This window comes from Stenotrophomonas sp. TWI700 (genome assembly GCF_039673645.1).
GTDB lineage: Bacteria > Pseudomonadota > Gammaproteobacteria > Xanthomonadales > Xanthomonadaceae > Stenotrophomonas > Stenotrophomonas maltophilia_AA.
This window is the reverse complement of the sequence record NZ_JBDJMB010000008.1, coordinates 1-55,066: the sequence shown is the minus strand read 5'-3', so window position 1 is coordinate 55,066 and position 55,066 is coordinate 1. Positions and strand designations below refer to the sequence as shown.

Genomic DNA, 55,066 nt, shown 5'->3' with positions numbered 1-55,066 from the left:
AGGGCGTGCACTGGTCCTCGCGCGGCGAAGGTGAGTTCGACGTGGAAGGCATCGACAAGCCCGAGCGCGGCACCCGCATCGTCCTGCACCTCAAGGATGACCAGCGCGACTTCGCCGATGGCTGGCGCCTGCGCGGCATCATCAAGAAGTACTCCGACCACATCGGCCTGCCGATCCAGATGGTCAAGGAACACCACGGCGAAGACGCCCCGGCCGAGATCGAATGGGAAACCGTCAACCGTGCCAGCGCGCTGTGGACGCGGCCGCGTACCGAGATCACCGACGCCGAGTACCAGGAGTTCTACAAGCACGCCGCGCACGACCACCAGGACCCGCTGGCGTGGAGCCACAACAAGGTCGAAGGCAAGCTCGAGTACACCTCGCTGCTGTACGTCCCCGGCCACGCCCCGTTCGACCTGTATCACCGCGATGCGCCCAAGGGCCTGAAGCTCTACGTCCAGCGCGTGTTCGTCATGGACCAGGCCGAGCAGTTCCTGCCGCTGTACCTGCGCTTCATCAAGGGCGTGGTGGATTCCAACGATCTGTCGTTGAACGTCTCGCGCGAAATCCTGCAGTCCGGCCCGGTCATCGATTCGATGAAGTCGGCGCTGACCAAGCGCTCGCTGGACATGCTGGAGAAGCTGGCCAAAGACAAGCCGGAGGTCTATGCCGGCTTCTGGAAACAGTTCGGCCAGGTGCTCAAGGAAGGTCCGGCGGAAGACTATGGCAACCGCGAGAAGATCGCCGGCCTGCTGCGCTTCGCCTCCACCCATGACGACAGCGGCGAGCCCAGCGTCTCGCTGGCCGACTACGTGGGCCGCATGATCGAGGGCCAGGACAAGATCTACTTCCTGACCGGCGACAGCCACACCCAGGTCAAGGACAGTCCGCACCTGGAAGTGTTCCGCAAGAAGGGCGTGGAAGTGCTGCTGCTCACCGACCGCATCGACGAGTGGCTGATGGGCTACCTCACCGAGTTCGACGGCAAGTCGTTCGTCGATGTCGCGCGTGGCGATCTGGACCTGGGTGCGCTGGAAAGCGCCGAAGACAAGCAGGCCCAGGAAGCCGTCGCCAAGGACAAGCAGGCGCTGGTGGACCGCATCAAGACCGCACTGGGTGACGACGTCGCCGACGTGCGCGTTTCGCACCGCCTGACCGATTCGCCGGCGATCCTGGCGATCGGCGAACAGGACCTGGGCCTGCAGATGCGCCAGATCCTGGAAGCCAGCGGCCAGAAGGTGCCCGACAGCAAGCCGGTGTTCGAGTTCAACCCGGGCCATCCGCTGATCGGCAAGCTGGACCAGGAAGGCGATGCCGCGCGCTTCGACGATCTGAGCCGCGTGCTGTTCGACCAGGCAGCGCTGGCCGCGGGCGACACGCTGAAGGACCCGGCGGCGTATGTGCGCCGGCTCAACAAGCTGCTGCTGGAGCTGTCGGCGTAACGGGCGCTACGGGAGGGTGCCGGCCACAGCGGCCGGCACACCGACCGGATCAGGCCCAGCGGTCCAGCAGGGTGCCCAGCATCTCGTCCTGACGGCGGACCACCGTCGCGTTGGCGGCAAACGCCAGCGCGGCTTCCCTGGCCGTCAACAGGTCCGCAATCGGCGCATTGGCGTCGTCCGGCGCGGCAACCACGGTGGCGGTGACGCCGCCTCCTGCCGCTGTCGTCTGGGCGACACCCAGCCGGGTGGTCTCCGTGACCGGCAGCCGTGCCACGTTGGAGGCCGCAGCCTGCACGCCCAGCGAGGCAGCGCGCATGCCTGAGCTGGCAATGGACATCACGCTCATCGTTCACCGTTTCGTTGTTCTGGCCGCACCCAGATGGCGCAGCCCTTCACAACAGGTAACGGCCGCATCGGCCATTACTTGAGTCCCGCCCCACCGCACCTGCACGCCCATGGGCATTCGGGGCGCAGTGGTAGCATACCCCTCTGATTTCAGCGTCTTTTGCCAATGCTCAGCTTCTTCCGTCGCAAAAAGCCCCAGGACGCCCCGCAAGAGGCGGCCAAGACCCAGCATTACTCCACCGAGGAGCTGGCTGCCGCGTTCCCGCAGGCCACTCCCGAGCCTGCAGCACCGCCGGCGCCTGCGCCGCTGCCGCCCGTGGTGGAAACCGCTGTTCCCGCTGCCGAGCCCACCGCTCCGGTAGAGCGCGTGATCGCGCCGACCCCGGTGGTTCCTGCGCCTGTGGTTCCCGCTCCGGTTGTGTCTGCCCCTGTGGTGCCTGTGCCCGTGGTGGCTGCGCCGGTGGCCCCGGCCCCGGTTGCGCCCGCACCCGTGGTGGCTGCTCCGGTTGCACCGGAACCGATCGCCCCCGCGCCTGCGGTGACCGCGCCGGTTCAAGCACCGATCGCCCCGGTAAGCGCACCCGCGCCCGCTGTGGTCGCACCGCCGGCTGTCACTCCGGTTGCTCCAGTTGCTCCGGTTGCTCCAGCCCCGGTCACTCCGGTCGCCCCGACCATCGTGACCGAGCGCCCGACCTCCCAGGACATGGCTCCCGCCGCCGCCGGCAAGAGCGGCTGGCGCGAGCGCCTGCGCAACAGCGTGATCGCACGCAGCTTCGGCGGCCTGTTCTCGCGCAATCCCAAGCTCGATGACGACCTGCTCGACGAGCTGGAAACCGCGCTGATCACCGCCGATGTCGGCGTCGGCGCGACCACCGCGCTGGTGGAAGGCCTGCGCAAGCGGATGAAGGCGCGCGAGTTCACCGACGCCAATGCGCTGCTGACCGCGCTACGCGCCGAACTGATCGCGATCCTGCAACCGGTCGCCAGGCCGCTGGTCATCGACCGCACCGCCAAGCCGTTCGTGGTGCTCACCGTCGGCGTCAACGGCGTCGGCAAGACCACCACCATCGGCAAGCTGGCCAAGCGCTTCAAGGACGACGGCCACAGCCTGATGCTGGCCGCCGGCGATACCTTCCGTGCCGCTGCCGTCGCGCAGTTGCAGGCCTGGGGCGAACGCAACAGCGTCGCCGTGGTCGCGCAGGGCCAGAACGCCGATGCGGCCTCGGTCGCCTTCGATGCGCTGCAGGCCGGCAAGGCCCGCGGCACCGAAGTGCTGATCGCCGATACCGCCGGCCGCCTGCACACCCAGGCCGGCCTGATGAACGAGCTGGGCAAGATCCGCCGCGTGCTCGGCAAGATCGATCCCGATGCCCCGCACGAAGTGCTGATGGTCATCGATGGCACCACCGGCCAGAACGCGCTGTCGCAGCTGCGTCAGTTCCATGCGGCGGTCAACGTGACCGGCCTGGTGGTGACCAAGCTGGACGGCACCGCCAAGGGTGGCGTGGTGTTCGCGCTGGCCCGTGAGTTCGGCATTCCGATCCGCTTCTGCGGCATCGGCGAGCGCCCGGAAGACCTGCGCGTGTTCGACCCGGAAGCCTTCGTCGACGCGCTGCTGCCGGAAGCACTGGGCGGCTGAGCCGATGCAGCCACGCATGGCGTGGCTCTCCCCCTTCCTCCGGAACCTGCATGACCCGCCAGCCTCCCGCCAGCGCCCCGGTGCCGACCGACGATGTCTTCGTCGCGCGGCTGCTGCACTGGTTCGACGACCACGGCCGGCATGACCTGCCGTGGCAGCACCCACGCAGCCCGTACCGGGTGTGGCTGTCGGAGATCATGCTGCAGCAGACCCAGGTCGGCACGGTCATCCCGTACTTCCTGAAATTCCTCGACGTGTTCCCGACCCTGCCCGACCTGGCCGCGGCCAGCAATGATGCGGTGATGGCACAGTGGGCCGGGCTCGGGTACTACGCCCGCGCACGCAACCTGCATGCCGCCGCACAACGCTGCGTCGAACTGCACGACGGCGAGCTGCCGCGCGATTTCGATGCGCTGCACGCGCTGCCCGGCATCGGCCGCAGCACCGCAGGCGCGATCCTCAGCCAAGCCTGGAATGATCGGTTCGCGATTCTCGACGGCAACGTCAAACGCGTGCTGACCCGCTATCACGGCATCGAGGGCTTCCCGGGGCTGCCGGCGATCGAGAAGCAGCTGTGGGCGGTGGCCGAGGCGCATGCTGCGCAGGTACCGGCATCGCGCATGGTCGATTACACCCAGGCGCAGATGGACCTGGGCGCCAGCATCTGCAGCCGCAGCAAGCCCGCCTGCGTGATCTGCCCGCTGCAGGCCACCTGCGTGGCGCGTCGCGAGGGCCGCACCGATCAGCTGCCGACGCCCAAGCCGGGCAAGACCCTGCCCGAACGCGAGGCGGTAGCGCTGCTGCTGCGCGATGCGCGCGGTCGGGTACTGCTGCAGAAGCGGCCGGACACGGGGATCTGGGCACAGCTATGGACCCTGCCCCAGGCCGACAGCGGGGTCGCGCTGCAGGACTGGTTCGATGCGCACATCGAGGGTTCGCTGGACGATGCCGAGCCGTTGCCGGTGCTGGAGCACACCTTCAGCCACTACCGGCTGCACCTGCAGGTGCTGGTGGCCACGGTGCAGAGCCTGCGCAACCAAGCGGAGGGGCTGCGCTGGGTCGCCGCCGAGGAGCTGGGCACGCTGGGCCTGCCCGCGCCGATCCGCAAGCTGCTGGAGACCGGTGCACCGCCCGCTCAGCCCAAGCGCCGTACAATGCGGCGCGCAGCAACATCCCAAGACATCGAGTAACGCTATGCCCCGCACCGTTTTCTGCCAGTACGAACAACGCGACGCCGAAGGCCTGGACTTCGTGCCCTACCCCGGCGAACTGGGCCAGCGCATCTTCACCCATATCGGCAAGCCGGCGTGGGCCGCGTGGCTGGCGCACCAGACCATGCTGATCAACGAAAACCGGCTGTCGCCGCGTGATCCCAAGCACCGCGCGTTCCTGGAAGAGGAACTGGTGAAGTACCTGTTCAGCGGTGGCGCCGAAAAGCCGGCCGGATTCGTTCCGGAGGCGTGACCGCCCACGATGCCGACCCGCGGTCGGTATCGTCATCATCCGGTTGCCGGCCAGCGGCCGGCACTACGGGGTTGGCGCCTGCTGGCCTTCTTCGCGCTCCTGCAGCTGTGCCTGGCGCAGCGCCTGTTCGGAGCTGCGCAAAGCCTTGGTGTCCAGCTTGCGGATGCTGCTGATGAAGCACGGCATGTTCATCGGTCCGGGCGTGGGGTCGCGCACCAGCACCTTGTCGAAGCGCGCCGACACACGGCCGACCCGGCTGGTCAGGCCGATCGCCGGGGCGTAGTCCAGCCCCTGGCACGGCCCGGTCAGTTCCAGCAGATAGCCTTCGCTCGGGCGCGTCCACACCGCCAGCGCACTGTCGCCCAGTTCGGCCCAACCTGACAGCGAACCGTACAGCGGCATGTCCTGCTGCGGCGGCCCGGCGTGGGCGCGGTAGAGATCGAGCTTCTGCGCGGTGGATAGGCGGCCGGTACTGGCGCACGCGGCCAGCCCAAGGCACAGGGCCACGATGGCGAGGGTCTGCTTCATGACGCCTCCTGCTGGAGAATGTGCGCCGATCATGCGCCGCCCGGCGTGGTCCCGGCGAGAGGAACCCGCCGGGTGTTCAGCGCGCAGGCAGGCACCGATGCCTGCTCAGACCTCGCTGTGGGCCAGGCTGTGCAGGCGCCCCTCGCGCAGCTCCAGCACGCGGTCCAGCTTGCGCGCCAGCGAGCGATCGTGGGTCACCAGCACCAGGCTGGTGTGGTGCGCGCGGTTGAGCTCCAGCATCAGCTCGAACACGGTCGCCGCCGTCTTGTCGTCCAGGTTGCCGGTCGGCTCGTCGCCGAGCACGCAGGCCGGTCGGTTGACCAGCGCGCGGGCGACGGCAGCGCGCTGGCGCTCACCACCGGAGAGTTCACCGGGCTTGTGGTCCAGGCGATGGCCCAGGCCGACCGATTCCAGCAGCGCCTGCGCGCGGGTGCGCGCGTCCACCACTTCTTCGCCCCCGAGCAGCACCGGCATCATCACGTTTTCCAGCGCGGTGAATTCGGGCAGCAGGTGGTGGAACTGGTAGACGAAGCCGAGCGCGCGGTTGCGCAGCCGGCCGCGCTGGCTGTCGGACAGGCCGGACATGCGCTGGCCGGCCACATAGACCTCGCCCGCCGTCGGCGTATCCAGGCCGCCCAGCAGGTGCAGCAGGGTGCTCTTGCCGGCGCCGGAGGCACCGATGATCGCCACGGTTTCGCCCGCAGCCACGCGCAGGTCCAGCCCGTTGAACACGGGCGTCTGCATGCGGCCTTCGGCGTAGGTCTTGGCCAGGGCTTCGGCGCGGATGACTTCCTCGCCCAGGGTGAGTGCTTCATTCATAACGCAGGGCCTCCGCCGGCTGGGTGCGTGCCGCGCGCCAGGCGGGATACAGAGTGGCAAGGAAGCTCATGACCAGCGCCACGGCGGTGATCACGATGATGTCCGGGGTCTGCATGTCGGTCGGCAGGCCGGTGATGTAGTAGACGTCTTCCGGCAGCAGCTTGACGTTGAACAGGGTCTCGATCGCCCCGAGGATGCGCTCCAGGTTCAAGGTCAGGGTGATGCCGCCGACCACGCCGAGCACGGTGCCGAAGATGCCGATCAGCGAGCCCTGCACCATGAACACCTGCATGACCCCGCCCGGGGTGAGCCCGAGCGTGCGCAGGATGGCGATGTCGGCCTGTTTGTCGGTCACCAGCATCACCTGCGAGGAGACCAGGTTGAAGGCGCCCATGGCGATGATCAGCGAGAGCAGGATGCCCATCACCACCTTCTCCATGCGCAGCGAGTGGTAGAGGTTGGCGTTCTGCTGGGTCCAGTCGCTGACGCGGTAGGCGCCCGTCAGGTTGTGGGCCAGATCGACGCCGACGTCCAGCGCCTTGTCCATGTCATGCAGCTTGAGGCGCACGCCGGTGACACCGTCGATGCGCAGCACTTTTTCCAGATCGGCCATGTTGGCGTATGCCACGCCGCGGTCGACCTCGTTGTAGCCGGCTTCGAAGATGCCGCTGACGGTGAAGCGTTTCATGCGCGGGATCGCACCGATCGGCGTGCCCTGCACTTCCGCCAGCGTCACCAGCACGGTATCGCCGACGCCGACACCGAGATAGATCGCCAGCTCCTGGCCGACCAGCAGGTTGTAGCTGCCTGCGGTCAGGCTGTCGAAACTGCCCTTCTTGACCTTCTCGTTGATGACCGAGACGTTCGGTTCCAGCGCCGGGTCGATGCCCTGCACGATGGCGCCCTGCACGCGGGGACCGCTGAGCATGGCCTGGATTTCGATATACGGCGCCGCGCCGGCGACACGCGGATCCTTTTTCGCCACCTCCACCGCATGCGCCCAGTCGGCCATGGGTGCGCCGTCGGTGGTGATGGTGGTATGCGCGGTCATCTGCAGCAGTCGATCGCGGATTTCCTTCTGGAAACCGCTCATGACCGCCAGCGTGGTGATCAGCACGGTCACGCCCAGGGCAATGCCGAGGATCGAGGCCATGGAGATGAAGGAGATGAAGCCGTTGCGGCGTTTGGCGCGCAGGTAGCGCAGGCCAATCGAGACAGGTATGGGTTTGAACATGCAGGTACGCCGGACAATTCAGGCTATGGTGCCACTGCAGGGGGTGAACGGGAAATGCAGTGTGCCCGGACGGCTAGTCGCAGTTCACGTGCCTGCCCCTGCGGGAGGGTATCGGGCCAGAACAAACGCCAGTGGCGGCGCCCCTCGTGCCGCCAGGCCAGCTGCACCAGCGGGCCGCGGCGCCGCATCTGAAGGTCCTCGACCGGCGCGTCATCCACCTGTGCCGGGGCGTCATCGGCCGGGATCAGGAAGACGCAGCCCGGGCGGCGCGCATAGCGCCATGCCTCCCACCAGGTGCCGGCCATCGCCACCACGCCCAGCCCCAGGCCCCACGGCGTGGGCAGATCGGTTGCCCACAGCGCCCAGGGCATCAGCGCCCCCATGGCGATCAGCGCGCGGCACTGCCAGCGCGAGGGATGCCACTCATGCCGGAAGGGCGCGGATCCGGGCGATAAGGGCGGCGGGCGCGGCATGCGGGCACTCCTCGTAGCCCATGAACCAGCGCCACAACTTATCGTCCTCACTCTCGAGCAGGAACAGGAAAACCTCGCGCTCGTCTGTCGGTGCCTGCAGCCAGCAACGGTCCAGGTAACGGCCGAACAGCTGGTCCAGCTCGCGCATGCCGCGGCGGCAACGCCAGCGCAGCTTTTTCAGTTCGGTTGCTTCATCCATTTTCTGCGTTTCCAGATAAGGCAAAGCCACGCATGGCGTGGCTCTACCGTTTCGATCTTTTTCTGCAAAGCCACGCATGGCGTGGCGCTACAGGACACACCTGGATCAGGCGCGGCGCGCCATCATCAGCTTCTTGATCTCGGCAATGGCCAGCGCCGGGTTCAGGCCCTTCGGGCAGGTGCGCGAGCAGTTCATGATGGTGTGGCAGCGGTACAGCTTGAACGGGTCTTCCAGCTCGTCCAGGCGCGCACCGGTGTCTTCATCGCGCGAGTCGATGATCCAGCGGTAGGCCTGCAGCAGGATGGCCGGGCCCAGGTAACGCTCGCCGTTCCACCAGTAGCTCGGGCAGCTGGTCGAGCAGCACGCGCACAGGATGCACTCGTACAGGCCGTCCAGCTTCTTGCGGTCTTCCGGCGACTGCAGGCGCTCGCGGTCCGGCGGCGGCGGGGTCTGGGTACGGATCCACGGCTTGATCGAGGCGTACTGCGCGTAAAAGTGGGTCAGGTCCGGCACCAGATCCTTGACCACGCTCATGTGCGGCAGCGGGTAGATCGGCACTTCGGCCTTGCCGCAGTCGGCAATCGCACGGGTGCAGGCCAGCGTGTTGGTGCCGTCGATGTTCATCGCGCACGAACCGCAGATGCCCTCGCGGCACGAACGACGGAAGGTCAGGGTCGGATCGATCTCGTTCTTGATCTTGATCAGCGCGTCCAGAACCATCGGGCCGCAGGCGTCCAGATCGATCTCATACGTATCGGTGCGCGGATTGCTGTCGTCGTCGGGACTCCAGCGGTAGATCTTGAAGGTGCGGGTGTTCTTCGCACCGGTCTGGGCGGGGAAGTGCTTGCCCTTTCCGATCTTGGAATTCTTGGGGAGGGAAAACTCGGCCATGGCTGTTCTCGTTGGCTCAGGCGGCTCGCGCTGCGGAGCAGGCGCGGGTAGCACGGAAGATGAGGAGGTCGACACCGCCGGCCAGCGGCGCACGCGCCACCCCACCCGTGCGGGTGGCGGCGGTCGCGAGCGCTGCGTGGACGGAGGTCATGCCGCAGGTCTCTTAGTAAACGCGCGGCTTGGGCGGGACGACGTCCACGTCCTTGCTCAGCGTGTACATGTGGACCGGACGGTAGTCGAACTCGCACTTGCCGTTTTCGTCGACGTTGACCAGCGTGTGCTTCTGCCAGTTGACGTCGTCGCGGTCCGGGAAGTCCTCATGCGCATGCGCGCCGCGGCTTTCCTTGCGCTGTTCGGCCGAGTTGATCGTCGCCACCGCGTTGAGCAGCAGGTTGTTCAGCTCGTAGGTTTCGATCAGGTCCGAGTTCCACACCAGCGAACGGTCGGAGACCTTGACGTCCTGGAAGGAGTCGAAGATCTCGGCCATCTTGCTGCAGCCCTCTTCCAGCGTCTTGCTGGTACGGAACACCGCCGCGTCGTTCTGCATGGTGCGCTGCATGCGATCGCGAATGACCGAGGTCGGGGTGTCGCCGTTGGCGTAACGCAGCTTGTCGAGCAGGCCCAGGGCCTTGTCGCAGGCATCGGACGGCAGGGTCTTGTGCGGTGCGCCTGACTTGATGGTGTCGGCGCAGCGGTTGGCCACCGCACGGCCGAACACGACCAGATCCAGCAGCGAGTTCGAGCCCAGGCGGTTGGCGCCGTGCACGGACACGCAGGCCGCTTCGCCGATGGCATACAGGCCCGGCACGACCGCATCGGGGTTGTCGCCGACCTTGCGCACGACTTCGCCGTGGTAGTTGGTCGGGATGCCGCCCATGTTGTAGTGCACGGTCGGGATGACCGGGATCGGCTGCTTGTGCACGTCCACGCCGGCGAAGATGCGGGCGCTTTCGGCGATGCCCGGCAGCTTGTCGTCGATGACACCCGGGCCGAGGTGGGTCAGGTCGAGCAGGATGTGATCCTTGTGCTCGCCGACGCCGCGGCCTTCGCGGATCTCGATGGTCATCGAACGCGACACCACGTCGCGCGAAGCCAGATCCTTGTAGTGCGGTGCATAGCGCTCCATGAAGCGCTCGCCGTTGCTGTTGCGCAGGATGCCGCCTTCGCCGCGCACGCCCTCGGTGATCAGGCAGCCCGCGCCGTAGATACCGGTCGGGTGGAACTGCACGAACTCCATGTCCTGCATCGGCAGGCCGGCACGCATGACCAGACCGCCGCCGTCGCCGGTGCAGGTGTGGGCCGAGGTGGCGCTGAAGTAGGCGCGGCCGTAGCCGCCGGTGGCCAGCACCACGCCATGGGCGCGGAACAGGTGCAGCGAGCCGTCGGCCATGTCCAGCGCGAGCACGCCACGGCAGACGCCTTCATCATCGAAGATCAGGTCGAGCGCGAAGTACTCGATCATGAAGCGCGCGTTGTGGGCCAGCGACTGCTGGTACAGCGTGTGCAGCATGGCGTGGCCGGTACGGTCGGCGGCGGCGCAGGTGCGCTGCGCGGACGGGCCTTCGCCGTACTTGGTGGTCATGCCGCCGAACGGGCGCTGGTAGATCTTGCCCTCTTCGGTACGGCTGAACGGCACACCGTAGTGTTCCAGTTCGATGATGGCCGGGATCGCTTCGCGGCACATGTACTCGATGGCGTCCTGGTCACCCAGCCAATCCGAGCCCTTGATGGTGTCGAAGAAGTGGTAGCGCCAGTCGTCTTCGCCCATGTTGCCCAGCGCGGCGGAAATACCGCCCTGCGCGGCCACGGTGTGCGAGCGGGTCGGGAAGACCTTGGTCAGACAGACCGTCTGCAGGCCCTTGGCGGCAAGGCCGAACGTGGCGCGCAGGCCAGCACCGCCGGCGCCGACCACGACCATGTCGTACTTGTGTTCCGTAATCTTGTAAGCGGACATCTAATCTGGATTCCTGTCTTGGTGCCTGGACTCAGGCGACGCCGAGCGCGATGCGGGCGACCGCAAAAACACTGACGATCCCGCCGAGCACGGCGATGAACTTCACCGTGGTCTGCAGCGCCAGGGCCAGCAGCGAATTGTGGATGTAGTCTTCCAGCACGACCTGCAGGCCGAGCTGGGCATGCCAGAACATCGCGACCAGGAAGCCGACCAGCAGCACCGCGTTCCACGGCTTGGACACCGCGTCGGTGGCGGTCACGTAATCAGCGCCGATCAGGCTCAGCACGAACACCAGGAACCAGATGGTCAGGCCGACCAGCGCGGTGGCGGTCAGGCGCTGCAGCACGAAATGCTCGGTGCCGGTCTTGGCGGCGCCCAGGCCACGCACGTTCTTCAGCGGGGTACGGTACTTGTTCATGCGGCCGCTCCCATGAAGACATAGGCCCAGATCAGGGCAGTGATCACCAGGCTGGCGAAGACCGAGACCCAGCTGCTGCGCACGAAGGCGGGAATGGAGAAGCCGATCGCGAAGTCCTGCACGATATGGCGGATGCCATTGCACAGGTGGTAGGCGAAGGACCAGCTCCAGGCGAACAGGAACAGCTTGCCGTACCAGCTGCCGGCATGGCCGGTGAAGCAGTTCCAGGATTCAGGGCCCATCATCAGGGCGAGCAGGCCGCCGGCGATGATCAGGGCTCCAACAGACAGAAAGATGCCGGTCGCTCGATGCAGGATCGAGGTGGCCATCTGAATCTGCCAGCGATACACCTGAAGGTGCGGGGAAAGGGGACGTTCTCTGGCGGCCATTCGCTGGGCTCGTTGTCTCGGCTGGGCGGCGCAATGCCGCGTTGGCTCAATGCTGATCAGAAATCGATGCAGCGTCCGTTTTTTTCCCAATCTCCGTACCGCACCGGATCAAGTCCGCCGCGGCCGCCGATTTCCAAAGGCAATGCCTCGGTCTCGGGAAGCGGCTGCTTCTCCGGTACCAGCGTGCCTTCAGCTTCAGAATCTGGAGTGGGGGTTGTTTGGCCTATCATGGGTGTTCTCGCAACGCACAAATTTTAGACCCCGTTCACGTGCCTGACAACCTGCCCTCCGATTTCGCCGGCTTTTCGCGCCTCCCCGGTCACCAGCTGCTCAGCCTCAGCGGTGCCGATGCGGCCGCGTTCGCCCATGCCCAATTCTCCAGCGATGTCACCGCCCTGCCCCTGCGGCATTGGCAGTGGAGCGCCTGGCTGACGGCCAAGGGCCGCACCATTGCTGTGTTCCAGCTGTTGCGGTTGGACGAGGAGCGCATCGTGCTGCTGCTCGCCGACGGCGACGCCGATGCGATTGCGTCGCAGTTGCAGCGTTTTGTATTCCGCCGCAAGGTCCGGATCGAGGTGCGCAACGACCTGGCCGTGGTGGCGAGCTTCACCGCCCCCGAAGCGGCCTCCGGCGCCGCGATTGCGCAACTTGGTGGCGAAACCGTGGAATTGGACCTGGGCAGCGATGCGCTTCCGCGCAGCCTGCGGATCGGTGCCGCCGATGCCGTGGCCGCCGCCGCGGACAGCGCGGATATCGCGCTGGCCTGGCGCCAGTCCGACCTGCGCTATGGGCTGCCGCGACTGGACGCCGATCAGCGTGAACAGTGGACGCCACAGCAGCTGGGGCTGGACCGCCTGAACGGGTACAGCGTGAAGAAGGGCTGCTACCCGGGCCAGGAAATCGTGGCCCGCACCCATTTCCTGGGCAAGGCCAAGCGCGCCCTGCAGTTGCTGCGGGTCGTGGAGGGCACGACCAGCGGCACGCAGGTGCAGCAGAACGAGGCGGCGATCGGCACGGTCGCCTCGGTGGCCGGTGACCTGGCCCTGGCCGTGCTGCCGCTGGAGATCGCGCCGGAGCCGTTGACGGTCGGCGGGGTTGACGCCGCTCACCTGCCGTTGCTGGACGGCCTGGCGCGGTAACAGGCATCGACCGTTGGTCGATGCGTACGCGCCCCGGTCCGATCGCGGTCACGACCAACGGTCGTGACCTACCCCCCGGTAGGCGTCGACCGTTGGTCGGCGCGCCCCGTAACCCGTCCGCGCCTTAGGCGTCGTTCAAGCGCTCGCCGGTCTCTGCATCGAAGAAATGCAGGCCCTGCGGATGGATCGCCACGCGGATCGGCTCGCCGACGGACGGCAACGCCTGCGGCGCCACGCGCATCACCAGTGGCTGGCCGCCGCTGGTCATGTTGACGAAGATCTCGTTGCCGACCGGCTCGATGCCATCGATCATCGCCTCGAACGCGGTCGCATCCCCGGCCGCAGCCGGCTGCAGATGCTCCGGGCGCACGCCCACGGCGATCGCCTTGCCGACCCACGCCTGATCGATCCGGGCCTGGCCCAGCGGCGCGGTCAGTGCGGTGTCCTGCACGGCATAGCCACTGTCGGTGCGCTGCAGGGTGCCGCGCAGCACGTTCATCGCCGGGCTGCCGAGGAAGCCGGCCACGAACAGATTGGCCGGACGGTCGTACAGCGCCATCGGGGTATCGATCTGCTGGATCACGCCATCCTTGAGCACCACGATCCGCTGGCCCAGGGTCATCGCTTCCACCTGATCGTGGGTCACGTAGATCATCGTGGTCCCGAGCTTGCGATGCAGCTGCGCGATTTCCGTGCGCACGCTGTGGCGCAGCTTGGCGTCCAGGTTGGACAGCGGCTCATCCAGCAGGAACACCGCCGGCTCGCGCACCAGCGCACGGCCCAGCGCGACGCGCTGGCGCTGGCCGCCGGACATCGCCTTGGGCAGCTTGTCGAGCATGTCGGTCAGGCCGAGCGTTTCGGCCGCTTCACCCACCCGCTTGCTGATCGTGGCCTTGTCGTGCCCCCGCAGCTTCAGACCGAAGGCCAGGTTCTCGGCCACGGTCATGTGCGGGTACAGCGCATAGCTCTGGAACACCATGGCGATGTCGCGGTCCTTGGGCGCCACGTCGTTGACCACGCGGTCGCCGATCGTCAGCGTGCCGCCACTGATTTCTTCCAGGCCGGCGACCATGCGCAGCAGTGTGGACTTGCCACACCCCGACGGCCCCACCAGCACCATCAATTCACCATCGGCCACTTCGAAGGTCGCGCCCTGCACGGCCACCTGACCGTTGTCGTAGACCTTGCGAACGCCCTGCAACTGCACTTTTGCCATATCACCATTCCAGTCCGCCCGGTCTCCGGGCTGTTATGCGGAACTGCCTTCGGCCCTCCCGATGGCAGGTCGATGGCGTGGTGCCGCATGACGGCGACCACTGCAATCGAATACAGTCTGCGCATTCTGCCATGTAAACGTTTTCACGTGGCACTATCCGATAGTCGGCCGTGACCTGGATGCCGGGGAGGATGCGATATCCCCCACGACACCGGGTTGGCAGGCCATCATGCCGGGCGGAATCCATGGGGCGTGCTGCACCTGCAACAAGCAGACAACGGACCCCGCCCGACCCCCGAGAACATAGACGAGAAGCGATTGACAACGATGTCACCCGGATCTGAAACTCGAGCGATGCACGACACCCTTTTCCTGTTTGGCGCCACAGGTGACCTGGCCCAGCGCTATCTGTTCCCCTCGCTGCTGCGATTGCTGGGCGACGGTCTGCTCCCCGAGGACTTCAAGGTCCGTGCGCTGGCGCTGTCGCCGCACGATACCGAAGCCTTCCGCGAGATCCTGCGCCCGCGCCTGCAGCAGGCCATGCCGATGGCGAGCCAGGACGACATCCACTCGCTCCTGCAGCGCATCGACTACCGCTCGGTGGATCTGCGCAATCCGGACTCGGTGGCCGAATCGGTCAGCGATCTGGTCGACCGCCACTGCGTGAGCTACCTGGCCATTCCGCCGGGCCTGTACATCTCCACCTGCGAAGGGCTGGCCAAGGGCGGCGCGTTGGCCGCTCCGCACCGCCTGATGCTGGAGAAGCCGATCGGCAGCGACAGTGCCAGCGCCGAGGAGATCATCTCCACCATCGGCCAGTGGATCGACGAAGACCGCGTGTTCCGCCTGGATCACTACCTGGGCAAGGCCGCGGTGCAGAACCTGATCGCGCTGCGCTTCGGCAACACGCTGCTCGAGGCGGTATGGAACCGCAACTACATCGAATCGGTGCACATCCTGGTCGCCGAGAGCGAGGGCGTGGACGGTCGCGATGCCTACTACGCCCGCTCCGGCGCGCTGCGCGACATGGTCCAGAGCCACATCCTGCAGTTGCTGTGCCTGGTCGCGATGGAACCGCCGGCCTCGCTGGAAGCCGACCGCATCCGCGATGAAAAGGTCAAAGTGCTGCGCGCCCTGCGCCCGCTCACCGCCAAGCACGCTGCACGCGACAGCGTCCGCGGCCGCTACACCGCCGGCACCATCAACGGCCAGCCCGCGCAGGCCTACCAGCCGCCGGAAGGCAGCGATGTGGAAACCTTCGCCGGGGTCACCGCGCATATCGACAACTGGCGCTGGTCCGGCGTGCCGTTCCACCTGGTCACCGGCAAGCGCCTGGCCGAGCGCACCACCCGCGTGGTGGTAACGCTGAAGCCGGTCACCCATTGGCTGTTCGAGCGCCCGCACCGCCGCAACGCGACCCCGAACCGCATCACCTTCCAGCTGCAGCCGCAGGAAAACATCGAGCTGGGCCTGATGAGCTCGCTGGCCGGCCCGGAATGGGGCGCGCTGGAGCTGCATCCGCTGGAACTGGAACTGTCCGTGCCGACCGGTCTGCACCGTCGCATCGCCTACGAGCGCCTGTTCCTGGATGCGTTCAACGGCAACCACGCGCTGTTCGTGCGCGATGACGAAGTGCGCGCCGCCTGGGCCTGGATCGACAGCGTCAGCGACGCGTGGAAGGAAGCCAAGCTGCCGCTGCAGCCCTACCCCGCCGGCGAATGGGGGCCGCGGGAAGCCAGCGGCTTCCTGCCCGCGGAGGCCGAGGCCGACGCTGTCCAGGGTGATCAGGCATGACGGTGTTGTCCCAGCCGGTCCTCGTCGCGGATATCGGAGGTACCAACGCACGCTTCGCCCTGGCCGATACCTCGCTGGCCGCGCCGCTGCAGCAGGACAGCATCCGCGAGTTCCGCGTCGCCGAGTTCCCGTCGCTCGGTGAGGCGGCGCGCCACTATCTGGACGAGATCGGTGCGGAGGCAAAACGCGGCGTGTTCGCCGTGGCCGGCCGCGTCGATGGTGACGAGGCGCGCATCACCAATCACCCGTGGGTGATCTCGCGCATGCGCACCGCGCACATGCTCGGCTTCGACGAGCTGCACCTGATCAACGACTTCGCCGCCCAGGCGATGGCGATTTCGCTGCTGCAGCCGCAGGACGTGATCCAGGTCGGCGGCGCGGCGTGGGTGCCGGGCAAACCCGGCCAGCCGCGCAATTATGCGGTGATCGGCCCGGGCACCGGGCTGGGCGTGGGCGGGCTGATCCTGCGCCACGGCCGCTGCTACCCGCTGGAAACCGAAGGCGGCCACGTCAGCTTCCCGCCGGGCACGCCGGAGGAAATCCGCATTCTGGAAATCCTCTCCGAGCAGTTCGGCCGTGTCTCCAACGAGCGCCTGATCTGCGGCCCGGGCCTGGTCAACATCCATCGCGCCGTGTGCGAGATGGCCGATATCGATCCGGGCCAGCTGCAGCCGGTGGACGTCACCGCGCGTGCGCTGCATGGCGACCCGCAGGCGATGCGCACCGTGGATGTGTTCTGCGCGGTGTTCGGCGCGATCGCCGGCGACCTGGTGCTGATGCAGGGTGCCTGGGACGGTGTATTCCTGACCGGCGGCCTGGTGCCGAAGATGCTCGATTCGCTGCAGCACTCCGGCTTCCGCCAGCGCTTTGAACACAAGGGCCGCTTCTCTTCGATCATGTCCAAGGTGCCGTCACTGGCGGTGATGCACCCCAGCCCCGGCCTGCTCGGCGCGGCCGCATATGCGGCGGATGTGGAACGCGATCTGCCGGGAGGCACCGCATGAATACCCTGGATACGTCCGACCGTTTCACCCTGATCCGCCACGGCGATGCCGATGGCTGGATCGAGGCCGTGGCCGCCGAAATGGCCGCCGAGCTCAACCGCGACATCGCCGAATTCGGGCGCGCGCGCATGCTGCTGTCCGGGGGCACCACGCCGGCGCCGGTCTACCAGGCGCTGGCCGAGCTGGACGTTCAGTGGGACCGGGTGGAGGTGAGCCTGGTCGATGAGCGCTGGCTCTCGCCGCAGGATCGCGACAGCAATGCATGGCTGGTGAAGGAGAGCTTCCTCACCCGTGCCGAAGGCGCACATTTCGATCCGCTGGTGCGGGTCGGCAAGCCGCTGCCCGAGTGCGTCTACAGCGCCAACCTGCAGGCACAGCACAGCCAGCGGCCCTGCCTGAGCGTGCTTGGCATGGGCAATGACGGCCACACCGCCTCGCTGTTCCCGGGCTCGAAGGATCTGACCCGCGCACTGGAAAGCACCCTGCCCTACGCGGCGCTGGATGCCACCGGCTGCCCCGGTGCGAACCAGTGGCCGCTGCGCATCACCCTCACGCCACACGGCCTGAAGCAGAGCCGCCAGCGCCTGTTGCTGCTGCGTGGCAAGCAGAAGCTGGAAGTGCTCAAGCACGCACTGGAAAGCAACAATCCGCAGCTGTATCCCATCCTCAACGCGATCGATCTCGACGGCGCGAAACTGCGCGTCCACTGGTGTGACTGAGTTGCCCCGGTGTTGTTCCGTTCGCCCTCTCATAGCCGGTAGCCAATGAGCCTGCATCCCAAACTCCATGCCATCACCGAGCGCATCGTCCAGCGCAGCGTCGCCTCCCGCGCCGCCTACCTGGCCGGTGTCGACGCGGCGCTGCGCGACGGTCCGTTCCGTTCGCGCCTGAGCTGCGGCAACCTCGCCCACGGGTTCGCCGCGTGCGGCCCGACCGACAAGTCGCGCCTGCGCGGCGGCGTGACGCCCAACCTGGGCATCATCACCGCGTACAACGACATGCTCTCGGCGCATCAGCCGTTCGAGCACTACCCGGAGATCCTGCGCGAAACCGCGCGCGAACTCGGCGCGACCGCACAGGTTGCCGGTGGCGTGCCGGCGATGTGCGACGGCGTCACCCAGGGCCGCGGCGGCATGGAACTGTCGCTGTTCTCGCGCGATGTGATCGCCCAGTCGACCGCGATCGGCCTGAGCCATGACATGTTCGATGCCAGCGTCTACCTCGGCGTCTGCGACAAGATCGTGCCGGGCCTGCTGATCGGTGCGCTCGCCTTCGGCCACCTGCCGGCGATCTTCCTGCCGGCCGGCCCGATGACCCCGGGCATTCCGAACAAGCAGAAGGCCGAAGTGCGCGAGCGCTATGCGGCCGGCCAAGCGACCCGCGAGGAACTGCTGGAAGCCGAAGCCGCCTCGTACCACGGCGCCGGCACCTGCACCTTCTATGGCACCGCCAACTCCAACCAGACCCTGCTCGAGGCGATGGGCGTGCAGATGCCGGGCGCCTCGTTCGTCAATCCGGATACGCCGCTGCGCGATGCACTGACCCGCCAGGCGGCAGTGCGTGCGCTGGAGATCAGCGCGCTGGGCGACGATTTCCGTCCGCTCGGCCGCCTGATCGACGAGCGCGCGATCGTCAACGCGGTGGTCACCCTGATGGCCACCGGCGGCTCGACCAACCACACGATCCACTGGATCGCAGTGGCGCGTGCAGCCGGCATCGTGCTGACCTGGGACGACATGGACCAACTCTCGCAGCTGATCCCGCTGCTGGCCCGCGTGTATCCGAACGGCGAAGCCGACGTGAACCGCTTCGCTGCCGCGGGCGGCACCGCGTTCGTGTTCCGTGAGCTGATGGAGGCCGGCCTGATGCACGCCGACCTGCAGACCGTGGCCGAAGGCGGCATGCCGCAGTACGGCCAGGAGCCGGCGCTGCGCGACGGCAAGCTGACCTACATCGATGGCGTGCGCGAGAGCGCCGATCCGGATGTGGTGCGTGGCGTGGCCAATCCGTTCGAATCCCAGGGCGGCCTGCGCCTGCTGCGCGGCAATCTCGGTCGCTCGCTGATCAAGCTGTCGGCGGTGAAGCCGGAGTTCCGCACGATCGAAGCGCCGGCGGTGGTGGTCGATGCGCCGCAGGTGCTGAACAAGCTGCACGCGGCCGGCGTGCTGCCGCACGATTTCGTTGCGGTGGTCCGTTACCAGGGCCCGCGCTCCAACGGCATGCCGGAGCTGCATTCGCTGGCGCCGCTGCTGGGCCTGCTGCAGAACCAGGGGCGCCGGGTGGCGCTGGTCACCGATGGTCGTCTGTCCGGTGCCTCGGGCAAGTTCCCTGCGGCGATCCACATGACGCCGGAAGCGTCGCGTGGAGGTCCGCTGGCGCGGGTGCGCGAGGGCGACATCATCCGTCTGGATGGTGAGGCCGGCACGCTGGAGCTGCTGGTGGATGCGGCGGAGTTCGCGGCACGCGAGCCGGCGCCGAACACGGCACCGGCGGGGAACGATCTGGGCCGCAATCTGTTCGCGATGAGCCGCCGTCTGGTGGGGCCGGCCGATCAGGGCGCGATGTCGATTTCGTGCGGGCCGGCGGCCGATGACGGCAGCATCTGGAATTACGATGCGGAATATGAGCTTGGGCACGATGCGGCGGCTGCGGATGCGCCGCATGAGGCGAAGGACGCCTGAGCTGACGCGGCGGTGGGGTTTCCTGGTTGAGGCAGCGGATGGCCCCAACCAGGACGCGCCGTGAACCCATCCATGGGGGCTCGTCAGCGCCATCCATGGCGCTGTAACGGTCCTGGTTGGGGCCATCCGCTGCCTCCGGACACTTTTCGGCGCGTTGTTGGCGTCGTACTTTTTGGAATAAGGATTGGAAACGCATGAGCATCGCCGAACATCAGAAACGCGCTGAAACCCTGTTGACGGCTGCCGGCATTCTGCCGGTGGTGACGGTGCATACGCTGGATCAGGCCCGTGCGGTCAGCGCGGCGTTGCTGGAGGGCGGGCTGCCCGCGATCGAGCTGACGCTGCGCACGCCGGTGGCGATGGAAGCACTCGCGATGCTCAAGCGCGAGCTGCCGGATGTGGTGGTGGGTGCGGGCACGGTGTTGACCGTGGAGCAGATGCAGCAGTCGATCGATGCGGGGGCGGATTTCCTGGTCACGCCGGGTACGCCGGCGCACATGGCCGATGCGTTGGCACAGGCCGCGTTGCCGGTGGTGCCGGGTGCGGCGTCGCCGACCGAAATGCTGGCGCTGTATGCGCGCGGCTTCCGGGTCTGCAAGCTGTTCCCGGCCTCGGCCGTGGGCGGGCTGGCGATGATCAAGGGGCTGGCCGGTCCGATTCCGGATCTGAAGCTGTGCCCGACCGGTGGCATCACCGAAGACACCGCCGCCGAGTACCTGGAGCAGAAGAACGTGGTCTGCATCGGTGGCTCGTGGATGGTGCCGGGCGGTTGGATCGAGCGTGGCGAGTGGGACAAGGTACGCGCGAGTGCGGCCCAGGCCGCGAAGATCGTGGCGCGGGTCCGCGCGCACTGAACGAAAACGCCCGGGCATGCCCGGGCGTTTTTTCATCCACCGCCAGCACGCGGGTTACATCGGTCGCGCCGGATTCACCAGGCCGTACTGGCTGGCCATGCGCGCCAGCGCGATGTTGTCATTGATGCCCATCTTCTCGAACAGGCGCGCCTTGTGCGTGTTGACGGTCTTCGCGCTGAGGCTCAGGCGCTTGGCGATGTCTTCCTGGCGCAGGCCCTGGGTGAGCAGCAGGGCCACTTCCAGTTCGCGCGGGGACAACGTGTCGAACGGCGAGTGGTTGCCTTCCACATTCGACAGCGCCAGGTTCTGCGCGATGCTGTTGCCCAGGTAACGGCGGCCCAGCGCGGCATCGCGCACGGCACGCAGCAGTTCCTGTGCATCGCAGGCCTTGCCGATGTAACCGGAGGCACCGGCTTCGAGCAGACGCTTGGGCATCGGGCCATCTTCAAGGACGGAGACGATCACCACGCGGGTGCCGTGATCGCCACGGACCACGCGTTCGGTGACCTCCATGCCGCTCACGCCCGGCAGGTGCAGATCGCACAGCACGACGTCGGGCCGCAGGCGGCGGATATCCGGCAGCGCATCTTCACCGCTCTCCGCCTCACCGACCACCTCGATGTCGGTCTCGTTGGAGAGGATCATTTTCATGCCGGTACGCACCAGAGCATGATCGTCCACCAGATACACTCGAATCGTCATCCGCCAACCTCGTCAAACACTGTGAACGGGGGCAAGCCTAGCTGCGGGATGTGTCGATCACAAGGAACCCGGTTCCCCGTCATCGCGTTCTGCTCCGCGCATCACAGACGTGCTGTCCTGCCCCTCCCCTTGTGCCTCTCATCCTAGCCTGTTCCAAAGAAACAGCCTATCGATGCGGCGCGTCTTCATGCCGTTTTCGGCCAGTTTACCGCCGTAATGCTCTCAGTGGCGGTGCCGCCAGGGATGGCGGCGGCGGAACATGACCAGGAAGCACCCTACCACCCAGACCAGGGCGGCACACCAGCCGGCCAGGATGTCGGAGGGGTAATGGACCCCGAGGTAGACCCTCGAGAGGCTCACCAGCACCGCGAAGGTCACCGCCGACAGGGCCACCGGCCAACGCCAGCGGGTGTTCCAGGCCAGCAGCACCAGGGTCACGGCCAGGGTCATCGAGCCCATCGCGTGGCCGCTGGGGAAGCTGAAGGTGCTCTCCGGGGCGATCGATTCCCACAGGCTGGGGCGGTCGCGCTGGAAGAAGCGCTTGCTGCCCAGGTTCAGCAGGGCGGAGCCGACGAAGCAGATCGCCACGAAACTGGCTTCGCGCCAGCGTTTGCGCCAGACCAGCAGGGACACGATCAGCACATCGGCCGGGATCAGGAACCACTCATAGCCCAGCTTGGAGAGCAGCACGAAGAACGCGTCCAGCCCCGGGGAATGCAGGCCGTGCAGCTTCCACAGCAGGGGCGCGTCGAAATAGATCGATTCCAGTTCGTGGACTTCGTCGGCCAGCGCGACGAACCCGGCCAGCGGCAACAGCACGCCGACGAACAGCAGCACGAAGCGCCAGGCGTTGCGGCCCATCCAGTGGCGGAAACCGGCCGCCGGCTCCGGGGCGGCCAGCACCGCCGGCTTATCCCGCGCGTCGGACATAGGTCCGTTCGACGTACGCGTCGATCAGCGCCACGAAGTCCTGGGCGATGTTGTCGCCGCGCAGGGTCACCGTCTTCTCACCGTCCACGAAGACCGGTGCAGCCGGGGTTTCGCCGGTGCCCGGCAGCGAGATGCCGATGTTGGCGTGGCGCGATTCGCCCGGCCCGTTGACGATGCAGCCCATGACCGCCAGGGTCATGCTTTCCGCGCCGGGGTGGCTCACTTTCCAGACCGGCATCTTTTCGCGCACATGGTTCTGCACGACCTTGGCCAGTTCCTGGAAGAACTCCGAGGTGGTCCGGCCGCAACCCGGGCAGGCCGTGACCAGCGGCGTGAAGGCCCGCTGCCCGGTGGTCTGCAGCAGTTCCTGGGCAACGATCACCTCGGCCGTGCGCGACTGGCCCGGCTCGGGCGTCAGCGAAATACGGATGGTGTCGCCGATGCCTTCCTGCATCAGCACCGCCAGCGCCGCCGAGGAGGCGACGATGCCCTTGCTGCCGATGCCGGCTTCGGTCAGGCCCAGGTGCAGCGCGAAATCCGAGCGCTGGGCCAGGTCGCGGTACACCGCGATCAGCTCCTGCACGCCACTGACCTTGGCCGAGAGCACGATGCGATCGCGCGGCAGGCCGAGCTCGACAGCGGTTTCAGCCGAATCCAGCGCCGACCGGATCAGCGCTTCGCGCAGGACGCGGCCGGCATCCCAGGGCTGCGCGCGCTGGCTGTTCTCGTCCATCAGGCGCGCGGCCAGGGACTGGTCCAGCGAGCCCCAGTTGGCGCCGATGCGGACCGGCTTGTTGTAGCGGATCGCGAACTCGATCAGCTGCGCGAACTGGGTGTCCTTCTTCTTGCCGAAGCCGACGTTGCCCGGATTGATCCGGTACTTGGCCAGGGCCTCGGCGCAGGCCGGTTCCTGGGTCAACAACTGGTGGCCGTTGTAGTGGAAGTCGCCGATCAGGGGGACATCGATCCCCATCATCTGCAGCTTCTCCACGATCCGCGGGATGGCCGCGGCCGACTCGGGATTGTTGACGGTCAACCGCACCATCTCCGAGCCCGCACGCCACAGTTCGGCCACCTGTTTCACGCTGGAGGCGACATCGGCGGTGTCGGTGTTGGTCATCGACTGCACCACCACGGGATGGCCCCCACCCACGACCACGCCGCCGATATGGACAGGCTGGGTCTGGCGGCGGGCCCACACGGCGGAATCGGCGGGTTGGGTCGGTCGGGTCACGGCGTCATGCATCCACCTATTTTAGCGCGCCAGGCGCACGCTGAGGTGCTTGCCGTTGCTTGCCGCTCATGTTGCCCCGCCGCGATGCGGCCGATTGTCGCAGGCAGGCGTTGGCGGGAGCGCATACGATGTGCGGACATGACCGGTACCGACGCCCCCTTCCTCCGCACCCTGTGCAGCCTGCGCTGGCTGGCCGTGGCCGGCCAGGCCGCGACCATCCTGGTCGCCACCTCGGTGCTGGGGCTGGAACTGCCGCAACTGCCGCTGTGGGCCGGCGTTGCCGCGCTGACCCTGTTCAACCTGTACGCGCAGTTGCGTGTCCAGGGCCCGGATACCGCGCCGGTCACCGCGTTCGGCCACATCCTGGTGGATGTCACCGTGCTGACCTGGATGGTCGGGTGGAGCGGCGGCATCGCCAATCCCTTCGGCTCGCTGTTCCTGATCCTGATCGCGCTGGCCGCGCTCGCCCTGCCCCTGCGCTGGACCCTGGCCGTGGCCGCGGCCTGCCTGATCGGTTACGCAGTCAGCGGCGTGTTCGGCCTGCCGCTGCCGAGCGGCTACTTCACCGGCGCGCAGATGCAGCAGTGGGGCGTGGTCTGCAACTTCCTGCTGTCGGCGACCGTGGTGCTGGTGTTCGCGACCCGGCTGGCGATCGCCCTGCGCCAGCGCGAGCATGAGCTGGCGATGCTGCGCGAACGCTTCGTGCGCAATGAAGGCATCGTCGCCCTGGCCACCCACGCCGCCTCGGTCGCCCACGAACTCAATACGCCACTGGCGACCATGACCCTGCTCGCCGACGACATCGCCGACCAGACCGAAAGCAGCGAGGTCCGCGATGACGTTGAAACCCTGCGCGAGCTGCTGGTGCAGTGCCGTGAGCGCGTGCTGGCGCTCGCCCGCCCGGCCGCCGGCGATGCGCCGGGCCGCGACGCGGTGACCCTGCCGCAGGTACTGGAACAGTGGCGGCTGGTGCGGCCGACCATCGCCCTGCACCGCAATGAAGATGCCCCGCTCACCCTGCCGCTGGACCCGGGCATCGGCCACCTGCTGATGGTGCTGCTCAACAATGCCGCCGACGCCGGCGAGAAGGCCGACCGCCCGCAGGTGGATCTGACGCTGCGCATCGAAGGCGACGATCTGATCGGCGAAGTGCGCGATTACGGCCACGGCTTCGACGCCCGCGAGGCGGTGCTGCCCGGCACGCTGTTCAACAGCGGCAAGACCGACGGCATGGGCGTCGGCCTGGCCCTGTCCCACGCCACCATCGAACGCCTGGATGGCGAGCTGTGGATGCGCCCGGCCAAGGGCGCCGGCACCCGCGTCGGCTTCCGCCTGCCTCTGTCCCCACGGGAGACTTCCGCATGACCACCTTCACTCCGGCGCCCGGCCTGGCGAGCCATGGCCTGCTGGTCGACGACGACGAACTCTATCTGCGCACGCTGCAGCGCAGCCTGGCCCGCAAGGGACTGGAAACCGTGACCGCCAGCGACACCGCCTCGGCGCTGCTGCTGGCGCGCCAACAGCCGCCGGCCTACGCGTTGATCGATCTCAAGCTCGGCACCGAATCCGGCCTGGCCCTGATCCAGCCGCTGCGCGCCCTGCGCGAAGACATGCGGATCCTGCTGGTGACCGGCTATGCCAGCATCGCCACCGCGGTGGAGGCGATCAAGCTCGGCGCGGACGACTATCTGCCCAAGCCGGCCACGGTGCCGATGATCCTGCGCGCGCTCGGCGAGGAAGACGATGGCCCGGCCGACGATGGCGACATGGAGCCGCCGGATGCGATGACGCCGATCAGCCGGCTGCAGTGGGAACACATCCAGCAGGCGATGCATGAGACCGGTGGCAACGTCTCCGCCGCTGCGCGCCTGCTCGGCATGCACCGGCGCTCGCTGCAGCGCAAGCTGGCCAAACGGCCGAGCCCGGAGCGCGATCCGAGCCGGTGAGGCGCCCTTCCCACCACGCGGCATGACACAGAAACGGCGACCCGAAGGTCGCCGTTTTCGTTTGCCGCATGCGGGTGATCGCGGCTGCCAGGACACCGCGTACAACGAGATGCGGTCCGGAGGCCACAACGCAGAACCGCCGGACAGGCCGGCGGTTCGTGATGGCACGGGATGAGACGATGCTCAGCCCTTGAGCCGGCCCAGCAGTTCCAGCGTCACCGGGTCGGTGATCGCATGCGCCTGGCCCTGCAGCGCGGGCAGCAACTGGCTGGCCAGCTGCTTGCCCAGCTCCACGCCGAACTGGTCGAAGGCGTTGATGTTCCAGATCAGCGACTGCACGTACACGGCGTGTTCGTACATCGCGATCAGCGCCCCCAGCGACTGCGGGGTCAGCGCGTCGAGCAGGATCAGCGTGCTCGGGCGGCCGCCGGGATACTCGCGGTGCGGATCATCGCTGCCCTGGCCGTTGGCCAGCGCTTCGGTCTGCGCCAGCAGGTTGGCCATCAGCGCCTGGTGGTTGACCACGTAGGGATCATCGTTGTGCACGCAGCCGATGAAATCGGCCGGGATCACGCTGGTGCCCTGGTGCAGCGCCTGGAAGAAGCTGTGCTGCACATCGGTGCCCGCCCCGCCCCACCACACCGGCACGGTGTCGCTGGCGACCGGGCTGCCATCGAGCTGCACGCGCTTGCCCAGGCTTTCCATCACCAGCTGCTGCAGGTAGGCCGGCAGCAGCGCCAGGCGCTGGTCGTAGGTCATCACGGCATGCGTGGCATGGCCGAGCAGGTTGCGGTTCCAGATGTCGGTCAGCGCGTGCAGCACCGGCAGGTTCTGCGCGAGCGGTGCGGTCAGCGCGTGTTCGTCCATCTGCGCCGCGCCCTCGAGCAGCTGCTCGAAGCGCGTGAAGCCGATTGCCAGTGCGATCGGGAAACCGACCGCCGACCACAGCGAATAGCGCCCGCCGACCCAGTCCCACATCGGCAGCACGCGGCCGGCGGCGATCGAGAAGGCCTTGGCCGCACGCTCCGGATTGGCGCTGACCGCATACAGGCGCTCGCTGCCGCCCAGCCAGTCGTGCAGGATCTGCCCGTTGAGCAGGGTTTCCTGGGTGCCGAAGGTCTTGGAGATCAGGATGCCGGCGGTGGTGGCCGGGTCCAGCGTGGCCAGCGTGCGCTGCATCGCCGCGCCGTCCACATTCGAAACGAAATGCACGCGGAAGCGTGCGCCGGTGACCGGACGCAGCGCATCGGCCACCAGCCGCGGACCGAGGTCCGAGCCGCCGATGCCGACGCTGACGATATCGGTGATGTTGGTGGCTTCCAGCGCGGCGATCAGCTCGCCCATCTGCTGGCGCACCTGCGCGGCGGTAGCGAAGGCCTCACCGGCCACCGGTGCGCCGCTGGCGTCCCCCCGCAGCGCAGTGTGCAGTGCCGCGCGGCGTTCGGTCACGTTGACCGTTTCACCGCGGAACAGGCGCTGGAAGCCGCCGGCGACATCGCGCTCGGCGGCCAGCTGCAGCAGTGCGTCCAACGCCGCGCGGTCGTACTTCTGCCGCGCGAAATTGACGTACAACGGACCGACCCGCAGCCCCAGCGATTGTGCGCGGCCCGGTTCGGCGGCGATCAACGAAGGGATGCTCGCGCCACGCAGGCGCTGGGCATGGGAATGAAGCGGGTCGAATCCGTTGTGCTGTGTCATGCGGCCTGTGTCGGGATCGTGTCGTTGGTGTGGGAGATCTGGTTCTTGCCGTCCACATATACCAACTTCGGCTTGAAGCTGTCAGCTTCTTCTTCGCTCATGCTGGCGAAGGCCGCGATGATGATGATGTCGCCCACCTGCACGTGGCGCGCGGCGCCACCGTTGAGCGACACCACGCCGCTGCCGGCTTCGGCGCGGATGGCATAGGTGGAGAAACGCGCACCGTTGGTGACGTCCCAGATGTGCACCTGCTCGAACTCACGGATGCCGGTGGCAGCCAGCAGGTTGTCATCGATGGCGATGGAACCTTCGTAGTTCAGCTCGGAATGCGTGACGGTGGCGCGGTGGATCTTGGTCTTCAGCAGGGACAGGTGCATGGCGACGGGACAACGGTAAAGGAAAGGGAAATTCTAGCACCCGCTGGATCGGCGGCAGGGCGCGCGGCGCCGGTCCCGGGAGGGCGCTGCCCACCGTTCAGCATCTTCAGGCCGCCCCGCCGCCCCGGTAAGGGCCACCCCATGGGTGGCTGCGCGGGATCGCGGGTCACATCGGCGGAACGCGGGGGCACCAGCGGGACGGGTCGCCCCCTGGAGCAGCCACGCGTGGCGTGGCCCTACCCGTCCACCGGGGGCCGCAGCCCCCTCAGAACTCCAGGTTGTCGATCAACCGGGTGTTGCCGATCCGCGCGGCGATCAGCGCTACGCGGGTGCCGTCGTTGGCATCGGCCGGCTCGGACAGGTCCGGCAGGCGCACCACGGCGTAGTCGACCTGGAAGCCCGCCGCCTGCAGTGCGGCGGCCGCCTCGGCCTCGATCAGGCTGCGGCTCTTGCCGGCGATGAAGCCTTCGCGCATTCCCAGCAGCACCTGGTGGATGCTGGTCGAGACCGGGCGCTGCTCGGCGTTGAGGTACTGGTTGCGCGAGCTCATCGCCAGGCCGTCGTCTTCACGCACGATGTCGCCCCCGACGATCTGGATCGGGAAGGCCAGGTCTTCCACCATCTGGCGGATCACCGCCAGCTGCTGGTAATCCTTCTTGCCGAAGGCCGCCACGTCCGGCTGGACCTGGTTGAACAGGCGCGAGACCACGGTGCAGACGCCATCGAAATGGCCCGGGCGGTGCGCGCCCTCGAGCAGGCCGCTGATGCCCGGCACGTTGACGCTGGCCGCCAGCTCGACGCCGAACGGGTACATCGATTCAACGGTGGGCAGCCACAGCACATCGCACCCGGCCTGCTCCAGGCCGGTGGTGTCGGCTTCGGGCGTACGCGGATAGCGGGTGAAATCCTCGTTCGGGCCGAACTGGGTCGGATTGACGAACACGCTGGAGACCACGCGGTCGGCATACTGCCGGGCCAGCGTGACCAGCGAATAATGACCTGCATGCAGGTTGCCCATGGTCGGGACCAGCGCGACGCGCAGGCCCTCGCGCTTCCAGCCGTTGACGACGGCGCGCAGACGGGACAGTTCGGTGACGGTTTCGATCATGAGGCGTAGGCGTGTTCTGCGTCGGGGAAGGAGCCGTCGCGCACGGCGTCGGCGTAGGCACGGACCGCACCGGCAACCGACCCGCCTTCGGCAAGGAAATCCTTGACGAACTTGGGACGGCGGTGGCCGCTGTCCAGGCCGAGGAAATCATGCAGCACCAGCACCTGGCCATCGCACTGCGGGCCGGCACCGATGCCGATGGTGGGCACACTGATGTCCGCAGTGACCTGGGCAGCCACCGGCGTCGGCACGCATTCGAGCACGACCAGGCTGGCGCCGGCGGCGACCGCGGCCTTGGCGTCGTCGCGCAGCTGCTGGGCGGCATCGCCACGGCCCTGCACGCGGTAACCGCCCAGGCGCAGCACCGACTGCGGCGTCAGGCCCAGATGCGAGCAGACCGGAATCTCGCGCTCGACCAGGTAACGGATGATGTCCAGCTTGAAGCCGGCACCTTCGATCTTGACCATCTCCGCACCGGCCTGAAGCAGGCGCAGCGAGGCATCCAGCGCGCGCTCGGGCGTCGCGTCGGCGCCGAACGGCAGATCTGCGACCAGCAGCGCGCGTTGCAGCACGCGGGCCACGGCGCGGGTGTGATAGACCATGTCGTCGGTGGTCACCGGCAGGGTCGAATCGTGCCCCTGCACCACCATGCCCAGCGAGTCGCCGATCAGGATCAGGTCCACGCCGTTGGCGTCGAAGCTGCGGGCGAACCCGGCATCGTAGGCGGTCAACATCACCAGCTTCTGCCCAGTGCGCTTGGCCTCCGCCAATGCGGGGACGGTCCAGGGCTTGCTGTCTGCGTGGGTACTCATGAGCTGATAACCGGTGGCGATAAGCCCCGCATTATCCTCCTATTGAAGAGATCCCGCAGGCCTCGACCCGCATCACAGCATCCCGCACGCGGCCGTGCCCGGGAATGGTGGCGTCCGGCGCGATCTCGGCCAGCGGCAGCAGCGCGAACGCACGCGCGTGCAGATACGGATGCGGCACCTGCAGCTGCGGCAGATCGATGATCTCCTCGCCGTACAGCAGCACGTCCAGGTCCAGCGCGCGCGGGCCCCAGTGCACGGCCGGATCGCGCACACGGCCGAACTGGCGCTCGATCTCCAGCAACGCCTCCAGCAGCGCGGGCGCGGGCAGCGCGGTATCGAGCACCGCGGCGGCATTCACGAACGCCGGCTGGTCTTCGTTGCCCCAGGCCGGCGTGCGGTACAGCTGCGAGCACGCGCGCAACGTGGTCTGCGGCAGCACCGCCAGCGCCTGGAACGCATCGCGCAGGGTCTGCGCGGCGTCCCCGAGATTGGCGCCCAATCCGATACAGGCCAGGGTCACGGCTTACTCGCCTGCCACTCCACCGGGACGACGACGGCGGCGGCGACGCTTGCGCGGTGCACCGTCTTCGCCTTCGCCGTCGGCCTGGGCCGCATCCAGGGCCGAGTCGAGCTCGGTACCGGACTGCAGCTGGGCCTCGCGCCAGAACGCCACGTCCGCTTCATGCTCGCTGGAGGCGACCTGGCGCAGGACCAGGAAGTCGTAGGCGGCGCGGAAGCGCGGGTGGGTCAACGTACGGATCACGCGCTTGCGCTGGCGCGAGGCGAAGCGGCCCTGCAGCAGCCAGATTTCCTGCATCGGCAGCGAGAAGCGGCGCGGCAGGGCGATCGTGGTCAGCTGGTGCAGGGTCACGCGATCCGCGGCGCGGCGCTGTGCCTCTTCCAGTGCGACGCCCTGCTTCTGCAGGCTGGCCAGGGCGCGGCAGAAGGCCGGCCACAGCAGCAGCGCGAACAGGAACGACGGCGACACCGGTTCATCGTTGGCCACGCGCAGATCGGTGTTGTGCAGGCCTTCGATGACCATCCGGCGCAGCGCACCGCTGCGGTTGCTGCGCAGGGCGGCGGCGCTTTCCGGGAACATGACGTCGAGCAGACCGTAACGCTCCAGGCCTTCGAAGCTGGCCACGCCGTGCCCGGATAGGAACAGCTTGAGCACTTCCTCGAACAGGCGCGCCGGGGCGGCCTCCGCCAGCAGGTTGGCCAGGCGCGGCAGCGGCTCGGCGGTCGCCTCTTCGATCTGGAAGCCCAGCTTGGCCGCCAGGCGCACCGCGCGCAGCATGCGCACCGGGTCTTCCTGGTAACGCTGCTCGGGGTCGCCGATCAGCTTCATCAGGCGTGCCTGCACGTCTTCAAAGCCACCGGTGTAATCGCGCACCGAGAAATCCTCGATCGCGTAGTACAGGGCGTTGCAGGTGAAGTCGCGGCGGATCGCGTCGTCTTCGATGCTGCCGTACACGTTGTCGCGCACGAGCATGCCGTTTTCCATCTCACGGTCGCCGCTGCCATCGTCGATGTTGGCGCGGAAGGTGGCGACCTCGATGATCTCGCGGCCGAACACCACGTGCGCCAGGCGGAAGCGGCGGCCGATCAGCCGGCAGTTGCGGAACAACTGCTTGACCTGCTCGGGCGTCGCGTCGGTGGCGACGTCGAAATCCTTGGGGTGGCCGTTCACCAGCAGATCGCGGACGGCGCCGCCGACCAGGTAACCGGCAAACCCGGAATCACGCAGCCGGTACAGGACGCGCAGGGCGTTCGGGCTGATGTCCTTGCGGGAGATGTTGTGCTGATCGCGCGGGATCACGCGCAGGCTGAACGGTGATGTAGCAGAGGAATTGATGTTGGCGCTTCCGGTTGAGTTTTCGGGATTGCCCAATGGCATCTAGGTCCATATACTAGCGCGCTGCGCAGTTCGCGACAAAGCCTGCTCCCTTCGTCTAATGGTTAGGACGTGGCCCTCTCAAGGCTAAAACAGGGGTTCGAGTCCCCTAGGGAGCACCAGTCGCGGTGCAGAAAGCCAAAGACCCCGCCACGGCGGGGTTTTTTGCGTTCCGGGCCCGGGTTGTCGCTCCTGCCCCGCCCGGCCCGGATCCGGGGAGCACGCTCCCCGACCCGGCCCCTGCCCTGCGCGCAGGGCCGTCGGAAGCGGCTCAGCCCTCCATCTGCTCCAGTTCCTTGCCCTTGGTCTCCTTGACGAAGCGGAGCACGAAGAACACCGAGATCACCGCCGCGACCGTATAGATGCCGTAGGCGCCGGCCAGGCCGATGCTGGCCAGCAGGACCGGGAAGGACACGGTGATGGCGAAGTTGGCGGTCCACTGCGCCGCGCCGGCCACCGCCAGCCCCGAGCCGCGGATCTGGTTGGGGAACATCTCGCCCAGCATCACCCACATCACCGGGCCCCAGGACATGTTGAAGAAGATCACGTAGACGTTGGCGGCCACCAGCGCCAGCGTGCCCATGCCGTCGGTCAACTGCAGCTTGCCGCCGGCATCGAGCGAGCCACTCGCAAAGGCGAAGGTGACCAGCGCCAGCGAGACCGCCATGCCGACCGAGCCGATCCACAGCAGCGGCTTGCGCCCGATACGGTCGATCAGGACCACGGTGATCAGGCAGGCGCCGATGCTCAGCGCTCCGGACAGCACGTTGATCAGCAGCGCGTCGTTCTCGGAGAAGCCAACCGCCTGCCACAGCACCGCGCCGTAGTAGAAGACGACGTTGATGCCGACCAGCTGCTGGAACACCGCCAGGCCGATACCGATCCAGACGATCGGACGCAGCCTGCCGGTGGCCTTGCTGACCAGGTCGGAGAAGGTCGGGCGATGCTGGTCCCGGGACAGCGAGCCTTCGATCTCGGTGATCTTGGCCTGGGCCTCGGCCGCACCGTACAGACGGGTCAGCACCGCCAGGGCCTGGTCACGGCGCCCTTTGACCACCAGGAAGCGCGGGCTCTCCGGGATCACCAGCAGCAGGCACAGGAACAGCAGCGAGGGAATGGCCTGCATCCAGAACATCCAGCGCCATGCCGCCTGCCCCAGCCACAGCGCCTCGGTGGAGGCACCGGCCGCCTTGGCCAATAGATAGTTGCTGAGGAAGGCGCAGAACAGGCCGCTGATGATCGCGATCTGCTGCACCGTCGCCAGCCGCCCCCGATACCGGGCCGAGGCGACCTCGGCGATGTAGGCCGGCGACATCACGCTGGCCGCACCGACCGCGAAGCCGCCGATGACCCGGGCGATGATGAACACTGCGGAGCTGTGTGCCGCCCCGGCCGCCAGGGCGGAGAACAGGAACATCACCGCGGCGATGATCAGCACGCCGCGACGACCGAGCCGGTCGCCGAGGCGGCCCGCGAAGAACGCACCGATCGCGCAGCCGAGCAGCATCGAGGCGACCTCGAAGCCGATCCCGGCCGAACTGGACTGGAAGGTGTCCTTCAGGCCATCCACGGTGCCGTTGATCACGCCACTGTCGAACCCGAACAGGAAGCCACCGATGGTGGCCACGCAGCTGATCAGGATGATGAAGCCGGTGTTCTCGCCGCTGCCGGCGCGGGGACTGCTGAGCGAAGCACTGGACATGGGAAACCCTGGGTTGAAGGGACGCTGCGGATCCGCGCAGCAGGAACGGGGGACCAGATTCTCACACCTGCAGCGCACACGGGATTGATCGGCCGGATGGCAGAATGCGGCAGCCCCTGCTGTCGTGAGACCTGCCCCATGCCCGATGCCGTCGCCACACCGTCCACCGCTGTCGCGGATGCCTCCCTGCTGGTCGACAGCCGTTGCACTCATGGCGAAGGTGCACTCTGGTCGCCGCGGCGGCAATGCCTGTTCTGGGTGGACATCAGCGAGCGCCGCCTGTGGCAGTACCGTACCGCCGATGGCAGCCACCGCAGCTGGTCGCTGCCCGACCGCCCCGGCTGCCTGGCCGAGGGCGAGGACGGCCGCCTGCTGATCGCGCTGGCCGGTTCGTTGCAGCGCCTGGATCTCGACCGCGATGGCGATGCCCCCGCACCACCCCTGGAATGGCTGGCCGATGTGCAGCCCGAGGTCGCGGACACGCGCAGCAATGACGGCCGGACCGACCGCGCCGGCAACCTGGTGTTCGGCACCATGAGCGAGGATCCGGCGCGTGCGCCGCTCGGCCGCTACTACCAGTTCTCGATGCGGCACGGCCTGCGCGAACTGAACCTGCCCGCCGTCGTGATCCCCAACGCGATCTGTTTCAGCGCGGACGGCGCCACGATGTACTTCTGCGATTCGGTGCGCCCGGCGCTGTGGTGCTGCGACTACGACGCCGAGCGCGCGCACTGCGGCCCACCCCGCCTGTTCGCTGCCCTGCCCGATCCGGGCTGGGAGCCCGATGGCGCCATCGTCGATGCCGAAGGCGGCGTCTGGAACGCGCAGTGGCGGGCCTCCCGCGTAGTGCGCTATCGACCTGACGGCCAGGTCGACCGGGTCGTACTGCTGCCGGTGCGGAACCCGACCTGCGTCGCACTCGGTGGGCCGTCGCTGCGGCAGTTGATGATCACCAGCTCCCGGCTCGACCACACCGACGCGGAACTGGCGGCCAGCCCCCGCGCGGGCGGCGTGTTTGCGCTGGAAACCGGCATCGCGGGCCTGCCCGAGCAGCCCTTCCGCTGGTCCTGAGCCTTGCGCCGAGGGCATTTCGGGGTTTGAGCCACGATCCGATCCCGCGCCGCGGACCAACCTGTTCTAGAATTGTCCGGCTTACTGTCGGATCCAGATCCAGCCATGCCTTTTGTCGTCACCGAAAACTGCATCAAGTGCAAACACACCGATTGCGTGGAAGTGTGCCCCGTGGATTGCTTCCATGAAGGCCCCAACTTCCTGGTGATCGACCCGGATGAGTGCATCGATTGCACCCTGTGCGAACCGGAGTGCCCGGTCAACGCGATCTTCCCCGAAGACGACGTGCCCGCCGGGCAGGAAGCGTTCGTGGCGCTGAACGCCGAACTGGCCCAGGCCTGGCCGGTGCTGACTGTGCGCAAGGACCCGCCCGCCGATGCCGGCGAATGGGACGGCAAGCCGGACAAGCTGAAGCTGCTGGAACGCTGAGCCTCCGGGCTCTGGCGGCAACGAAAAAGGGCGCCGAGGGCGCCCTTTTTCGTTTCTCTGAGACGGTCCGGTTACGGAGCCAGCTTCGCCTTCAGCTCACCCAGCAGCTTGGTCGGGGCTGCGGCGGTCGCCGGCAGGCCACGCGGATCCACGGCGGAGACATAGGCACCGGCATCGACGGCGACCACGCGGACCAGGAAGTCACTGCCTTCGAAGGCCACGTCGTAGGAACCGAGCAGCTGGGCCTTGCTGGCGATCTTCACGCCTTCAACGGACTCCAGCGCGGTGCCGACCTTGGCGAACACCTCTTCCTTGGTGCCCGGCACGGTGAAACCGGCATTGTTGGCGGCAGCCTGGGTCGAGGCCGGGGCCGGACGCGCGGCCTGCGAGGCCAGCGAGGAGCTGGTGGCAGCGGTGGCGGCGGCCTGGCCGGCCGGGACGTTCAGATCCGGCGGCACTTCCAGCGGACGGACGTCCGGGGCCAGAGCGTAGTCGCCCTTGGCGCCGCGCTTGAAGCAACCGGTGGTGCCGATGAGGGTGGCGGTAGCCAGGATCGCGAAGGACAGCACGCGGAAGGCGGAAACGGATTGACGCATGGGAATCTCCTGGGTGACCACTGTCATCAGTGGTTGGATAGTGCTTCCAGCGCACCGATATCGGTGGCCAGGTGTTCGGCAGCGGCGTGATGGGCCGCGGACAAGGGCAGCAGCGGCAGGCGCAGGCCGTCACCAATGCCGATCCGGCGCAGCAGGTCCTTCACCGGGATCGGGTTGGACTCCACGCCGCAGAATTCATGGAAGGGCTCAAGACGGGCATCCCACGCCTCGGCCGCCTCGCGCTCTCCGGCCGCGGCCAGGTCGCACATCCGGCGGTAGGCCCCCGGCAGCGCGTTGGAGCCGACCGAGATCAGGCCATCCACGCCGGACAGGATAGAGCGCGCGGCGGTGCCATCGTCGCCACTGAGAATGACGAAGTCCGGCGAACGCAGGGCCAGCAGCGCATGGACCCGGCCGACATCGCCGACCGCTTCCTTGATGCCCACGATGTTCGGGTGGCGGGCCAGCTCGGCCACGGTTTCGGGCAGCATGTCGCAGCCGGTGCGCCCGGGCACGTTGTACAGGATGACCGGCAGGCCGCCCTGGTCGGCCACCGCGCGGTAATGCGCGATCAGGCCGGCCTGGGTCGGGCGCACGTACGGCGGGGTCACTACCAGCGCGTGGGTGGCGCCATTGGCGGCCGCCCGGCGGGTCTGCTCGATGGTTTTGGCCGTCCCCGACAGCCCGGTCCCGGCCAGCACCGGAATGCGCCCGGCCACGGTTTTGACCGCACTGCGCAGCAGCTGGTCGTATTCGTCGTCGGACAGGGCCGCCGCTTCACCGGTCGAACCGGCTACTACGACACCGTGAACACCACCCTCCAGTTGCAGATGCAGCAGGCGCTGCCAACCGTCGGGATCCAATGCGCCGTTCGCCTGGAAGGGCGTCGCCAGCGCGGTGATGAGACCGGAAAGGGACAAGGACATCGTGCTCGGAAGAAAGGGGGCACCCTGCCTGCGTAAACGCCGGCCAGATGTACGTTGCATGTTACTTGCGGGTCGAAAGCGCGGGCAAGTATGCTGGACTCCGGCGAACGTGCCGTCGTCCGGCCGTTCAGACTCACCTTGCATCACCCGGAACCATCTTGACCGACACCACGCCGCGGCCTGCGCCGACCGAAAACCACCTCCTGATCAACGCCTATACGACGCATCCGGAGTCCCCCCTGCTGCCTGTGACCCGGCGTATCGCCGACAGTGGCTGCAATCTGGTCGATGCCCGCCTGGCCACGGTCGGTCGCGACGTCTCCGTCACCGCCCTGGCCACCGGCTCGTGGGATTCGGTAGCCAAGCTGGAGGCGATGCTGACCCGGCTCGAGCGCGAGGAAGGCCTGAAGCTGGTCTGGTACCGCACCGGTGCCAAGCAGGCGCAGTCCAACCTGCTGCCCTACATCGTGGAAGTGATCGCGGCCGACAAGCCGGGGATCCTCTTCCAGCTGGCCGATTTCTTCGACCGCCAGGGCATCACCATCGAGAATCTGCAGAGCACGCGTTACCGCGCGATGCAGACCGGTGCGGAAATGTTCTCCGCGCAGGTCACCATCGGCGTGCCGGCCAACATGCACATTGCCGCGCTGCGCGATGATTTCCTCGAGTTCTGCGATCACCTGAACCTCGATGCGATCATGGATCCGATGAAGTTCTGATGTTTCGCGCGTTCGTCACGGGCGCGCGGGGTTTCATGCAGGTGTAGTAGACGTACCCCAGGATCCGGAAAGGAACCCATGAACGACGGCGACACCCTGGACAGCACCACCCTCGCACTGCCGCTGGCCTTGTCCGGCGGCGAGACCACCACCCTCGGCGATCTGGCCGGCCAGTGGCTGGTGCTGTACTTCTATCCCAAGGACAGCACCCCGGGCTGCACCACCGAGGGCATCGATTTCAACGCGCTGCTTCCGCAGTTCACGAAGGCCGGCGCCCGCGTCTTCGGCGTCTCCCGCGATTCGGTCAAATCCCACGACAACTTCTGCGCCAAGCAGGGCTTCGGCTTCCCGCTGATCAGCGATGGCGACGAAGCGCTGTGCACCGCGTTCGACGTGATCAAGCTGAAGAACATGTACGGCAAGCAGGTGCGTGGCATCGAACGCAGCACCTTCCTCATTTCGCCGGACAGTCGTATCGTGCAGGTGTGGCGCAAGGTCAAAGTGGCCGGCCACGCAGACACCGTCCTTGAAGCCCTGAAGGCCGCGAAAGCCCAGTGATCAACCCGGCACCCCCAATGGCCATCACCCTGCCCCGCAGGTCGTGATGGCTTGTCCCTGTTCTGCCACCAGGAATTGACGATGACCCGAGGCAAGCGCATCTACGTACTGGATACCAACGTGCTCATGCACGATCCGACCGCGCTGTTCAAGTTCGAGGAGCATGATGTCTACCTGCCGATGCAGGTGATCGAAGAGCTGGACAACGGCAAGAAGGGCACCACCGAGGCGAGCCGCAATGCGCGCCAGGTCAGCCGTTTCCTCAATGAGCTGGTGCAGGCCTCCGGCCTGGACAACCTGGCCGATGGCATCCCGCTGCAGCGCCCGAACGGGCTGCAGCTGCGCGGCAAGCAGAGCGTGGGCCTGCTGCGGTTCCAGACCAGTCACTTCGAGGCCGGCAAGAGCTTCGGCGCGGTCATCCCCGACAACGCCATCCTCGGCGCGATCCTGGCGCTGAAAGAGCAGGTGCCGGACATCCCGGTGGTGTTCGTCTCCAAGGACATCAACCTGCGGATCAAGGCGGCGATCGCCGGCATCGTGTCCGAGGATTACGAGAACGACCGCGCGCTGGACGATTTCAGCCTGCTCTATACCGGTGCCACCGAGCTGCCGGAAGACTTCTGGAAGAAGCACACCGACAACCTGCGCAGCTGGAGCGACAAGGGCCGCACCAGTTACGAGATCATCGCCAGCGAAGACGAGAACTGGCATCCCAACCAGTACGCCTACCTGCCGGGCGACGATGAAGTCGAACTGCGCGTGGCCAAGATGGACGGCGACAAGATCACGCTGTCGCTGGTCAACGATTTCCGCCATGGCAGCCACGCGGTGTGGGGCATCAGCGCGCGCAACCGCGAACAGAACTTCGCGCTCAATGCGCTGATGGACCCGGAGATCGATTTCGTCACCCTGCTCGGCACCGCCGGCACCGGCAAGACCCTGCTCGCGCTCGCCGCCGGCCTGGCCCAGACCATGGACCAGCAGCGTTACCGCGAGATCATCATGACCCGCGCGACGGTCAGCGTCGGCGAGGACATCGGTTTCCTGCCCGGTACCGAGGAAGAGAAGATGACGCCGTGGATGGGCGCGCTGACCGACAACCTGGAAGTGCTCACGCATACCCAGGAAGGCGGCGCATGGGGCCGTGCGGCGACCAACGACCTGATCGCCAGCCGGATCAAGATCCGCTCGCTGAATTTCATGCGCGGCCGTACGTTCCTGTCGCGCTATCTGATCCTGGATGAAGCGCAGAACCTCACCCCCAAGCAGATGAAGACCCTGATCACCCGTGCCGGCCCCGGCACCAAGATCGTCTGCCTGGGCAACGTCGAACAGATCGATACCCCGTACCTGACAGAGACCACCTCGGGCCTGACCTACGCGGTGGACCGCTTCAAGAACTGGCCGCACAGCGCGCACATCACGCTGCGTCGTGGCGAGCGTTCGCGCCTGGCCGATTACGCTTCGGAGGTGTTGTGAGCCGTTCCCTGTCACGTGCCGTCCTGCCGCTGGCGCTTGCCGCGCTGGCGGCGGCCTGCACGCCCGCCAATACGCGGCCGGGCGCCAGCGTCCCGACCGCGATCAAGACCGGCCAGTCCTGGGTGGTGACGCGACCGGTGGTCGCCGCCCAGGTGCTGGATACCTGCTCGCGCGACAGTCCCGGCCGCGAGGCCGGGCGGGTCACCGGTTACTGGGCGCCCAGCCGCAAGGAGGTCGAGCAGTTGGAGGCCGCATTGCCGACGCTGGAGGCGCAGGTGCCAAAGGCTGCCGATTTCGATCGCCAGTACGTCGGCATCGAAATGAGCGGACGCAAGCTGATCTACCTCAATGCCTTCCATCTGCCCGATGACGCCGACATCGATCCGGCCCGCGAAGCGATCCGGGTCTGCGATGGTGGCGCGCAGTTCTGGGGCGCGCTGTTCGATCCGGCCAGCGGCAGCTTCTCGGATGTGCAGTTCAACGGCCCGCCCCCCGGGTCGTTGATCGTGCCGTGACCTCCACCGCGCACGCCGGATGAGCATCCGGTTGCCCACCTGGGTCTGGATCGGGGCGATCGCCCTGTCCTGCGTGGCCGGGATGGTCAACGTGGTCGGCTTCCTGGGGTTCGAGCACCAGGCGGTGAGCCACATGACCGGCACCACCAGCCAGCTCGGCATGGCGCTCGCCCAGCGGGACTGGCGGGTGGTCGCGCCTCTATGGGGGCTGCTGATCGCATTCTGTGCAGGTGCCACGCTCAGCGGCATGATCATCCAGGACAGCGGCCTGCAGCTGGGCCGACGCTATGGCGTGGTGCTGGCGCTGGAATCGGTGTTGCTGCTGATCGCGATCCCGCTGTTCAAGCAGCAGCAGATCTGGGGTGCACTGGCGGCGGCGATGGCCTGCGGCCTGCAGAACGCGATGGCGACCACCTTCAGTGGCGCGGTGGTGCGCACCACCCATCTCAGCGGCATGTTCACCGACCTGGGCATCGGCCTGGGCCATCTTCTGCGCGGCCTGCCGCTGCCGATCCGGCGCCTGACCCTGAGCGGACTGATCATCAGTGGTTTCCTGGCCGGCGGCGTGATCGGCGCCTGGCTGTTCCTGCGCTTCGGCTATGACGCCCTGCTCGCCCCGGCTCTGCTGACCGGCGGCACCGGGCTCGGCTACGTGCTGTACCGGCAGTGGGCGCTGCTGCGGGCACGCTGAGGGCGCGGCAGCAATGCCGCGGCAAACATTGCACAATCGAGGCATGACACCGTCCAGCCCCGTTTCCGCCCTCACCATCGCCGGCTCCGATTCCGGCGGGGGTGCCGGCATCCAGGCCGACCTGAAGGCCTTCGCCGCCCATCGCGTGCATGGGCTCTCCGCGATCGCCGCGCTGACCGCGCAGAACACCCGTGGCGTCATCGCCGTGCACGTGCCGCCGCTGGATTTCCTGCAGGCGCAGATCGATGCCTGCTTCGCCGATTTCGACATCCATGCGGTGAAGCTGGGCATGCTGGCCAACGCCGAAGTGATACGCCTGGTCGCCGACGCACTGGAAAAGCACCGGCCACCGCACGTGGTGCTGGATCCGGTGATGGTCGCCACCAGCGGCGCCAAGCTGCTGGAGGACAGTGCACTGGCGGCGATGCGCACCCGCCTGATCCCGCTGGCCACGCTACTGACGCCCAACACACCCGAAGCGGAGCTGCTGCTCGGCCGCCGCATCGTTACCGCCGAAGACGCAGAGGATGCCGCCGACGCGCTGCTCGAACTGGGCGCCGGTGCGGTACTGCTCAAGGGCGGCCATCTGGACGAAGGCAGCCGCGTGATCGATCGCTACTTCGACGGTGTGACCCGCGAAGAGTTCATCCATACGCGGCTGCCCGTGGATGCGCACGGCACCGGCTGCACGCTGGCCTCGGCCATCGCCGCGCAACTGTGCCAGGGGCTGTCCTTGCCGAACGCCTGCGAGGCGGCCATCGATTACGTCGCGCGCGGGCTGCAGGGCGGCTATTACCCCGGCCGCAGCGAGGTGCTGGTGATCGACCACTTCGGTGCGGCACGCCCGGCATGATCGACGCCTCGCCCCTGCCCGTGCAGGCCGCAGACGGCCATCGCTTCGAGCTGCTGGCGCGCGTCCCCGTGCAGCCCCGCGCGCGGCTGCTGTGGCTGCCTGCGCTGGGTGTCGCCGCGCGGCACTACCTGCCCTTCGCCGAGGCGCTGGCCGCACGCGGCATCGCGGTGTACCTGCACGAGTGGCGTGGCAATGGAAGCAGCTGCCTGCGGCCCTCGCGCACGCAGGATTGGGGCTATCGGGAAATCCTCGAGCAGGACCTGCCGGCGAGCCTCGCAAACGTGCCAGGGGAATCTGAAACACCGTTGATCATCGGCGGCCACAGTCTCGGCGGCCAGCTCGCCTGCTGCTTCGCGGGGCTGCATCCGCAGCGTTTTGGCCGCATCTGGCTGGTGGCCAGCGGCACGCCGTACTGGCGCACCTTCCCTGCCCCGCGTGGCTGGATGCTGCCGCTGGTATATCGCTTCCTGCCCTGGCTGGCCCAGCGCCAGGGGGTCCTGCACGGCAAGAAGCTCGGCTTTGGCGGCACCGAGGCACGCGGGTTGATCCGCGACTGGTCGCGCGTGGGCCTCAACAACCATTACGCGGCCGTCGGCATGGCGGCCGATCTGGAGGCCGGCATGCGCGACCTGCGCGGCCAGGCCACCGCGGTGGTGATGGCGGCCGACTGGCTGGCCCCGACGGGATCGATGCAGGGCCTGCTGGCCAAGATGCCGGGCATGCGTGCGCAGCTCAGCGTGATCAGTGCGCAGATGCTGGGTGCGCGTGCCGATCACTTCGCGTGGATGAAAACGCCGGAAGCCGTGGTGGAGCGCCTTTTTCATTCATTTGAATGAAGACCTTCACAAAAACCGTTGACGAATGCGACGCCGATCCGCATAATTCCGCTCCTGTTGACGCGCCCGTAGCTCAGTTGGATAGAGTACCTGGCTACGAACCAGGCGGTCGGGAGTTCGAATCTCTCCGGGCGCACCATCAACAGGGTATCGATTTCGCCGTCGGTATCAGCAATGAAAATTCGATGTAAATGCGCCCGTAGCTCAGTTGGATAGAGTACCTGGCTACGAACCAGGCGGTCGGGAGTTCGAATCTCTCCGGGCGCACCATTACATCGAACGGCAGGCTCGCCTGCCTTCCCGTCGAACGTGGCGACACGCGCGGCAGGACACACAACCAGACAATGCAAATGCGCCCGTAGCTCAGTTGGATAGAGTACCTGGCTACGAACCAGGCGGTCGGGAGTTCGAATCTCTCCGGGCGCACCATTGCATCGACGAAGACAGCAGCCATCGGTTGCTGTTTTTTTTTGCGTTGGCGCCGGCCAGCGGCCGGCACTACCGGGGGTCATCCCTGCGGTGCGGGTGCCTGGGCCGCCTGCATCGCCATGAGATCGGCTTCACCGGGCAGCTCCGGCGCCGGGCACGCGCCACCGGCGTGGTCGTCATGCGCCAGCCAGTCGTCCACCACGCCGCCCAGCAGGTCCACCCGCAGCGGGAGGGTGATGTGGTCTTCGCCACGCATCTCGATGTAATGCACGCGCGGGCTTGCGGCGGCCAGGCGGCGGCCCTGCCCGACCGGCACGTGCGCATCGTCCTGCCCGTGCAGCAGCAGCACGCAGGCGCGGCTGTCGGCCAGCGCGCGGGTGACGTCGACGCGATCCAGGTCCAGATCCAGGCGCTGGCTGGCGGCGGCGATCACCTGGTCGATATCCTGCCCGCCATAGCGCCAGCGCCCGTAGGCCGCCATGGCCTGCGCCTTCCATGCGGTCGGCTGCAGCGACATCAGGTGCGGGATCATGCTGCGGATCGCATCGCCAGCATTGGCGAAGGACTCCATCGCCACCACGCCGGTGACCTGGTCGCCGAGCTTGTCGGCGGTGAACAGCGCCGTGGCCGCACCGTAGGAAACGCCGAACAGGTACAGCGGCCCGACCACCTCGCCACGCGCCTTCAACGCCGCGATGACATCGACCACGTCATCCGATTCGAAGGTGCCGTAGCCGGACGGGCCGGCGCCGGAATGACCGTGGTTGCGCAGGTCGATGGTGACCACGCGGTAGCCGGACTGCGCCAACTGCAGTGACCACGGCAGCATCGCATCACCGTTCATCATCCAGCCGTGAAGCAGCACCACCGTGCCGCGTGGCGCCTGCGGCTGGAACGGATGCGGCAGGTCCAGCGCCATGCCGGTGCGCAGCGGCTCGCCGTTCTCGTGCTGCTGGGCCAGGTATTCGTAGCGCACCCCGTACTGCCCCGGGTCGAAGGCCCGCCAGAAGATCGGCACGCCCGCGCGGCCGGTCACGAGGCCGTGCCGGTTGGGCACGCTGTCCACCGCTTCGGCGATGCGCGCGGTGTCCAGCAGCGTGGACACGCCACCCGGCGCGATCAGCCGATCGCTCAACGAGGTCGAGGCAGCGGTGGAGGTCAGGGAGGAGCAGGCAGCCAGCCACAGGCCAGCCCCGGCCAGCAGCAACAGCAGCAAGCGTTTCATGGGGAGATGTGCGAAAACCAGACGAGTCGGGCAGGTTACCGATCACGCCGACGGCGCTCTATCGCATCCAGATGACCATCCGATGACAGCGAGGCCACGATTCAGCTTGACTAGCCCAGCCAGGCCTCCATGGTCGGCCACCAGCCCGCCAGCACCTCCGGGCGCTGCATCCGCTCGCGCCACCACTTCAGCGCTGCCCCCTCCTCGCCGGTGCGCCAGGCCAGCCAGAAGGTCTCTTCCGGCTTGGGCTCCTCGACCTGCCGGATCACCAGCCGCCCTTCGCGCACTGCCTGCTGCACATACGGCTCGGGCAGGAAGCCGAACCCCAGGCCCGCACACTGCAGGCGGAACTTGCTGACCATGTCCGGCACGGTGACGGTCTCCTGCCCCATCAGCAGCCCGACCGTGCGCGGCAGCAGCCGCCGCGCCGAATCGGCCACGGCGATCGCACAGTGGCCGGCCAGCTGCTCGCGGCCCAGCGGCTCGGGCGCGGTGGCCAACGGGTGCGAGGGCGCCACCGCGAACACGAAACGCACCACGCCCATCGGCTCGACCACGTAGCCCCCGCCACTGGGCCCCTCGCCTGCCGCGCCGACCAGCAGGTCCGCGCGCCGGTCCAGCAGCGCCTCCCAGGTGCCCGACAGCGATTCACTGATCAGCCGCATCCGGGTCTGTTCGGCCACCGCATTGAAAGCGCGCACGTCCTCGGCCAGCAGTGCCGGCACGAACATCGAGTCGACCGCCACGGTCAGTTCGGCCTCCCACCCGGAGGCCACCCGCCGCACCCGCATCTCCAGCTCGCGCGCCGCCCGCAGCAGGTGGCGCCCCTCTTCCAGCAGCGCCTCCCCGGCCGGGGTCAGGTGCGCGCGCGGCCCGACCCGGTCGAACAGCTGCACGCCCAGGTCCTCTTCCAGCTTGGACACGGTGTAGGAAATGGTCGAAGGCACCTTGTGCAGGGCCTTGCCGGCCGCGGCGAACGAGCCCCGGCGGTCGATGGCATCCAGGATCTGCAGGGCGTCGAGGCTGAGCTTGAGCATTCGAATTTTTCGATGATGGCTTGCAAAACTATCCGTTTTTCAAGCCGGCGGAGCAAGCGGATACTGGCCGCAACAGGAAAGGGGACGGCAGCGACCGCCCCGGACCGCCATCGAAACCATCGAACACCAAGGAGATTCCCATGCTGCAGATCCGCAAGAGCAACACCCGTGGCAAGGCCGACCATGGCTGGCTGAACTCCATGCACACCTTCTCCTTCGCCAACTATTACGACCCGCGCTACGTCAGCTTCGGCCCGCTGCGGGTGATCAACGAAGACCGCGTCCAGGGTGGCCAGGGCTTCGGCACGCACAGCCACAGCAACATGGAGATCATCTCCTACGTGCTCGGCGGCGCGCTGGAGCACAAGGACTCGATGGGCACCGGCTCGGTGCTGCGCTACGGCGACGTGCAGCGCATGAGCGCCGGCAGCGGCGTCAGCCACAGCGAGTTCAACCACTCGGCCGACGAAGCGGTGCACTTCCTGCAGATCTGGCTGTTCCCCGACCAGGAGAACATCACCCCGAGCTACCAGGAGACCCACTTCGCCCCGGACACCAAGCGCGGCCAGCTGCGCCTGATCGCCTCGCGCGATGGCCGTGAGGGTTCGCTGCTGATCCACCAGGACGCCAACATCTACGCCACGATCCTGGACGGCGACGACCGCGTCCACCTGCCACTGGCCGCGCGCCGCGGTGCCTACGTGCAGGTCGCCCGCGGGCAGCTGCAGGTCAACGGCATCACGCTGGAGACCGGCGATGCACTGCAGGTCAGCGACGAGGCACAGCTGACGCTGGAAAACGCCAACGACGCGGAAGTCATCGTGTTCGAGCTGGCGCTGTAACCACCCGGCCTCAAACGCAGACACCCCGGTTGCCCGGGGTGTCGTTCGTTGCGTGGATCAGAATTTGTAGTTCAGCGTCAGCCGCACGTTGCGCGGCTCGCCCCAGGTGTAGGTGCTGTACCAGCTGAAGATCGTGTAGTAGTGCTTGTCCAGCAGATTGTTGACGTTGAGCGTCGCCGACAGCTGGTCGTTGAACTGATAGCGCGCCATGGCATCGAGCAGCCAGTACGGCTCGGTGCGATGGAGCTGGCTCCCGCCGGTGGCGGGGTTGGTGATGGTGCCGAAGGTGCTGCCCTGCCAGCGCGCGCCGCCGCCCACGCTCCAGCCATCGGCTGCACCGGTGAGGCGGTAGCTGGTGTGCACGCTGAACTGATCTTCCGGCTCCAGCGTGGAGACCTTGGTGGACTGCTGGCGCGCGATCTTGTGCGCATAGCCGCCCTGGACCTGCCAGCCCGGCGCCAGCTGACCCGACACCTCCAGCTCGTAGCCCTTGGTGCGCACCCCCATCAGGCCTTCATAGGCGATCCCGCCGCTCGGCGTCCTGCCGCCGGTCGGTTGTGCGTAGTTGTCCTGCTCCAGCTGGAACACCGCCGCGCTGGCGTTGAGTCGGCCGTCGTAGAACTCCGCCTTCAGGCCGGCCTCGTAGCTGCGCCCTTCCATCGGATCCAGCACCCGGCCCTGTTCGTCCTGGTTGCCCTGCGGCTTGAAGATGGTGCTGTAGCTGGCGAACACCGAGAAGTTGCGGTTGAGGTCGTACACCAGGCCGGCGTACGGAACGACCACGCCACTCTCGTCGGTATCCGGAGACTTATAGTTGGCGATGCGGCTGCCGACGATCAGCTTCAGCGGGTCGGCCAGGTCGAAACGGCCCACCACGTAGGCACCGCTTTCGCGGGTGACCTGGTTGTCACCGTAGCCCCACTGCCAGTCCGGCTCGGGCACATCGCCGGTCCAGGCGTAGTAGTCGGCAACGCTGCTGACATAGCCCGGCTGCGGCGAGTAGCCGTTGTTGACCCAGCGCTTGCGCGACACGCTGCCGCCGACCACCAGTTCGTGCTGGCGGCCGAACCACTCGAACTTCCCACTCACGTACAGATCGGCCGCGTTGCTGGTGGTCTTGCCGATGTACTGGCCCAGCCACATGCTCACGCCCTCACCGGTGACCGGATCCGGATTGCCACCGGCCGCGGCGCCCAGCGAGGCGTCATACCCGTTGACCTGGTGGTTGAGCTGCAGCTTGGCGACCCAGTCATTGCCGAAGGTGTGCTCCAGCGTGGCGAAGCCGGTGCGGGCGTACTGGCCCCAGCGGCTCCAGCGCGCGCCGTTGTTGAACGAGCGCGGCATCGTGTTGAAGTTGCCTTGGCTGTCCAGCAGCGGAATGCCGCCCCAGCTGGAGCCCTCGGGATCGCTGTCCTGGTAATCGGCACCGACGGTCAGCAACGTGCTCTCGCCGATGTCGGCCTCGAGGATGCCGTAGAACACCTCATTGCTGCGCTGGTAGTGGTCGGCATTGGAATGCCTGTCCTGATAGGCGCCGACCACGCGGCCGCGCACGCGGCCACTGTCGGTGAGCGGCCCGCCGACATCGACCTCGGCGCGATAGCTGTCCCACGAGCCCACGCCCAGCGTGGCGCTGCCGGCCAGGTCGCGGGTCGGCTTCTTGCGCACCAGGTTGATGGTCGCGCCCGGGTCGCCCATGCCGGTGAGCAGGCCGGTAGCGCCCTTGAGCACTTCGATGCGGTCGTAGATGGCCATGTCGCTGAGCGTGTTGCCGGCCGAGTACGCCGAATCACGCGCCATCGGGATGCCGTCGTACTGGAAGTTCTGCACCGCGAAGCCGCGCGCGTAGTACTCGGTGCGCTCGCTGTCATAGGTGACGATGCTCACGCCGGGCGTGACCTTCATGACGTCGTCGATGCCGTTGAGGCCGAAGTCGTTCATTTCCTGCCGGGTGATCACGCTGATCGACTGCGGGGTCTGGCGCGGGCTGAGTACCAGGCGGGTCGCGGTGGCGATCGTGCCGGGCGTATACGAATCGCTGCCTTCGGTCACGGTGCCGAGCTGGTTGGCGGTGACCTGCACCGTCTGCAGGGTCTGCGCGCCTTCCTTGGGGGGCGCCTCGCCACTGGGCGCCTCGTCGGCCTGCACGGCCGAGGCGGACAGGGCCAGGCCCAGTACGCAGGCCATCGCCTGCATCAGCGGGGAGAGCGCGGGAACAGCACGACGGCGACCCGGGTGGATCGGGGCAACACGGAACGGAACGACGGACACGGCAATGCCTCCAGGCAGGAAGGGACTCCTCTGGCGGCGGCTGGAGGGAACGAATGGGCGGCATGATGCCGCATCCGGGGCGCCAGTGGAAGATGGCGCGACCGTTGAGGCAGAAGGCGTTCGGGGGTCGCCCCGCGCCAGGCGGGGCTCAGCCTTGGCGAGCGCCGGCGGCGACCAGCATCGCGTCGATCTCGCGGTAGCCGCGCTGGCGTGCATGCTGCAGCGGGCTCACGCCTTCACCGTCGGGCAGGTTCACATCCGCGCCTGCTGCGATGAGCTGACGGACGATCTCGACATGCCGTGGGCCGCCATCGGCGAGGATGATCGTCTCCAGCAGCGCGGTCCACTGCAGGTTGTTGACGTGATCCACATCGACACCGGCCGCGATCAGCGTCGCCACGGTCTCCACGTGCCCGCGTTCGGCCGCTGGAATGAGTGCGGTGCCACCGTAGCGGTTGGTGCTCTTCAGGTCCGCACCGGCTGCCAGCGTCGCGCGCAGGATCTCGAGGTGTCCGCGCGCACCGGCGTAGAGATACGGGCTGTCCTGGATCGCGTCCTTGGCATTGACGTCGGCACCGGCCTGGATCAGCGCCAGCGCGGCCTCCACCTGGTTGTGGTGGGTAGCGACCAGCAACGGTGTCGCCTTCGCCACGCCGCGCGCATCCACCCGGGCGCCCTGCCCCAGCAGCGTACGCACCGCAGTCGCATCACCCTTCTCCGCCGCCCGATGCAGCCGCTCTTCCAACGAGGCGGCACCGGCCGGCATGACCATGCCCATCAGCAGGCTCATGACCACCCAACCCCGCAGCGACCTCCGTCCCATCGACATGTTCCTGTTCCTTCCACGGGGGCGCCCGGTGGGACGCCGCTGGAGAACGACCGTAGCCGAGCCACCGCGCCGGTACCAATGAAGATTGGGGATCGACGGCATTCGCCATCCGAATGTGCGGGCCGGCGCGCGTTCCGCCGATTTCATGCGACGCTGCGCGCGACATTCGACACGGACGCACATCGCCATGCTGCATCACATTTCCCTAGGCGTGCGCGATCTCGCGCGTGCCGCCGCCTTCCACGATGCCGCGCTCGGTGCACTGGGCATGCGCCGCGTCTTCGAAGACGACGAGGCCATCGGCTATGGCTACGCGGAGGATGAGGACCTGGTGTGCCTGAAACTGCGGGCCGATGCGGCAGCGCCCGGACCTGGATTCCACCTGGCGCTCGGCGCCCCGTCCCGCCAGGCCGTGGACGCGTTCCATCGCGACGCGCTGGCGGTCGGCGGCACCTGCAACGGTGCGCCGGGACTGCGCGAGGACTATGGCGATCACTACTACGCCGCGTTCCTGATCGACCCGGACGGGCATCGGATCGAAGCGGTCTGCAAGTCGGTCGTTTGAACCGGATCGCACAAAGAAAAAGGCCTCCGTACTTGCGTACGAAGGCCTTCTCTACAACTGGCGGAGCGGGAGGGATTCGAACCCTCGATAGAGTTTTAAGCCCTATACTCCCTTAGCAGGGGAGCCCCTTCAGCCACTCGGGCACCGCTCCAGTGTTCTTGGTCCGCCGCCGTGATGAATCATCTCAGCGGGGGCGCGAATAATAACGTTTTCCGCGCCCTCAGGTAAAGCCTTAATCCGAAGAATTTTCACTTCCGGATGCATTCGGCTCATCACCGCGCTGGATGCGCTGGTAAATCTCTTCGCGGTGCACGGCCACGTCCTTCGGAGCGGTGATACCGATACGCACCTGGTTGCCCTTGACGCCGAGCACGGTCACGCTGACCGAGTCACCGATCATCAGGGTTTCGCCTACACGGCGAGTCAGGATCAACATTTGTTCAAGTCTCCAGGGGAACCGGTGGTGGCATTTCCCCACCGGCTTGGCGCCCCGGCAAGAGCGCCCCACGACAACGGGAAAAGATTCGCCATAGTACCGTCAGGCCTCCCGACCCATCAAGGAGCAGGAGGCTTCAGGCTGTTCAGATACGGGGGGTGACCCAGTCGACGACCGCAGCCAGTGCAGAAGCAAGGGCGGGCCCGTCCTCACCACCACCCTGGGCGAGGTCCGGGCGGCCGCCGCCCTTGCCCCCGATCTGACTGGCGATATGGGCCAACAGTTCCCCGGCCTTGACCTTGCCCATTGCGCTGCCGTTCACGCCCGCGACCAGGGCCGCCTTGCCGTCCTGGGTGCCGGCCAGCACGATCACCGCGTTGCCGAGCTGCTGCTTGAGGCGGTCGATCGCATCGCGCAGTGCCTTGGCATCGAAGCCTTCCAGGCGCGCGGCCAGGATCTTGATGCCGTTGACCTCGACCGCAGCGGCGCCGAGATCGGCGGTCGCACCGGCGGCCTGCTTGGCCTTGAGCGCCTCGAGCTCGCGCTCGAGCCTCTTCTGGCGCTCGCCCAGCTGGCGGATCTTGTCGACCACGTCGCCGGCGTTGCCGCCGAGCAGTGCGGCCGCTTCGCTCAGCTGCGCTTCTTCATGGGCCACGTAATCCAGCGCGCCCTGCCCGGTCACCGCTTCGATCCGGCGCACGCCCGAGGACACACCGCCTTCAGCGGTGATCTTGAACAGGCCGATGTCACCGGTGCGCGACACATGCGTACCGCCACACAGTTCGGTGGAGTAATCGCCCATCTTCAGCACACGCACGTGCTCGCCGTACTTCTCGCCGAACAGCGCCATCGCACCGAAGTCGAGCGCTTCCTGCATGCCCATGTTGTGGACTTCGGCCGCGTTGTTGGCGCGTACCTGCTCGTTGACCTTGCGTTCGATGATCGCCAGGTCCTCGGCGCTGATCGGCGCGAAGTGCGAGAAGTCGAAGCGCAGGCGATCGGGTGCGACCAGCGAGCCCTTCTGCTGCACGTGGGTGCCCAGCACTTCGCGCAGGGCGGCATGCAGCAGGTGGGTGGCCGAGTGGTTGAGGATGGTCGCGCCGCGGCGCTGGCCATCGACCTGGCCGGACAGCACGTCGCCAACCTTCAGGCTGCCGGAAGTGATCCTGCCCACGTGCCCATGGAACTGGCCCGCGAACTTCTGGGTGTCGCTGACGTCAACCTGCACGCCGGCGCCGGACAGGCTGCCGTTGTCGCCGACCTGGCCACCGGATTCGGCGTAGAACGGGGTCTGGTTGGTCAGCACGATGACGTCGTCGCCGGACTGCGCGGTCTCCACCGGGCGGCCCTCCTTGAGGATTGCCACCACGGTGAGGTCGTCGGCCTGCAGGCGGTCATACCCGAGGAACACGGTCGGCTTGAGCGTGGCGACCAGATCGGCCGACAAGGTCACGCCGCCGCCGAACTTGCCGGCCGCGCGCGCGGTCTCGCGCTGGGTGTCCATCGCGGCGTTGAAGCCCTCGATATCCACGGTCAGGTCACGCTCGCGCGCGATGTCCTGGGTGAGATCGAGCGGGAAGCCGTAGGTGTCGTACAGGCGGAACGCATCCACGCCCGGGATCACGCCGTTGCTGACCTTGGCCGCGACGTCGTCGAAGATCTTCATGCCCGAATCCAGCGTTTCAGCGAAACGCTCTTCTTCGGCCTGCAGCGCGCGCACGACGGTGTCGACCTGCGCCGGCAGTTCCGGATAGGCCACGCCCATCTGCTCGACCAGGGTCGGCACCAGCTTGCTGAAGAACGGCTGGCGCACGCCCAGCATCCAGCCATGGCGCAGGGCCCGGCGGATGATCCGGCGCAGCACGTAACCACGGCCTTCGTTGGACGGCAGCACGCCATCGACGATCAGGAACGAGCAGGCGCGGATGTGATCGGCGATCACGCGCAGCGACTTGTTCTCCAGATCGGCCATGCCGGTCAGCTCGCTGGCCTTGCGGATCAGCGCCTGGAACAGGTCGATCTCATAGTTGGTGTGGACGTGCTGCAGGATCGCGGCCAGACGCTCCAGGCCCATGCCGGTATCCACGCACGGCGCCGGCAGCGGCACCAGGGTGCCGTCGGGCTGGCGGTCGAACTGCATGAAGACCAGATTCCAGATTTCGATGAAGCGGTCGCCGTCTTCATCCGGCGAGCCCGGGGGGCCACCGGCGATATGGTCGCCATGGTCATAGAAGATTTCGGTGCACGGGCCGCACGGGCCGGTCTCGGCCATCTGCCAGAAGTTGTCCGAGGCAAATGGCGCGCCCTTGTTGTCGCCGATGCGCACGATCCGGTCTTCCGGAATGCCCACCATGTCGCGCCACAGCGCATAGGCCTCGTCATCGGTCTGGTAGACGGTGACCAGCAGGCGCTCGGCCGGCAGCTTCCAGACCTGGGTCAGCAGCTCCCAGGCCCAGGCGATGGCGTCCTTCTTGAAGTAATCGCCGAACGACCAGTTGCCCAGCATTTCAAAGAAGGTGTGATGGCGCGCGGTGTAACCGACCTGGTCCAGATCGTTGTGCTTGCCACCGGCGCGCAGGCAGCGCTGGACGTCGGCCGCGCGCACGTAGCTGCGCTTCTCGGCGCCAAGGAAGACGTCCTTGAACTGCACCATGCCGGAGTTGGTGAACAGCAGGGTCGGATCATTGCCCGGCACCAGCGGCGCCGACGGCACGATCGTATGGCCTTTGCCCTTGAAGAACTCAAGGAAATCGCTGCGGATCTGGGAGGTAGTGAATTTGACGGATGCGTTCATGGGGGGCTGGCTTTGTGCGGGCCGGTCAGTCCCTGGCACGCAGCCCCAATGGCCGGGTGTCAACTGCAGGACCGCCGAAACCACAAAGGGTATCAGGCCCGGGCCGCTCAGTCCTCAGGGTCGTAACGGGTGGCCTGGCGGATGCTGTCGCCGGGGAACCCGCGGCGGGCCAGAAGATCGGCGGCTTTGCGCCGCGCAGGCAGTTCCTGCGGGCCGGCGTCGCCGAAACGGCGGCAGACCAGGTCGCGGGCGTTCTCGGTCCAATCGCCTTCGAAGGTGTCCATCGCGGCGGCGATCTGGTCGCTGTCCAGCCCATGCGTGCCCAGTTCGGCGCGGATGTGGATCGGGCCATAGCCCGTGTTGGCCCGGATCCGGACCAGGTTCTCGGCAAACCGGGTGTCATCCTGCCAGCCGGCCTCGGCCAGCTTGGCGACGGCCGCCTCGGCCGCCTCGTTCTCGATGCCACGCGCTTGGAGCTTACGGGTCAGTTCTTTACGCGAATGCTCGCGGCGCACCAGCAGCCCCAACGCCCGCTGGACCGGCGTCTGTTCCTGGACACGGCGCTTGCGCCGGGGTGCGGGGGCTTCGGAGTCTTGCATGGCAGCGGTCCATTACAGTGCGCCGTCCTTGGCGCCATCCCGTCGGGGATACGTGAAACTGCGGGACAGGGTGAGCGTCACTGACGGCGCTGCCCTGCCCCCCAGGAAACTCATTCGGCGTCGTCTTCGGCCTCGTCGCCGCCTTCGCGCACCGCTTCTTCCGGCTGGAACTTCTCGCGCAGCTCGGCTTCCAGGCGCTGGGCAATCTGCGGGTTGTCGCGCAGGTAGCCACGGGCGTTGTCCTTGCCTTGGCCGATGCGCTCTTCGCCGTAGCTGTACCAGGCGCCGGCCTTCTCGACCAGCTTGGCTTCCACGCCCATGTCGATCAGTTCGCCTTCGCGGCTGATGCCTTCGCCGTACAGGATCTCGGTGATGACCTGCTTGAACGGGGGCGCCAGCTTGTTCTTGACCACCTTGATCTTGGTCTGGTTGCCGATGATCTCGTCGCCCTTCTTGATCGCGCCGATACGGCGGATGTCCAGGCGCACCGAGGCATAGAACTTCAGCGCATTGCCGCCGGTGGTCACTTCCGGGCTCTGGCCCGGCATCATCACGCCGATCTTGTGACGCAGCTGGTTGATGAAGACCACCAGGGTGTTGGAGCGCTTGATGTTGCCGGTCAGCTTGCGCAGCGCCTGGCTCATCAGACGGGCCTGCAGGCCCGGCAGCTGGTCGCCCATTTCGCCTTCGATTTCAGCCTTCGGGGTCAGCGCGGCGACCGAGTCGACCACCACGATGTCCACCGAGCTGGACCGCACCAGCATGTCGGCGATTTCCAGCGCCTGCTCACCGGTATCCGGCTGCGAGAGCAGCAGGTCGTCCACGTTGACGCCCAGCTTGGCGGCGTAGATCGGATCCAGCGCGTGCTCGGCATCGATGAAGGCGGCGGTACCGCCCTTCTTCTGGCATTCGGCGATCGCCTGCAGGGTCAGGGTGGTCTTGCCCGAGGATTCCGGACCGTAGATCTCCACGACACGGCCCTTGGGCAGGCCACCGATACCGAGGGCGATGTCCAGCATCAGCGAACCGGTGGGGATGACCTCGACCGCCTCGACGACGCGGTCGCCCATGCGCATCACGGCGCCCTTGCCGAACTGCTTTTCGATCTGGCTCAGCGCGGCGGTGAGGGCGCGCTTTTTGTTTTCGTCCATCGGAGTGGTCCTTGCAGAGGTCGTATCGGTGGAGGTGCTGTCTTTGGAAGTCTTCTTGGCCATGGGTTCACTTTAAGGCTGGCGTATCGCACGGGCTGAGATTCTGCCCGGCGTTCGGAAAAAAAGTATCGGACATCCGTACCAACCTCAGCAGAACCAGAGATGTGCCACAAAAGACCGCGCGTAATGGGGGGGAGAACCGGGTCAGCGGTTGGGCCGCAGCAACCCGCAATAGAGGCCTTCGATGGCGAAGTCCTGGTCGGGCAGCACTTCGATCGGCTTGTAATCGGGGTTGCGCGGCAGCAGGCGGATCCGGTCCTTGCCCATCTTCAGCAGCTTGACCGTGATCTCGTCGTCGATGCGGGCCACCACGATCTGGCCGGACCGGGCGTCGCGGGTGCGGTGCACGCCGATCAGGTCGCCGTCGAAGATGCCTTCATCGATCATCGAGTCGCCCTGCACCTTCAGCAGGTAATCCGGTGCCGGCGAGAAGAACACCCGGTCCAGGACCACGAAATCGTCGGAGCCGATGTCCGCCCCGATCGGCAGACCGGCCGCGACCCGACCCAGCACCGGCAGGCGCAGGACATGGTCCGGCAGCGCCGAGGCGGGCAGCGACTCGGGCAGGCCGCTCTGTAGCGACGGCGCCTGGACCAGCCGGATGCCGCGGGCCTGGCCCGGGATGCGACGGATCGCCCCGGCCTGCTCCAGCGCCTCGAGGTGGTACTGCGCGGCCCGGACGCCCTTGAAGCCGAACGCACGGGCGATTTCGGTCTGCGACGGCGGCGCGCCATCGGTCTCTATACGCTCGGCGATCAACTGCAGGATCGCCTGCTGGGTATCGGTCAGGTCCATGGTTAGTAGTATTACTACTAACGATGCGGGCACGCAAGTGCCCGCAGAGAAAGAGCAGATAGAAGAAGGGTGGTCCAGGCCCGACCGAAGCCGTCAGCAACACCTGTAGCCACCGACCGTTGGTCGGTGACCGCGCGCACGCGCGGCAATGCCTGACGGCGCGGGCGCATGTCGCTTGCGGCCGTCTCTCCGGCGTTTAGCCTCTGCCATCTCCTGGGTCACGCATTCGTGGGGGCCGGATGAGGAGCAGCCACGCATGGCGTGGCTCTACCTGTGGACGCGGTGACGGGTCGAAGCACCCACGCATGGCGTGGCGCAACCGGGCAGCGGGACGGGCCGGTCAGGAAGGAGCGTCCGACCAACGGTCGGACCTACACGGAATCCCCCGCTTGGGCGGGGGATTCCGGGGAGCCTTCGGATCGCGGCGGGGAGGAAACCAGAGGGTGGAGTGGGGGCGGCCCAAAGCATAAAAAA

Annotated in this window: 56 protein-coding genes and 5 tRNA genes (1 of these 61 cut by a window edge); 27 read left to right on the top strand and 34 right to left on the bottom strand. The window is 67.2% G+C overall.

Annotated elements, in window-relative coordinates; all coding sequences use genetic code 11:
• A protein-coding gene (htpG, locus tag ABE473_RS08375) for a molecular chaperone HtpG (protein WP_179459204.1) crosses the window boundary here: on the top strand, positions 1-1,442 show its 3' portion. The gene continues 457 nt to the left of window position 1, outside the view; 1,442 of the gene's 1,899 nt are visible here — the last part of the coding sequence; its start codon lies off the left edge, out of view; it ends in the stop codon at positions 1,440-1,442.
• 49 nt (positions 1,443-1,491) lie between these two features.
• Here htpG and ABE473_RS08370 read toward each other — a convergent pair whose 3' ends face one another.
• On the bottom strand, positions 1,492-1,788 hold the full coding sequence (locus ABE473_RS08370; protein WP_346477912.1) for a hypothetical protein: 297 nt from the start codon (positions 1,786-1,788) through the stop codon (positions 1,492-1,494).
• Between the two features lie 165 nt (positions 1,789-1,953).
• Between ABE473_RS08370 and ftsY the strand changes: the two genes are divergently transcribed.
• From ftsY to ABE473_RS08355, 3 genes are read left to right on the top strand one after another with little or no spacing between them, the layout of a single operon-like run.
• Positions 1,954-3,426 carry a signal recognition particle-docking protein FtsY gene (gene ftsY / locus ABE473_RS08365; protein ID WP_346489133.1) on the top strand — a complete coding sequence of 491 codons (1,473 nt, stop codon included), beginning with the start codon at positions 1,954-1,956 and terminating at the stop codon, positions 3,424-3,426.
• A gap of 50 nt (positions 3,427-3,476) precedes the next feature.
• A complete protein-coding gene (gene mutY / locus ABE473_RS08360) occupies positions 3,477-4,616 on the top strand; it encodes an A/G-specific adenine glycosylase (RefSeq protein ID WP_346489132.1) in 1,140 nt (379 codons plus the stop codon).
• 4 nt (positions 4,617-4,620) lie between these two features.
• Positions 4,621-4,890, top strand: coding sequence for an oxidative damage protection protein (locus ABE473_RS08355; protein ID WP_319211241.1), 270 nt, complete (start codon positions 4,621-4,623; stop codon positions 4,888-4,890).
• 63 nt (positions 4,891-4,953) lie between these two features.
• Here ABE473_RS08355 and ABE473_RS08350 read toward each other — a convergent pair whose 3' ends face one another.
• The 10 genes from ABE473_RS08350 to ABE473_RS08305 form a co-directional block, all read right to left on the bottom strand.
• The gene (locus ABE473_RS08350) at positions 4,954-5,418 is read right to left on the bottom strand and encodes a DUF6491 family protein (protein ID WP_346489131.1); all 465 of its coding nucleotides are present in this window, start codon (positions 5,416-5,418) and stop codon (positions 4,954-4,956) included.
• A 105-nt stretch (positions 5,419-5,523) separates the two neighbouring features.
• Positions 5,524-6,237 carry a lipoprotein-releasing ABC transporter ATP-binding protein LolD gene (lolD, locus tag ABE473_RS08345; protein WP_179459209.1) on the bottom strand — a complete coding sequence of 238 codons (714 nt, stop codon included), beginning with the start codon at positions 6,235-6,237 and terminating at the stop codon, positions 5,524-5,526.
• Positions 6,230-7,471: a lipoprotein-releasing ABC transporter permease subunit gene (locus ABE473_RS08340; protein WP_346489130.1), complete on the bottom strand. Its 1,242-nt coding sequence runs from the start codon at positions 7,469-7,471 to the stop codon at positions 6,230-6,232. Before ABE473_RS08340 ends, lolD begins: the two co-directional genes overlap by 8 nt.
• A 23-nt stretch (positions 7,472-7,494) precedes the next feature.
• Positions 7,495-7,842, bottom strand: a complete 348-nt coding sequence (locus tag ABE473_RS08335; protein ID WP_346489129.1) for a hypothetical protein — start codon at positions 7,840-7,842, stop codon at positions 7,495-7,497.
• Between the two features lie 52 nt (positions 7,843-7,894).
• Complete coding sequence (locus ABE473_RS08330) at positions 7,895-8,143, bottom strand: succinate dehydrogenase assembly factor 2 (RefSeq protein WP_019183252.1); 249 nt, start codon at positions 8,141-8,143, stop codon at positions 7,895-7,897.
• Between the two features lie 105 nt (positions 8,144-8,248).
• Positions 8,249-9,034 carry a succinate dehydrogenase iron-sulfur subunit gene (locus tag ABE473_RS08325; RefSeq protein ID WP_088432210.1) on the bottom strand — a complete coding sequence of 262 codons (786 nt, stop codon included), beginning with the start codon at positions 9,032-9,034 and terminating at the stop codon, positions 8,249-8,251.
• A gap of 163 nt (positions 9,035-9,197) precedes the next feature.
• The gene (gene sdhA / locus ABE473_RS08320) at positions 9,198-10,988 is read right to left on the bottom strand and encodes a succinate dehydrogenase flavoprotein subunit (RefSeq protein WP_228887519.1); all 1,791 of its coding nucleotides are present in this window, start codon (positions 10,986-10,988) and stop codon (positions 9,198-9,200) included.
• A gap of 31 nt (positions 10,989-11,019) precedes the next feature.
• Positions 11,020-11,406: a succinate dehydrogenase, hydrophobic membrane anchor protein gene (sdhD, locus tag ABE473_RS08315; protein WP_176989690.1), complete on the bottom strand. Its 387-nt coding sequence runs from the start codon at positions 11,404-11,406 to the stop codon at positions 11,020-11,022.
• Positions 11,403-11,795 (bottom strand): succinate dehydrogenase, cytochrome b556 subunit, encoded by a 393-nt coding sequence (sdhC, locus tag ABE473_RS08310; RefSeq protein WP_319211256.1) that lies wholly within the window; start codon positions 11,793-11,795, stop codon positions 11,403-11,405. Before sdhC ends, sdhD begins: the two co-directional genes overlap by 4 nt.
• A 56-nt stretch (positions 11,796-11,851) precedes the next feature.
• A complete protein-coding gene (locus tag ABE473_RS08305) occupies positions 11,852-12,025 on the bottom strand; it encodes a DUF1674 domain-containing protein (RefSeq protein WP_346489128.1) in 174 nt (57 codons plus the stop codon).
• 39 nt (positions 12,026-12,064) lie between these two features.
• On the opposite strand from ABE473_RS08305, the gene ABE473_RS08300 reads away from it, so the two are divergent.
• Positions 12,065-12,934, top strand: coding sequence for a folate-binding protein (locus ABE473_RS08300; protein ID WP_346489127.1), 870 nt, complete (start codon positions 12,065-12,067; stop codon positions 12,932-12,934).
• Between the two features lie 124 nt (positions 12,935-13,058).
• On the opposite strand, the gene ugpC is transcribed toward ABE473_RS08300, so the two are convergent.
• Positions 13,059-14,150, bottom strand: coding sequence for a sn-glycerol-3-phosphate ABC transporter ATP-binding protein UgpC (gene ugpC / locus ABE473_RS08295; protein ID WP_346489126.1), 1,092 nt, complete (start codon positions 14,148-14,150; stop codon positions 13,059-13,061).
• Between the two features lie 354 nt (positions 14,151-14,504).
• Here ugpC and zwf point away from each other — a divergent pair, with 354 nt between their 5' ends.
• The 5 genes from zwf to ABE473_RS08270 all read left to right on the top strand — a co-directional run bounded on the left by zwf (position 14,505) and on the right by ABE473_RS08270 (position 20,483).
• Positions 14,505-15,944, top strand: coding sequence for a glucose-6-phosphate dehydrogenase (gene zwf, locus ABE473_RS08290; RefSeq protein WP_346489125.1), 1,440 nt, complete (start codon positions 14,505-14,507; stop codon positions 15,942-15,944).
• Positions 15,941-16,948, top strand: coding sequence for a glucokinase (glk, locus tag ABE473_RS08285; RefSeq protein ID WP_176989684.1), 1,008 nt, complete (start codon positions 15,941-15,943; stop codon positions 16,946-16,948). The genes zwf and glk overlap by 4 nt, the downstream gene beginning before the upstream one ends.
• Entirely contained in the window at positions 16,945-17,667 is a 723-nt protein-coding gene (gene pgl / locus ABE473_RS08280) for a 6-phosphogluconolactonase (RefSeq protein ID WP_176989683.1), read from the top strand. The genes glk and pgl overlap by 4 nt, the downstream gene beginning before the upstream one ends.
• A 45-nt stretch (positions 17,668-17,712) precedes the next feature.
• Positions 17,713-19,629, top strand: coding sequence for a phosphogluconate dehydratase (gene edd, locus ABE473_RS08275; RefSeq protein ID WP_346489124.1), 1,917 nt, complete (start codon positions 17,713-17,715; stop codon positions 19,627-19,629).
• A gap of 194 nt (positions 19,630-19,823) precedes the next feature.
• Positions 19,824-20,483 (top strand): bifunctional 4-hydroxy-2-oxoglutarate aldolase/2-dehydro-3-deoxy-phosphogluconate aldolase, encoded by a 660-nt coding sequence (locus tag ABE473_RS08270; RefSeq protein ID WP_346478637.1) that lies wholly within the window; start codon positions 19,824-19,826, stop codon positions 20,481-20,483.
• Between the two features lie 54 nt (positions 20,484-20,537).
• Here ABE473_RS08270 and ABE473_RS08265 read toward each other — a convergent pair whose 3' ends face one another.
• From ABE473_RS08265 to ispG, 3 genes are all read right to left on the bottom strand, one after another.
• Positions 20,538-21,185, bottom strand: coding sequence for a response regulator (locus tag ABE473_RS08265; protein ID WP_123728958.1), 648 nt, complete (start codon positions 21,183-21,185; stop codon positions 20,538-20,540).
• Between the two features lie 222 nt (positions 21,186-21,407).
• Positions 21,408-22,115 (bottom strand): phosphatase PAP2 family protein, encoded by a 708-nt coding sequence (locus ABE473_RS08260; RefSeq protein WP_179459222.1) that lies wholly within the window; start codon positions 22,113-22,115, stop codon positions 21,408-21,410.
• Complete coding sequence (gene ispG / locus ABE473_RS08255) at positions 22,096-23,361, bottom strand: flavodoxin-dependent (E)-4-hydroxy-3-methylbut-2-enyl-diphosphate synthase (RefSeq protein ID WP_313212901.1); 1,266 nt, start codon at positions 23,359-23,361, stop codon at positions 22,096-22,098. The genes ABE473_RS08260 and ispG overlap by 20 nt, the downstream gene beginning before the upstream one ends.
• Positions 23,362-23,487: 126 nt before the next feature.
• On the opposite strand from ispG, the gene ABE473_RS08250 reads away from it, so the two are divergent.
• Both ABE473_RS08250 and ABE473_RS08245 read left to right on the top strand, forming a co-directional pair.
• Positions 23,488-24,714, top strand: coding sequence for an ATP-binding protein (locus ABE473_RS08250; protein ID WP_346489123.1), 1,227 nt, complete (start codon positions 23,488-23,490; stop codon positions 24,712-24,714).
• Complete coding sequence (locus ABE473_RS08245; protein WP_179459225.1) at positions 24,711-25,295, top strand: response regulator transcription factor; 585 nt, start codon at positions 24,711-24,713, stop codon at positions 25,293-25,295. Before ABE473_RS08250 ends, ABE473_RS08245 begins: the two co-directional genes overlap by 4 nt.
• Positions 25,296-25,478: 183 nt before the next feature.
• Here ABE473_RS08245 and pgi read toward each other — a convergent pair whose 3' ends face one another.
• The 6 genes from pgi to pcnB form a co-directional block, all read right to left on the bottom strand.
• On the bottom strand, positions 25,479-26,993 hold the full coding sequence (gene pgi, locus ABE473_RS08240) for a glucose-6-phosphate isomerase (protein WP_346489122.1): 1,515 nt from the start codon (positions 26,991-26,993) through the stop codon (positions 25,479-25,481).
• Positions 26,990-27,370, bottom strand: coding sequence for an aspartate 1-decarboxylase (gene panD, locus ABE473_RS08235; RefSeq protein WP_019183273.1), 381 nt, complete (start codon positions 27,368-27,370; stop codon positions 26,990-26,992). Before panD ends, pgi begins: the two co-directional genes overlap by 4 nt.
• A gap of 265 nt (positions 27,371-27,635) precedes the next feature.
• The gene (gene panC / locus ABE473_RS08230) at positions 27,636-28,478 is read right to left on the bottom strand and encodes a pantoate--beta-alanine ligase (protein WP_176989674.1); all 843 of its coding nucleotides are present in this window, start codon (positions 28,476-28,478) and stop codon (positions 27,636-27,638) included.
• A complete protein-coding gene (panB, locus tag ABE473_RS08225; protein WP_346489121.1) occupies positions 28,475-29,290 on the bottom strand; it encodes a 3-methyl-2-oxobutanoate hydroxymethyltransferase in 816 nt (271 codons plus the stop codon). The genes panC and panB overlap by 4 nt, the downstream gene beginning before the upstream one ends.
• 31 nt (positions 29,291-29,321) lie before the next feature.
• Entirely contained in the window at positions 29,322-29,810 is a 489-nt protein-coding gene (folK, locus tag ABE473_RS08220; protein ID WP_346489120.1) for a 2-amino-4-hydroxy-6-hydroxymethyldihydropteridine diphosphokinase, read from the bottom strand.
• A gap of 3 nt (positions 29,811-29,813) precedes the next feature.
• Complete coding sequence (gene pcnB / locus ABE473_RS08215; RefSeq protein ID WP_176989902.1) at positions 29,814-31,181, bottom strand: polynucleotide adenylyltransferase PcnB; 1,368 nt, start codon at positions 31,179-31,181, stop codon at positions 29,814-29,816.
• Between the two features lie 50 nt (positions 31,182-31,231).
• Here pcnB and ABE473_RS08210 point away from each other — a divergent pair.
• Positions 31,232-31,306: transfer RNA gene (locus ABE473_RS08210), tRNA-Glu, on the top strand.
• Between the two features lie 149 nt (positions 31,307-31,455).
• Here the strand turns inward: ABE473_RS08210 and ABE473_RS08205 are convergent.
• Positions 31,456-32,886, bottom strand: coding sequence for a sugar porter family MFS transporter (locus ABE473_RS08205; protein WP_346489119.1), 1,431 nt, complete (start codon positions 32,884-32,886; stop codon positions 31,456-31,458).
• Positions 32,887-33,024: 138 nt separating this feature from the next.
• Here ABE473_RS08205 and ABE473_RS08200 point away from each other — a divergent pair, with 138 nt between their 5' ends.
• Positions 33,025-33,957, top strand: coding sequence for an SMP-30/gluconolactonase/LRE family protein (locus ABE473_RS08200; RefSeq protein ID WP_346489118.1), 933 nt, complete (start codon positions 33,025-33,027; stop codon positions 33,955-33,957).
• A 105-nt stretch (positions 33,958-34,062) separates the two neighbouring features.
• On the top strand, positions 34,063-34,386 hold the full coding sequence (fdxA, locus tag ABE473_RS08195; protein WP_123728932.1) for a ferredoxin FdxA: 324 nt from the start codon (positions 34,063-34,065) through the stop codon (positions 34,384-34,386).
• Between the two features lie 71 nt (positions 34,387-34,457).
• On the opposite strand, the gene ABE473_RS08190 is transcribed toward fdxA, so the two are convergent.
• On the bottom strand, positions 34,458-34,982 hold the full coding sequence (locus tag ABE473_RS08190) for a hypothetical protein (RefSeq protein ID WP_346489117.1): 525 nt from the start codon (positions 34,980-34,982) through the stop codon (positions 34,458-34,460).
• Between the two features lie 26 nt (positions 34,983-35,008).
• Positions 35,009-35,902 carry a 4-hydroxy-tetrahydrodipicolinate synthase gene (dapA, locus tag ABE473_RS08185; protein WP_346489203.1) on the bottom strand — a complete coding sequence of 298 codons (894 nt, stop codon included), beginning with the start codon at positions 35,900-35,902 and terminating at the stop codon, positions 35,009-35,011.
• Between the two features lie 164 nt (positions 35,903-36,066).
• Between dapA and ABE473_RS08180 the strand changes: the two genes are divergently transcribed.
• From ABE473_RS08180 to ABE473_RS08135, 10 genes are all read left to right on the top strand, one after another.
• Positions 36,067-36,627, top strand: coding sequence for a glycine cleavage system protein R (locus ABE473_RS08180; RefSeq protein ID WP_019183297.1), 561 nt, complete (start codon positions 36,067-36,069; stop codon positions 36,625-36,627).
• Positions 36,628-36,705: 78 nt separating this feature from the next.
• The gene (locus tag ABE473_RS08175) at positions 36,706-37,185 is read left to right on the top strand and encodes a peroxiredoxin (RefSeq protein ID WP_346489116.1); all 480 of its coding nucleotides are present in this window, start codon (positions 36,706-36,708) and stop codon (positions 37,183-37,185) included.
• An 81-nt stretch (positions 37,186-37,266) separates the two neighbouring features.
• Complete coding sequence (locus ABE473_RS08170) at positions 37,267-38,664, top strand: PhoH family protein (RefSeq protein WP_179459234.1); 1,398 nt, start codon at positions 37,267-37,269, stop codon at positions 38,662-38,664.
• A 23-nt stretch (positions 38,665-38,687) separates the two neighbouring features.
• Positions 38,688-39,179, top strand: coding sequence for a hypothetical protein (locus tag ABE473_RS08165; RefSeq protein WP_346489202.1), 492 nt, complete (start codon positions 38,688-38,690; stop codon positions 39,177-39,179).
• 19 nt (positions 39,180-39,198) lie between these two features.
• Positions 39,199-39,870 (top strand): YoaK family protein, encoded by a 672-nt coding sequence (locus ABE473_RS08160; protein ID WP_346478626.1) that lies wholly within the window; start codon positions 39,199-39,201, stop codon positions 39,868-39,870.
• Positions 39,871-39,913: 43 nt separating this feature from the next.
• Entirely contained in the window at positions 39,914-40,723 is an 810-nt protein-coding gene (gene thiD / locus ABE473_RS08155; RefSeq protein ID WP_346478625.1) for a bifunctional hydroxymethylpyrimidine kinase/phosphomethylpyrimidine kinase, read from the top strand.
• Positions 40,720-41,559, top strand: coding sequence for an alpha/beta fold hydrolase (locus ABE473_RS08150; protein ID WP_346489115.1), 840 nt, complete (start codon positions 40,720-40,722; stop codon positions 41,557-41,559). Before thiD ends, ABE473_RS08150 begins: the two co-directional genes overlap by 4 nt.
• A gap of 62 nt (positions 41,560-41,621) precedes the next feature.
• Positions 41,622-41,698, top strand: a tRNA-Arg gene (locus ABE473_RS08145).
• Positions 41,699-41,752: 54 nt separating this feature from the next.
• Positions 41,753-41,829, top strand: a tRNA-Arg gene (locus ABE473_RS08140).
• Between the two features lie 82 nt (positions 41,830-41,911).
• Positions 41,912-41,988: transfer RNA gene (locus ABE473_RS08135), tRNA-Arg, on the top strand.
• A gap of 79 nt (positions 41,989-42,067) precedes the next feature.
• On the opposite strand, the gene ABE473_RS08130 is transcribed toward ABE473_RS08135, so the two are convergent.
• A complete protein-coding gene (locus tag ABE473_RS08130) occupies positions 42,068-43,213 on the bottom strand; it encodes an alpha/beta fold hydrolase (RefSeq protein WP_346489114.1) in 1,146 nt (381 codons plus the stop codon).
• A 110-nt stretch (positions 43,214-43,323) separates the two neighbouring features.
• Positions 43,324-44,250, bottom strand: a complete 927-nt coding sequence (locus ABE473_RS08125; RefSeq protein WP_346489113.1) for a LysR family transcriptional regulator — start codon at positions 44,248-44,250, stop codon at positions 43,324-43,326.
• A gap of 140 nt (positions 44,251-44,390) precedes the next feature.
• Between ABE473_RS08125 and ABE473_RS08120 the strand changes: the two genes are divergently transcribed.
• Entirely contained in the window at positions 44,391-45,092 is a 702-nt protein-coding gene (locus ABE473_RS08120; RefSeq protein ID WP_346489112.1) for a pirin family protein, read from the top strand.
• 57 nt (positions 45,093-45,149) lie between these two features.
• On the opposite strand, the gene ABE473_RS08115 is transcribed toward ABE473_RS08120, so the two are convergent.
• Together ABE473_RS08115 and ABE473_RS08110 are read right to left on the bottom strand one after the other, a co-directional pair.
• Entirely contained in the window at positions 45,150-47,288 is a 2,139-nt protein-coding gene (locus tag ABE473_RS08115) for a TonB-dependent siderophore receptor (protein ID WP_346489201.1), read from the bottom strand.
• Positions 47,289-47,511: 223 nt separating this feature from the next.
• On the bottom strand, positions 47,512-48,153 hold the full coding sequence (locus ABE473_RS08110) for an ankyrin repeat domain-containing protein (protein WP_346489111.1): 642 nt from the start codon (positions 48,151-48,153) through the stop codon (positions 47,512-47,514).
• A gap of 226 nt (positions 48,154-48,379) precedes the next feature.
• On the opposite strand from ABE473_RS08110, the gene ABE473_RS08105 reads away from it, so the two are divergent.
• Positions 48,380-48,757, top strand: a complete 378-nt coding sequence (locus ABE473_RS08105; RefSeq protein WP_346489110.1) for a VOC family protein — start codon at positions 48,380-48,382, stop codon at positions 48,755-48,757.
• Between the two features lie 58 nt (positions 48,758-48,815).
• Here ABE473_RS08105 and ABE473_RS08100 read toward each other — a convergent pair.
• The 6 genes from ABE473_RS08100 to lexA form a co-directional block, all read right to left on the bottom strand.
• Positions 48,816-48,908, bottom strand: a tRNA-Ser gene (locus ABE473_RS08100).
• An 81-nt stretch (positions 48,909-48,989) separates the two neighbouring features.
• The gene (csrA, locus tag ABE473_RS08095; protein WP_019183311.1) at positions 48,990-49,193 is read right to left on the bottom strand and encodes a carbon storage regulator CsrA; all 204 of its coding nucleotides are present in this window, start codon (positions 49,191-49,193) and stop codon (positions 48,990-48,992) included.
• 145 nt (positions 49,194-49,338) lie between these two features.
• The gene (gene alaS, locus ABE473_RS08090) at positions 49,339-51,987 is read right to left on the bottom strand and encodes an alanine--tRNA ligase (RefSeq protein ID WP_346489109.1); all 2,649 of its coding nucleotides are present in this window, start codon (positions 51,985-51,987) and stop codon (positions 49,339-49,341) included.
• Positions 51,988-52,094: 107 nt separating this feature from the next.
• Complete coding sequence (gene recX / locus ABE473_RS08085) at positions 52,095-52,586, bottom strand: recombination regulator RecX (RefSeq protein WP_176989647.1); 492 nt, start codon at positions 52,584-52,586, stop codon at positions 52,095-52,097.
• Positions 52,587-52,696: 110 nt separating this feature from the next.
• Positions 52,697-53,737 carry a recombinase RecA gene (gene recA / locus ABE473_RS08080; RefSeq protein ID WP_123728917.1) on the bottom strand — a complete coding sequence of 347 codons (1,041 nt, stop codon included), beginning with the start codon at positions 53,735-53,737 and terminating at the stop codon, positions 52,697-52,699.
• A 204-nt stretch (positions 53,738-53,941) separates the two neighbouring features.
• A complete protein-coding gene (gene lexA, locus ABE473_RS08075) occupies positions 53,942-54,592 on the bottom strand; it encodes a transcriptional repressor LexA (RefSeq protein WP_176989646.1) in 651 nt (216 codons plus the stop codon).
• Between the last annotated feature and the right edge of the window lie 474 nt (positions 54,593-55,066).

Bases quoted from the DNA above. Each gene is read 5' to 3' on its own strand.
- ABE473_RS08370 (WP_346477912.1), bottom strand. From the start codon at position 1,788: ATGAGCGTGATGTCCATTGCCAGCTCAGGCATGCGCGCTGCCTCGCTG.
- ftsY (WP_346489133.1), top strand. From the start codon at position 1,954: ATGCTCAGCTTCTTCCGTCGCAAAAAGCCCCAGGACGCCCCGCAAGAG.
- mutY (WP_346489132.1), top strand. From the start codon at position 3,477: ATGACCCGCCAGCCTCCCGCCAGCGCCCCGGTGCCGACCGACGATGTC.
- ABE473_RS08355 (WP_319211241.1), top strand. From the start codon at position 4,621: ATGCCCCGCACCGTTTTCTGCCAGTACGAACAACGCGACGCCGAAGGC.
- ABE473_RS08350 (WP_346489131.1), bottom strand. From the start codon at position 5,418: ATGAAGCAGACCCTCGCCATCGTGGCCCTGTGCCTTGGGCTGGCCGCG.
- lolD (WP_179459209.1), bottom strand. From the start codon at position 6,237: ATGAATGAAGCACTCACCCTGGGCGAGGAAGTCATCCGCGCCGAAGCC.
- ABE473_RS08340 (WP_346489130.1), bottom strand. From the start codon at position 7,471: ATGTTCAAACCCATACCTGTCTCGATTGGCCTGCGCTACCTGCGCGCC.
- ABE473_RS08335 (WP_346489129.1), bottom strand. From the start codon at position 7,842: ATGCCCTGGGCGCTGTGGGCAACCGATCTGCCCACGCCGTGGGGCCTG.
- ABE473_RS08330 (WP_019183252.1), bottom strand. From the start codon at position 8,143: ATGGATGAAGCAACCGAACTGAAAAAGCTGCGCTGGCGTTGCCGCCGC.
- ABE473_RS08325 (WP_088432210.1), bottom strand. From the start codon at position 9,034: ATGGCCGAGTTTTCCCTCCCCAAGAATTCCAAGATCGGAAAGGGCAAG.
- sdhA (WP_228887519.1), bottom strand. From the start codon at position 10,988: ATGTCCGCTTACAAGATTACGGAACACAAGTACGACATGGTCGTGGTC.
- sdhD (WP_176989690.1), bottom strand. From the start codon at position 11,406: ATGAACAAGTACCGTACCCCGCTGAAGAACGTGCGTGGCCTGGGCGCC.
- sdhC (WP_319211256.1), bottom strand. From the start codon at position 11,795: ATGGCCGCCAGAGAACGTCCCCTTTCCCCGCACCTTCAGGTGTATCGC.
- ABE473_RS08305 (WP_346489128.1), bottom strand. From the start codon at position 12,025: ATGATAGGCCAAACAACCCCCACTCCAGATTCTGAAGCTGAAGGCACG.
- ugpC (WP_346489126.1), bottom strand. From the start codon at position 14,150: ATGGCAAAAGTGCAGTTGCAGGGCGTTCGCAAGGTCTACGACAACGGT.
- zwf (WP_346489125.1), top strand. From the start codon at position 14,505: ATGCACGACACCCTTTTCCTGTTTGGCGCCACAGGTGACCTGGCCCAG.
- glk (WP_176989684.1), top strand. From the start codon at position 15,941: ATGACGGTGTTGTCCCAGCCGGTCCTCGTCGCGGATATCGGAGGTACC.
- pgl (WP_176989683.1), top strand. From the start codon at position 16,945: ATGAATACCCTGGATACGTCCGACCGTTTCACCCTGATCCGCCACGGC.
- edd (WP_346489124.1), top strand. From the start codon at position 17,713: ATGAGCCTGCATCCCAAACTCCATGCCATCACCGAGCGCATCGTCCAG.
- ABE473_RS08270 (WP_346478637.1), top strand. From the start codon at position 19,824: ATGAGCATCGCCGAACATCAGAAACGCGCTGAAACCCTGTTGACGGCT.
- ABE473_RS08265 (WP_123728958.1), bottom strand. From the start codon at position 21,185: ATGACGATTCGAGTGTATCTGGTGGACGATCATGCTCTGGTGCGTACC.
- ABE473_RS08260 (WP_179459222.1), bottom strand. From the start codon at position 22,115: ATGTCCGACGCGCGGGATAAGCCGGCGGTGCTGGCCGCCCCGGAGCCG.
- ispG (WP_313212901.1), bottom strand. From the start codon at position 23,361: ATGCATGACGCCGTGACCCGACCGACCCAACCCGCCGATTCCGCCGTG.
- ABE473_RS08250 (WP_346489123.1), top strand. From the start codon at position 23,488: ATGACCGGTACCGACGCCCCCTTCCTCCGCACCCTGTGCAGCCTGCGC.
- ABE473_RS08245 (WP_179459225.1), top strand. From the start codon at position 24,711: ATGACCACCTTCACTCCGGCGCCCGGCCTGGCGAGCCATGGCCTGCTG.
- pgi (WP_346489122.1), bottom strand. From the start codon at position 26,993: ATGACACAGCACAACGGATTCGACCCGCTTCATTCCCATGCCCAGCGC.
- panD (WP_019183273.1), bottom strand. From the start codon at position 27,370: ATGCACCTGTCCCTGCTGAAGACCAAGATCCACCGCGCCACCGTCACG.
- panC (WP_176989674.1), bottom strand. From the start codon at position 28,478: ATGATCGAAACCGTCACCGAACTGTCCCGTCTGCGCGCCGTCGTCAAC.
- panB (WP_346489121.1), bottom strand. From the start codon at position 29,290: ATGAGTACCCACGCAGACAGCAAGCCCTGGACCGTCCCCGCATTGGCG.
- ABE473_RS08205 (WP_346489119.1), bottom strand. From the start codon at position 32,886: ATGTCCAGTGCTTCGCTCAGCAGTCCCCGCGCCGGCAGCGGCGAGAAC.
- ABE473_RS08200 (WP_346489118.1), top strand. From the start codon at position 33,025: ATGCCCGATGCCGTCGCCACACCGTCCACCGCTGTCGCGGATGCCTCC.
- fdxA (WP_123728932.1), top strand. From the start codon at position 34,063: ATGCCTTTTGTCGTCACCGAAAACTGCATCAAGTGCAAACACACCGAT.
- ABE473_RS08190 (WP_346489117.1), bottom strand. From the start codon at position 34,982: ATGCGTCAATCCGTTTCCGCCTTCCGCGTGCTGTCCTTCGCGATCCTG.
- ABE473_RS08175 (WP_346489116.1), top strand. From the start codon at position 36,706: ATGAACGACGGCGACACCCTGGACAGCACCACCCTCGCACTGCCGCTG.
- ABE473_RS08170 (WP_179459234.1), top strand. From the start codon at position 37,267: ATGACCCGAGGCAAGCGCATCTACGTACTGGATACCAACGTGCTCATG.
- ABE473_RS08160 (WP_346478626.1), top strand. From the start codon at position 39,199: ATGAGCATCCGGTTGCCCACCTGGGTCTGGATCGGGGCGATCGCCCTG.
- thiD (WP_346478625.1), top strand. From the start codon at position 39,914: ATGACACCGTCCAGCCCCGTTTCCGCCCTCACCATCGCCGGCTCCGAT.
- ABE473_RS08150 (WP_346489115.1), top strand. From the start codon at position 40,720: ATGATCGACGCCTCGCCCCTGCCCGTGCAGGCCGCAGACGGCCATCGC.
- ABE473_RS08130 (WP_346489114.1), bottom strand. From the start codon at position 43,213: ATGAAACGCTTGCTGCTGTTGCTGCTGGCCGGGGCTGGCCTGTGGCTG.
- ABE473_RS08125 (WP_346489113.1), bottom strand. From the start codon at position 44,250: ATGCTCAAGCTCAGCCTCGACGCCCTGCAGATCCTGGATGCCATCGAC.
- ABE473_RS08120 (WP_346489112.1), top strand. From the start codon at position 44,391: ATGCTGCAGATCCGCAAGAGCAACACCCGTGGCAAGGCCGACCATGGC.
- ABE473_RS08115 (WP_346489201.1), bottom strand. From the start codon at position 47,288: ATGCAGGCGATGGCCTGCGTACTGGGCCTGGCCCTGTCCGCCTCGGCC.
- ABE473_RS08110 (WP_346489111.1), bottom strand. From the start codon at position 48,153: ATGAGCCTGCTGATGGGCATGGTCATGCCGGCCGGTGCCGCCTCGTTG.
- ABE473_RS08105 (WP_346489110.1), top strand. From the start codon at position 48,380: ATGCTGCATCACATTTCCCTAGGCGTGCGCGATCTCGCGCGTGCCGCC.
- csrA (WP_019183311.1), bottom strand. From the start codon at position 49,193: ATGTTGATCCTGACTCGCCGTGTAGGCGAAACCCTGATGATCGGTGAC.
- alaS (WP_346489109.1), bottom strand. From the start codon at position 51,987: ATGAACGCATCCGTCAAATTCACTACCTCCCAGATCCGCAGCGATTTC.
- recX (WP_176989647.1), bottom strand. From the start codon at position 52,586: ATGCAAGACTCCGAAGCCCCCGCACCCCGGCGCAAGCGCCGTGTCCAG.
- recA (WP_123728917.1), bottom strand. From the start codon at position 53,737: ATGGACGAAAACAAAAAGCGCGCCCTCACCGCCGCGCTGAGCCAGATC.
- lexA (WP_176989646.1), bottom strand. From the start codon at position 54,592: ATGGACCTGACCGATACCCAGCAGGCGATCCTGCAGTTGATCGCCGAG.